Below are 55,143 nucleotides of genomic sequence, written 5' to 3'. Positions count from 1 at the left end.
AGCCGCGCACGTCGCCGTACGCCTTCCAGGGGCTGGGCGAGCAGGGCCTGCGCATCCTGGCCGACGTGCGCGAGGAGACCGGGCTGCCGATCGTGACCGAGGTCGTGAACGCCCAGGACGTCGGGCTGGTGGCCTCGTACGCCGACATGCTGCAGGTCGGCACCCGCAACATGCAGAACTTCGAGCTGCTGCAGGCGGTCGGCGCGGCGGGCAGGCCGGTGATGCTCAAGCGCGGCATGAGCGCCACGATCGAAGAATGGCTCATGGCCGCCGAGTACATCGCCCAGCGCGGCAACCTGGACATCGTCCTGTGCGAGCGGGGCATCAGGACGTTCGAGACGGCGACCCGCAACACGCTCGACGTCTCGGCCGTGCACGTGGCGCAGCGCCTGTCGCACCTGCCGGTGATCATCGACCCGTCCCACTCGGGCGGGCGGCGCGACCTGGTGCTGCCGCTGACCCGCGCGGCCATCGCGGTGGGCGCGGACGGCGTGATCATCGACGTGCACCCGCAGCCCGAGCAGGCGCTCTGCGACGGCCCGCAGGCCCTGGTCGACTCCGACCTGGGCGAGCTGGCCCAGGTCATGAACGACTTCCCGGCGCTGCTCGGCAAGTCCGCCGCGGTCGCGGTCGCCGTCTGACCTGCTGATCCGATGCCGTATCCCTGCCACGAGCGATCCCGCGCGTACGTACGGCCGGCCGCCGCCACGAGCCGAGCGGCCGGCCGTACTCAGAAGTAACTTGAGTACGGGACCCCATGCGGCGAGCCGTCGCGCGGCGCGACGATGGCCGCATGACGAAGCCCATCCAACCCACGCAGACCACCGCGTACTACGTCCAGGCGATCCTGTCGTTCGCCGTCTCGCTGTCCTCCGTGGTGATCGCCCTGGTCTACCTGCCCGTCGAGGGGTGGGTCAGGGCGTTCCTCGGGCTCGGCCTGCTGTACGTCGTCACCTCGACGATCACGCTGTGCAAGGTCGTACGGGACCGGCAGGAGCAGTCGGAGGTCAGCAAGCGCGTCGACCAGGCGCGGCTGGACAAGCTGCTGACCGAGCACGACCCGTTCAAGGTCGGCACCTGACCCCCGTCCCCGCCGCCGGGGGGCTAGTCGAGCGTGTACTCCTGGATCGAGTCGGCGAGCTGCACGCACAGCTCCTCGGCGTCGAGCCGCTTCTCTATCTGCTTCAGGTCCTCGATCTTGGCCCGGGTCTCGGCCCGCTTGGGCGCCAGCAGCGTGCAGCAGTCCTCGTCGGGCAGCTCGGAGATCTCCAGCGTGCCGATGCGCCGCGCCTCGGCCATGATCTCGGTCTTGTCCCAGCCCACCAGCGGCCGCAGGATCGGCAGCTCCACCGCGTTGTCCTGGGCGGTGATGTTGGCCAGCGTCTGGGAGGAGACCTGGCCGAGCGCGTCGCCGGTGACCAGCGCGGCGGCGTGGATGCGGTGGGCGACCTCCTCGGCCGTCTTGAGCATGAGCCGCCGCTGCGCGATGACGGCCAGGCGGTCCTGGCCGGAGGTGCGGATCGACTGCTGCGCCTTGCCGAACGGCACCACCCACAGCCGTGACCTGCCCTGGAACCGGTCGAGCTTCTTGACCAGCGCGTACGCCTTGTAGATCGACTCGGAGGTGGTGAACGGGATGCCGGAGAAGTGCAGGAAGTCGACGTGCAGGCCGCGCCGCATCATCCGGTAGGCCGCCACCGGCGAGTCGATGCCGCCCGACATGAGCACCAGGGCCCGGCCGCTGCTGCCGACCGGCAGGCCGCCCTGGCCGGGGATGCCGCCGGTGAAGACGAACACCTCGTCCCTGTCGACCTCGATGGACACCGTCAGCTCGGGGTTCTTCAGGTCGACCGGCAGGCCGTACTCGTCGTTGATCGCGCCCCCCACGAGGCGGTCGAGCTCGTTGGAGCGCAGCGGGAAGCGCTTGTCGCGGCGGCGGGAGCGGACGGCGAAGCGGGCGCCCCGCTTGGCCTCCTCGCTCTCGCCGACCAGCTCGAGACCGGCCTTCAGCACGGCGTCGGGGTCCTTGGCGACCCGCCAGGCCCGGTGGATCCAGACCAGCCCGGGAACGTCGGCGACCCGCTGGGCCACGGCCTCCGCCTGCTCGGCGGTGGCGCCCTGGGGCAGGAAGATCGCGATCACGCCATGCCGCTTGCGCACGTCGAGCTTGAGGTCGAGCGACCGGAGCGCGTCACGGATGTTGCTGATCAGGCGGCGTTCGAACAGCTCGCGGTTCTTGCCTTTCAGGACGATCTCGCCCAGCTTGAGCAGAACACACGGCTCGCCCAGGGCGGACATCGTCATGGTGGAACCTCCGGGAAGACGGGGAAGGGCACGCGTCGAAGGCAACGCCGCGCGCCATCGAGTTTAGTCCGCGTCCAGCCCGTGCTCGATCGCATATCGCACCAGCTCCACCCGGCTGTGCAGCTGGAGCTTGCGCAGGGCGTTCTGGACGTGGTTCTGCACCGTGCGGTGGGAGAGCACGAGCCGCCCGGCGATCTGCCGGTAGGACAGGCCCTTGGCCACCAGCCTGAGCACCTCGGTCTCGCGTTCGGTCAGGCGCGGCCCCTCGGCGGGCGCCGGCTGCGCGGCCAGCCGCCGGTATTCGCCGAGCACGAGCCCGGCCAGGCCCGGGGTGAACACGGCGTCGCCGTCGGCGGTGCGGCGTACCGCGTCGAGGAACTCCTCCCGGCTTGCCGATTTCACCAAATATCCGGACGCGCCTGCCTTGACCGCCTCCAGCACGTCGTCCTGTTCGGCGCTGGCCGACAACACCAGCACCCTGGGCGGCGGCTCCACCGCGGCCAGCCTGGCGGCCACCTCCGCACCCGACATATCCGGTAACCGCAGATCGAGCACCACGACGTCGGGCCGGGCCGCCCCGGCCGCCCGCACCGCCTGCCGCCCCTCCCCCACGGTGGCCACGACCTCGTAGCCGGCCTCGGCGAGATCCCTGGCGACGCCGTCGCGCCACATCGGATGGTCGTCCACCACCATCACCCGCACCATGCCGCAACTCTAACCGTGTGCTCCGGTCCCGCCCCGCGACGGCGACGCCCCCGAGGCAGGCACGGTGATCTCGACCTCCGTGCCCTCCCCCGTGCGACTGGCGAAGGCGACCGTGCCGCCGAGGTCGGCGATCCGGCCGCGGATGGACTGGGCGACCCCCAGGCGGCCGGCCGCTGCGGCCTCGGCCAGGCGGCCCTCGGCGATGCCCGGGCCCTCGTCCCGCACCGTCACCGTGATCGCCCCGTCCGACGACTCGGCGAAGATCCAGGCTCGGGCGCCGGTCCCGCAGTGGTCCCGTACGTTGTCCAGCGCCGCGCGGACGGCGGCGGCCGTCTCGGCGGCCACCGGCGCGGGCAGGATCATCGGCGTGGCGGGCGTCGAGACCGTCACCCGCGGCGAGGCGTGCGGCAGCAGGAGGGCGCGCAGGTCGGCGGACCCCACGGGAACGGGGGCGGAGGCCGGGGCGACGAGCTGGCGCAGCACGGCCTCCTGTTCGCCGGCCAGCCGCCCCAGCTCCGCCGCCTCACCGCCGATCTGCCGGCCGCGCCGCTGGACCAGGGCCAGAACCTGGAGCACGGAGTCGTGGATGTCGCGGGCGAGCCGGTCGCGCTCGCGCTGGGCGGCCTCCATCTCGATGGCCCGCTGCATGCGCTCCTCGGCCTGCCTGGCCAGCCGCGCCACGTGGCCGACCACGACGCCCGCCAGGAAGAGCAGGACCGCGCCGTTGACCAGGATGGGCGCCTGGCCGGTGCGGACGCGCAGCCACAGGTCGCCGGCCGCGACGACGGCCGCCGCCACCGCGCCCAGCCGCCTGCCCCCGTGCACGGCCCAGGCCAGCACGGGACCGGCGATCCACGTCGCGGGCACGGGCATGGTGCCCTCCGCGCCTTGACCTGCGCCCTCGACATACGGAGAGGCGAGCAGGCAGGCCAGGGTGACCAGCAGGTCGATCGCCAGCAGCGGCCAGCGGCGCGCCGACTCGGCCGAGTAGGCGAGCGTCGCCCCCGCCGTCCACAGCGCCATCACCCCGATCACCAGCCAGCCGAGCACGGGCTGCTCGTAGCCGCGGTGCTGGGCCATCAGCACGGCCGCGTACACCAGCGACGCCACCCGGAAGACCGCGATCGCGCGCCAGAAAGGGCCTTCGATAGCCATGAGCCCTTCTCATGTTCCGACAGAGAGGTTGACAGATAGTGCAGATATCTATGCGAATGGGACATGCCGGTATGGCACAATCCGGGAACCCCTAATTACCAAGGAACCGATAGATGACCTCCGCTGTGAATCATTTCACCTACGGCCTGCTGACCCCCCTGCTCGCCTACGTGATGTCCTGCATCGGCTCGATGCTCGGACTACGGCTCACCGCTCAGGCGCACGCCTCCCGCGGCGGTTCCCGGGTGCGCTGGCTGCTGGGCGCGTCCATCTCGATCGGCGGCACCGGCATTTGGGTCATGCACTTCATCGCCATGATGGGCTTCGAAGTGGAAGGCACCCAGATCAAGTACGACGTGTGGCTCACCGTCGCCTCCGCGCTGGTGGCCATCGTGGTGGTGGGCACCGGCCTGCTGCTGGTCTCGTACGGTGGCGGCCGAGTCCTGGCGCTCCTCGGCGGCGGCCTGCTCACCGGCCTGGGCGTGGCCTCCATGCACTACCTGGGCATGTACGCGATGAACATGTCCGCCCACGTCTCCTATGACCGCATCACCGTGGCCGTCTCCGTGGCCATCGCCGTCGTGGCCGCGACGGTGGCGCTGTGGTTCACGCTGCGGGTCAAGAAGCCCATCTGGATCACTCTCGCCGCCCTGGTCATGGGCGTGGCCGTCTCGGGCATGCACTACACCGGCATGTACGCGATGCACGTCACGGTCGACGCCGAGCCTGGCCTGGTCGCGGGCGCCGACGCGCTCGACTTCCTCGTGCCCCTCATGACCGTGATCAGCCTGATCACGCTGACCATGCTCCTCATGGTGATCCTCTCGCCCTCGGAGGAGGAGCTGCACGAGGACGCCGAGCTGGTCGCCAAGCTGGAGTTGCGCCGGCGTACCACCCAGGAGCAGCAGCTCACCTACCCCGCGCCGGTGGTGCAGATGCCGCAGCAGCGCCGGCAGGCCATGCAGGGCCGCAGAAGATAGTTGCGCACGCGGCGACTCCCTGTTCATACTCCCTTATCGGTGCGTAAGGGTTGGGGTGGGGGTCATGTCGCCGGTCGATCATTTTTCCTTTGGGCTCTTAACGCCCGTGCTCGCGTACGTCATGTCCAGCGTGGGCTCCATGCTGGGCCTGCTGCTGACCTCGAGAGCCCGCCTCGCAGGCGGGCGCGAGGGTAAGTTATGGCTGGTGGGGGCCGCTTTCGCGATCGGCGGCACCGGCATCTGGACGATGCACTTCATCGCCATGCTCGGCTTCTCCGTGACCGGCTCGGTGATCCGCTACGACGCGCCGCTCACCGCCCTGTCCGCGCTCATCGCGGTCGTCGTCGTGGGGATGGGCCTGTTCCTGGTCTCCTACGGCGGCGAGCGGCTGACCTACCTGCTCGGCGGCGGCGTCCTGACCGGCTGCGGCGTGGCCAGCATGCACTACCTCGGCATGTACGCGATGAACATGTCGGCCCACGCCTCCTACAACCCGGTGGTCGTCTTCCTGTCCGTCCTGATCGCGGTGGCCGCGGCGACGGTGGCGCTGTGGTTCACGGTGCGGGTCAGCGGCGCCCTCAAGATCGGCGGTGCGGCGCTGGTCATGGGCGTGGCGGTCACGGGCATGCACTACACGGGGATGTACTCGTTGTCGGTGGCCGTGCACTCCGACTTGGTGCCCGTGCCCGGCGTCAAGGCCGTCGACCTGCTGCTGCCGCTGATCGTCGGCATCAGTGTGATCACCGTAGGGCTGCTGCTCGCCGTCATCCTCTCCCCCTCGGAGAAGGAGCTGCGCAGCGAGGCGGAATATCGGGCGCGGCTGCGCGGGAACGACGAGGGCGCGCCGGAAGTGGATCTCTTCGGCACGCCCCGCGGTTGAGCTATCTCCTGGGTACGGCTTGCGACGCGTGGTGGGCCGCCGACTCGCCGCGGCGCAAGCCGTACCTTCGGGCGGGGTTCTGAGTGGTGACCCCGCTGGTCCAGAAGGTACGGCCGCGCGCTTGCAAGCGGCTTTCACTCAGCCGAAGAAGACCTCCGCCTCGGAGTAGCGCGAGACGGGCACGGTCTTCAGCTCGGCCGTGGCCTCGTCGAGCCCGACGCGGACGATCTCGGTGCCGCGCAGGGCGACCATCTTGCCGTAGTCACCCTCGTGGGCGGCGTCGATGGCCTGCAGCCCGAACCTGGTGGCCAGCACCCGGTCGTAGGCCGTCGGGGTGCCGCCGCGCTGGATGTGGCCGAGCACCGTGGTGCGGGCCTCCTTGCCGGTGCGCTTCTCGATCTCCTTGGCCAGCATCTCGCCGATGCCGCCCAGCCGTACGTGCCCGAACGCGTCGAGCTCGCCCGTCTGCAGCTCCATCTGGCCCTCGATCGGGTGGGCGCCCTCGGCGACCACGATGATCGGCGAGTAGCGGGTGCGGAAGCGGGACTCCACGTATTCGCAGACCCGGTCGATGTCGAACGGCCGCTCCGGGATGAGGATGACGTTCGCGCCGCCCGCCATGCCGGCGTGCAGCGCGATCCAGCCCGCGTGGCGGCCCATGACCTCGCAGATGAGCGCCCGGTGGTGGGACTCGGCGGTGGTGTGGAGGCGGTCGATGGCCTCGGTCGCGATGTTGACGGCGGTGTCGAAGCCGAAGGTGTAGTCGGTGCCCGACAGGTCGTTGTCGATGGTCTTGGGCACGCCCACCACGTTGACGTGGCGGTCGTACAGCTGCTTGGCGACGCCCAAGGTGTCTTCGCCGCCGATGGCGATCAAGGCGTCGACGCCGGTGGCGGCGAGGTTCTCCTTGATCCGGTCGACCCCGCCCTCGATCTTGATGGGGTTGGTGCGGGAAGAGCCCAGTATCGTTCCGCCGCGCGGCAGGATGCCCCGCACGGCCTGGATGTCGAGCGGCATGGTGTCGCCTTCAAGTGGGCCGCGCCAGCCGTCACGGAATCCGACGAACTCGTGACCGTAGACGCTCACCCCCTTACGCACCACTGCCCTGATCACGGCGTTGAGGCCGGGGCAGTCGCCGCCCCCGGTCAGCACTCCAATACGCATGGCGGGTTCCTCCCGATGGGGGTCACCTTGATGTCAGACTCGCATTGTGCCCGTCGTCGCGGGCAGTGGTCTAGACCAAACGCCAGGCTGCCCAGATTGCGGGGATATTTCGTGAGTGTGTTGGCCATTGACGCCGGGACGACAGGCGTGACTGCGCTCGTAGTCACTGAAACCGGACAAATCGAATCCAAAGGCTACGAGGAGTTCGCACAGCACTTTCCTTCCCCCGGATGGGTGGAGCACAATCCCGAAGACATCTGGCAGGCCACGCTCTCCGCGTGCGGCGCCGCGCTGAGCGGGGCCTCCGGCTCCCCGTCCTGCGTCGGGATCACCAACCAGCGTGAGACCGCCGTGCTCTGGGACCGGCGCACGCTGGCCGCGCCGACCCGGGCCATCGTGTGGCAGGACCGGCGCACGGCCGGGATCTGCGACCGGCTGCGCGAGGCGGGCCACGAGCCGCGCGTGTCGGAGCTGACCGGGCTGCGGCTCGACCCGTACTTCACCGCGACGAAGCTGACCTGGCTCGCCGAGCACGACGAGACCACCTGGGCCGGCGTCCGGTCCGGGAACATCGCCATAGGGACGGTCGACTCCTACCTCATCGCCAGGCTCACGGCGGGCGCACGGCACGTGACCGACCCGTCCAACGCCTCACGCACGCTCCTGTACGGCCTCGCCTCCGGCGACTGGGAGCCGGAGCTGTGCGAGCTGTTCGGGGTGCCCCTGGAGGCACTGCCCGAGATCGTGCCCAACTACGGACCGCTGGGGCTCACGGGGCCGTCCGCCTTCCTCGGGCTGGAGCTGCCGATCAGCGGGGTGGCCGGCGACCAGCAGGCGGCGCTGTTCGGGCAGACGTGCTTCGACGTGGGGGACGTCAAGTGCACCTACGGCACGGGGTCGTTCGTGCTGGCCAACCTCGGCGGGGAGATCGTCCGTTCCGACACGGGGCTGCTGACCACGGTGGCCTGGCAGACGCCGGCGGGTGAGCGCACGTTCGCGCTGGAGGGGTCGATCTTCGTGACCGGGGCCGCCGTGCAGTGGCTGCGCGACGGGCTGGGGCTGATCGGCACGGCACCGGAGTCCGAGGCCGTGGCGCGCACGGTGCCCGACAGCGGCGGCGTGGTGTTCGTGCCGGCCCTCACGGGGCTGGGGGCGCCCCACTGGGACCCCGCCGCACGCGGGCTGATCACCGGCATCACGCGGGGCACGACGCGGGCGCACCTCGTCAGGGCCACGCTGGAGGCGATCGCGTTCGAGGTGCGGGACGTGGTGGAGGTGATGACCGGGGGCGCCGTGCCGGTGCTCAAGGCCGACGGCGGGGCCAGCTCGAACGACCTGCTCATGCAGCTCCAGGCCGACCAGCTCGGGGCGGCGGTGGAGCGCCCGGCCATCCAGGAGACCACGGCCCTCGGCGCCGCCTTCCTGGCGGGGCTGGGAGCGGGCGTGTGGGCCTCGCGGACCGAGCTGCGCCATACGTGGCAGCTCGAACGCCGCTTCGAGCCCGGCCCGCGGGACGACGCCGCCTACGAGCGCTGGCGGGCCGCCGTCGAGCTGGCCTCCCGGCGATAGCACCCTCAGGGTGTGGGGGGGCAGCGGCAGGGGCAGTCCGGGCAGCCCGTCGATGCTGGTGGCGATGTGGTCCTTGCGCGCGAAATAGTCGCCGAGCGACTCGTCGTCCTCCCGCGCGAATCGCTTCGCGTGCAGGTCGCGGTCCATGTCGTACGACATGAGGGGAACCGCGAAGCCGCAGGTGTCCCGGATCAGCTCGGCGTGCACGACGACGATCGCCCGCAGCCCGTGCGGGGCGGGGTCGATCGCGGGAAAGCAGGTGATCAGCTCGGCCCACCTGGGGTCGTCGCGGAAGACGGGCTCGCCGCGCCCGTGGATCCGCACGATGTTGGGCGGACCTTGGAAGGCGCACCACATCAAGGTGATCCGGCCGTTCTCGCGCAGGTGGGCGATGGTCTCCGCGTTGCTGCCGGCGAAGTCGAGGTAGGCCACCGTCACCTCGTCCAGGACCGCCAGCGACCCCGTCAGCCCCTTGGGAGACAGGTTGACCGTGCCGTCACCGGCGAGCGGCGCGGTGGCCGTGAAGAACACCGGCTGCGCCTCGATGAACGCGCGCAAACGATCGGTGATGCGTTCGTACGTCTTGCCCATGGTTCGTCACCGTCCTCGTGCGTGGAAGACCCGGGCGGTCCGCGCGTACCCGATGGAGGTGGAGACGCGGTCGGCGGTCGCGGTGCCCAGCTCCCGTTCAGTGATCCACAGGCCCAGGTCCAGCCCGGCGCTCAGCGCTCCGGCGGTGATGCGGTCGCCGGCGTCGACGACCCGCTCCTCGACGGCGTCGACGCCGTAGGACCGCAGCTCCTCGTACGCGTCGTGGTTGGTGGTCGCCTGCCGGTCGGCCAGCAGACCGGCGGCGGCGAGCAGCAGCCCACCGGTGCACACCGAGGCCATCCAGCGGGTCGAGGGCGCCACCGCCGCGAGCCGGGCAGGGAGCACCCCGAGCTGCGCCTCGGCCCAGGCGCCCGCCGGGGCCCGGTTCAGCCAGCCGCCGCCCGGGACGATCACCCCGTCGGGCCGCCCGAGGACGGTGGGCACCTCGATCCTGACGCCGCGCATGCTGGTCACGGGACCGGGCCGCTCGGCGGCGACCAGCTCGACGGCGAGCCCGGCCATGGACAACACCTCGAACGGCCCGAACACGTCCAGTTCGTCGAAGCCGTCGAAGACCACGATCTCGATTCGCACGCAGCCATGATCTCACCGCGCACGCGGCGAGGACGACGACCCCGGCCTGGCTCGGCGCCGGCCCGCCGCCGGTCAACCGTGCCGGGTGGGCCGATAGGTCAGCACCTGCGTGTTGCCGTCGAAGGTCCGCGCCTCGAGCAGCTCGAGGTCGAAGTCGTCCGCACCGTCGAAGATCCGGTCCACGCCGGTCTTCCCGGAGATCACCGGGAAGACCGTCACCTCGATGGTGTCGATCAGGCCGGCGTTCAGCAGCGCCCGGTTGAGCGTCAGGCTGCCGTGGGAGCGCAGCGGCACATCGGATTCGGCCTTGAGGCGCGTGACCACCTCGACAGGATCGCCGGACTCGATGGTCGTGCCCGGCCACTCGAGCGGCTCGGTCAGCCGGCTGGAGAGCACCGTGACCGGGGAGTCGAACATGCGCGTGATCCACCCGTCGAACAGGCTGCGGTCGAAGCCTGCGGCGAGGAACGGCGCGTTCGAGGCGTAGGTCGTGGCCCCGAGCACCATGCGCAGCGGGTCGCGGTAGGCGGCGGCGCGATAGGCGAGGAACTCGGGGCCCTGCTTGCCCCAGTAGCCGCCCCAGTCGCCGCTGTGGTTGGCGAAGCCGTCGAGCGTGGAGAAGATGTCGAAGGTGTAGGTGGCGGTCATGGTGTCTCCTTGCGGGAAGTCGGTCGCGCCCGCCTTGCGGCGGCCTCACCCCTGCTACGAACACCACCGCCCCGATCCGACACTCCTCCCGGATCTCTTTTCAAAACTTTCCGGGCTGTGTGGTCTGAACCCGTCCGTCGGCCTCGAGTAGTGATCTTGCGAGGTAGCCGGCGAGGTCGCGGAAGCCCGGCGCGCAGTCCCGGCAGCGCGGCCACTCGCCCGGGTTCTCGCGCGGGGTTCGCGGCCGGTCAGCGCGTCGTAACACACGAGCCACTACCATGCAGCTGTGCTCAACCCCCCGCCCTTCGCCCTGCTCAACGGCCTGCTCGGCTGCCGCACCGACGATCCGCGGCTGATCGAGTTACATCGGATCCACGGCCTGCGCCCGCCGCCTACCTTCCCTGACAGGGACGGCTGGCACGGCATGGGCGTAATCGAGCAGGGGTGGTCGTTCGGTTACCAGGCCACCGTGCGGGTCCCCGGCTGTTATCCCTCTCCCCGGGTACGGGGCCGCGGCCCGGTGATCGGCTACGTCACCAAGATCTATATCCAGGAGCCCTACCCGGAGATGGTGCTGGACGGCCTCACGATCACACTGCCTGAGCCCGAGGCGCGCGCACGTGCGCTGGACAGCACGGTCGCGGAGTACGGGAACGTGGTCCACGTGCTACACCGTGACGAACGGAGCACATTCGAGGTGCGGTACCACGACGACGGCCGCTTCATCTGGTACCTGCTGACTCTCAACGAACGCGACGCCGACGACCCGGAACTACTCAGCGGGACGACGCCGGACGCCCGCCCGATCCCGTCCTGGCCGGTCCTGAACGCCGACGAACCATTCCCGGCGGCCCTGCAGGCACTGCGCGCCCACCAGGACGCCTCCGGGCTCGACGAACTCGACTTCGAGATGCTCGACCGCTTCGATCCGGACGCGGTCGGCTCCTGGACCGGCAATGCCGACGCCGACCAGGAGTTCCGCGTGTTCGGGATGGACGGCAGCGGCGGGCTGGTCGCCTTCTGGCTGGTCCACGAGGGACTTCCGATCGAGCGGCAACCGGTCGTCCTGTTCGAGAGCGAAGGCTCCATCGGTCCGGTGGCCAAGGACCTGTGCGACTTGCTCTACCTGCTGGCCGCCGGCGTCGGCCCCTTCGAGGCCGTCATGTACGGCCCGCCCGACGAGGATGCTGACCCTCACCTCGAGATCATCCGCATCGCTGAGACCGAACTCGAACGACGCGAAGGCAGAACCCCCGAAGCGATCCTCGAAGACGCCGAGAACGAATACGCCGACATCAGAGACCGCGTCGATTCCCTGACCCGATGAACACGCCCAGGAGCGCACGGGCGCAGAGCCTTCTGCAGTGACTTGCGGGCCTGGAGGTCGTCATCGCCTGGCTGGACGCCCGGCCCCCGGCCCGGCCCCAGGCCAGTTTCCGACCCAGGCGTGTACGCACCGCCGGCGGCAGGCGCGGAGTTCGCGCCCCAGACGCCCACCCGGCAGTCGTGGCGCTGGAGGGTGGCGACCGATCCCGCACGGCCCGTTCAGGCCGGTGCAACAGCAGCGCGCCTCCGGCGCGCCCAATCGTCAACCTAAGGTTGACGGAGGCATAGCGTCAACCTATGGTTGACGCATGGAGAGAATCGTGCGTCTCGACGACCTCATCAACGCGATCAAGAGCCGCCACCCCGACGGCGACCCGCTGGAAGAGCTGGCCGATGCCGTGTCGCTGGGTGAGCACATCGGCGAGGTGGCCGACCATCTGATCGGGCACTTCGTGGACCAGGCCAGGCGGTCCGGGGCGTCCTGGACCGACATCGGGCGCAGCATGGGGGTCAGCAAGCAGGCCGTGCAGAAGCGGTTCGTGCCCAAGGACGGCGGCTCCCCGTCCGGGGACCTGCGGGCCTACGCCCGCTACACCGATCGGGCCCGGCGCGTCGTCGTGCGGGCGCAGAAGGAGGCCCAGGAGGCGGGGCACGGTCACATCGAGGTGGGACACCTGGTGCTGGGGCTGCTGAGCGAGCCGGATGGGCTGGCGGTCAAGGCCATGGTGACGCTCGGGGCTTCGCCGGAGGCGGTCGGGGAGGCCGCCAGGGCGGCTCTCGGGCCGGGCGGCGAGCCCCCGGCCGAGGCCGTGGCGTTCGCGGCGCAGAGCAAGAAGGCGCTGGAGCTGACGTTGCGCGAGGCGCTGCGGCTGGGCCACCCGTTCGTCGGGACCGAGCATTTGCTGCTGGGCGTCCTGTCGCTGGAGGACGAGCCGGTGGCCCGGGCGCTGGGCGAGCTGGGCGTGACCAAGGAGCCCGCCGAGCGCGAGATCGTCCGGACGCTCGACGAGATCCTGCGGGAGACCATGGCCTGACCGGGGCGTGTCAATGAGCACCGGCAGGGCCCTGGGCGAAGCGGGTCAGGAGGTTGGTGGTCGCGCGGCGGGTGAAGGCGGCGGCGCGGTCGGAGACGCCGTGGCCGCACCGCGCTCCCCGCATCGCGCACACCCAGCGCATCGTCCCCGACGCGAACACCCCGGCCCCGCTGGGCGCCACGTAGTAGGTGCTGTTGGAGTGGGTCGCCCGCCCGCCGCCGCAGGAGTACGGCGACTCCGCCAGCACCTGGACGTTCCCCGGCGACCCGCGCGACACCTTGTCGGACTCCACGCCGACCATCCCCGGAAAACGCCTCCCCCTGGTCCCGGCGAAGATCCAGTGGCGCGGCCGCGTCACCCGGTAGGCGCCCTCCGCCGGGAAGCAGTCGTACATCTGCCCCACCAGCGTGCTCTCCGGCCTGGAGTCCCGCCACAGCCGGCACAGCCGCTCCTTGTCGCAGGCGAGCGTCCTGTCGTGCATCGCGATCCGCCAGTAGACGGCGTTGGCGCCGAGGAAGGCCAGGTTCGTGCCGGCGTCCCTGGCCGTGGTGACGACCGCGCGCATGCCGGGCGACCAGTACTCGTCGTGTCCCAGCGACACCACCGCCCGGGCGCCGTCGAGCACGCCGGGCTTGAGGTCCAGGTTCGTCAGGTACGCCAGCGGCACGTGGCTCTGCTCGGCCACGGCCAGCGCCTCCTTCTCGAAGTCAAGGAAGAGCCGGGCGCCGACGTCGTCGTACGGGCGGTCGAAGGTCACGGCGCGGGAGCGGTCGGCGTACCCGCGCGGGCCCGCGTAGAGGCTGCGGCCGCCCCACCGGTTGTAGGCCTGCCAGGTGGTGACCGCGTTCACCAGCACCACCCGGCCGGCGGTGGAGGCCGAGCGCACGGTGATCGGGACGTAGCGCTGGGCGCCGGTGGAGGCGTCGAGCCTGATCAGGTACGCGCCCTCGGGCCAGCCCGCGGTGTCCACGGTGAGCGAGGGCCGCCAGTGGGCCGCGCTCACCGTGCCGTCCACGAGCCGCATCGGCGCCTGCCGCACGCCCTGGACCGCGGGTGACTCCCACACCCTGACCGGGTTCGCGCCCATGCGGAAGGCGCGCGCCGAGAAGCGCGGAGCGGTCGTCGAGACCCGCAGCCCGAAGCGCTCGCCCGGCAGGACGCTCACCCGGTCGGCGTAGCCCTCGATCTCGTGCTCCGCGCCCAGCCGGGTGATGTGCCAGGACTCCTGCACCTCCGCGACGGACGGAGGCGTCCCGCCCGGGTCCGGGCGCTGGACCCGGTCCGGGGCGGGAGCAGGGGGCGAGCCGCCGCACCCGGCGACGACGACCAGCGACGACAGCATGACGAGGATCTTTCGCACCCGTCCATGGTCATGACCGAACGCCCCGATGAGCCGTGACTTGGCGAACTCCTTACATGATCAGCACACAGGCCGGGCTTTCGACCTCGTACGCCTCCCCCGCGGGTTCGGGCACGCCGTCCTTCAGCCGGAAGACGGTGACGGCGTCCGAGTGCTGGTCGGCCACGTACATGGTGGTCCCGTCGATGGCGAAGTGCCTGGGCCAGTCGCCGCCCGCCGGCACCTCCGCCACGTGCGACAGGTCGGCGGCGCGCAGCACCGTGACCGTGTTGGGCCCGCGGTTGGCGACGTACACGAGGTCGTCGCCGAGCTGGAGGTGGGACGGGGCGTTCTTGCCCCCCTCCTCGTCCTCGGCGCGCGAGGCGGGGACGACCGTGTGGCGCCCGTCCTCGATGAGGGTGACGGTGCCGGCGAGCTCGCCCGCCACGTAGAGGCGCGATCCGGAGAAGGCGAAGTGGCGCGGGCCGGTGCCGGGCTCCAGCTTGATCGGCTCCAGCGCGGTGCCGTCGTAGCGGTAGCGGCGGATCTCGTCGGTGCCGAGGTCGGAGACGTGCAAAATCCCGTCGTGGAAGACGACCTCGTGGGCGTGGGGGCCCTCCTGGCGCTCGGCGTCCGGGCCGGAGCCCTGGTGGCGCAGCACGATCGGCTCGCCCTCGAACGCGCCGCGATCGTCGAGGCGGTAGACGACGGCGACGCCGTCGCCGTAGTTGGCCGCCGCGAGCACGCTGCCGGTCGGGTCGACGGCGACGTGGCAGGGCAGCGAGCCTTCGCTCGGCCGCTCGTCCAGCATGTCGAGGGTCTCGCCGACCTGGTACGCGGTGAGCCAGCCGCGTTCGAGCTCGCCCACCGTGTACAGCACCGGCAGAGTGGGGTGGGCGGCCAGGAACGACGGCGAGGCCACTCTGGTGAGCCCGCCGCCGACCGTGACGATGCCGGGGCCGTATCCGCCTATGTAGACGCGCTTCACAACCGGGATCCTCTCATGGTTGACTGTAGCAATGAGTTCGTTGACGCAGGCAAGGGTCTCTGAGGTCAGGGCCTTCAACCGGTTCTATACGAAAGTGATCGGCGTGCTGCAGGCGGGCATGCTCGACTCGCCGTACTCGCTGACCGAGGTGAGGGTGCTGTTCGAGCTGGCGCACGCCGCGCCGATGGAGACCGGGGCGCTGCGCTCCCTGCTCGACCTGGACGCGGGCTACCTCAGCAGGATCCTCGCGCGCTTCGAGACCGACGGGCTGATCTCGCGCGAGCGGTCCTCGTCGGACGCCCGCAAGCAGCTCGTACGGCTCACCTCCGCGGGCACGGAGACGTTCGCGAACCTCGACAGGCGCTCGGCCGAGGAGATCGAGCGGCTGCTGTCCGGGCTGCCGGACGAGAGCCAGGGGCGTCTGGTGGCCGGCATGGCCACGATCAGGAGGCTGCTGGGCGACGGGGGCGCCGCGCAGCCGTACGTGATCAGGCCTCCGCGCACCGGCGACCTGGGCTGGGTCGTCTACCGGCACGGCGACCTCTACAGCCGCGAGTACGGCTGGGGCACGGAGTTCGAGCAGCTCGTCGCCAGGATCGTCGGCGAGCTGGACTTCTCCCGGGACGCCGGGTGGATCGCCGAGGTGGGCGGTGAGCGGGCCGGCTGTGTGTTCTGCGTGCGGCAGGACGAGACGACGGCCAAGCTGCGGATGCTGCTGGTGGAGCCGTCCGCCAGAGGGCTGGGGCTCGGGCGGCGGCTCGTGGAGGAGTGCCTGCGGCACGCGCGGGCCGAGGGCTACAAGCGGATCACGCTGTGGACCCGCGACTGCCTGGTGAGCGCGCGGCGGATCTACCAGGAGGCCGGGTTCGAGCTGGACTCGGAGGAGACGGGCATGGAGAACGGGGTCGAGGTCACCGAGCAGATGTGGTCACGCGACCTCTGGGCCACCAGTTGAGCGGGCCCGCCAGGCGCATCAGGCTCGGCACCAGCACCGCCCTGATCACGGTCGCGTCGACCAGCACGGCCACCGCCATGCCGACGCCCAGCATCTGCACGAACATCACCTGCGCCGTGGCGTAGGCGGCGAACGTGAGCGCCAGGATCCCGCCGGCGGCCGTGATCAGCGGCGCGCCCCGCTGCAGGCCGGTGGCCACGGCCTGCTCGGTGTCGCCCGTCCTGTCGTACTCCTCCTTGACGCGGGAGAGCAGGAACACCTCGTAGTCCATCGACAGGCCGTACGCGACGCAGAGCATCAGGATCGGGATGCTGGGGTCGAGGGTGCCGGTCGGCGTGAAGCCGAGGAGGCCGGCGAGGTGGCCGTCCTGGAAGACCCAGACGACGGCGCCGAACATGACCCCCATGCTGAGGAGGTTCAGCAGGGACGCCTTGAGCGGGATGATCAGGCTCCTGGTCATCCCGAAGAGGACCAGGAACGTGACGCCGAGCATGAGGGCCAGCACCAGGGGGAGCCGGTCGACGACGGAGGCGCGGTAGTCGGCCAGCTCGGCCGGGTAGCCGCCGATGAGGACCTCGAAGGGCGGCTCGACGGTGCGTACGGACTCCACCAGCCGCACCGGATCGTCGGCCAGCGCCTCGGCGGACGGGACCACGGACAGCCAGGCGTCCTGGATCGAACCCCGGCGGAACCTCTCGGGGACACCGTCGCCGACCCTGCTGCCGGCCGCGAACGAGCCGGCGGCGGAGTCGACCTGGGCGACCCCGGGGAGCCGGGACAACGCCACCGCATACTGCGAAATATCGCCTGACGTCGGATTTTTGGCGATTATCTGGATGGCGTCGGTCTCCTCCGCCGGGAAGGACTGCCGGATGACCTCCTGCGTCTGCCGGGACGAGGCTTCCAGGGGCAGGATGCGGTCGTCGGCCACGCCGAACCGCAGCCCCAGGAACGGCGAGGCGAGCAGCAGCAGCACCGCCGTGGCCAGCCCGCCGAACACCAGCGGCCGCCGCATCACCCGGACGGCCAGCGCGTGCCAGAACCCCGCGTCCCGCTCCGGCGCGAACCGCTTGGGGAGCACCGTGGTCCCGATCGAGGCCAGCACGGCGGGCAGCACGATCACCGCCGCGAACAGCCCGCCGGCGACGACGGCGACGCCCGCGTACGCGAAGGATCTCAGGAAGTCGAACGGCAACGCGAACAGCACGGCCAGGGACGAGGCCACGGTGAGCCCGCTGAACAGCACCGTCCGCCCCGCGTGCTCCACGGCCCCGGCCACCGCGCTCGCCCGGTCCGCACCGCGCCGCGTCTCCTCCCGGAAGCGCTGGATGACGAACAGGCAGTAGTCGATGCCGAGCCCGAGCCCCATCGCGAGGGTCAGGTTCAGGGCGAACGTGGAGATCCCGGTGAAGGCCAGGGGCACGCGCAGCAGCGCCAGCCCGATCACCATCGCGAACACCCCGGCCAGGATCGGCACCAGGGCCGCCATGGCGCGCCGCTGGTAGAGCCAGAGCAGCGCGAACGCCAGCGGGAAGATGACCAGCTCGGCCCGCAGGAAGTCCTGCCTGGACAGCGGCACCGTCTCCCTGAACACCTCCTCCCCTCCCCCGGCCCGCACCTGGAGCAGGCCGGTGCCCTCGGTGATCTCGGGCACGAGCCTGGGCAGCACCCGCCCGCGCACGTGGTCGGCGTCCCCGGGGACGCGCACCACGACCAGCGCGTGCCTGCCGTCCCGGCTGCGCATGGTGGCGGGCTTGCCGCGGGTCCAGTACGAGGCGGACTCGGCGACCCCCTCCTGCCCGCCGATCCGCGCGGTCAGCGCCCTGCCCTCGGCCTCGACCGCGGGATCGTCCACGGTGCCGGCCTTCGCGGTCACCAGGAAGATCATGTCGGGGCTGCCCGTCCCGAACCGCCGCACGAGCTCGGCCTGCGCCCGGTCCGACTCCGATCCCGGCGCCTCGAACCTGGCCAGCGACAGCCGCGGCACCGCCCCGGCCGCCAGCGCCGCGGCGGCGGCGAGCACGACCAGGGTCAGGACGAGCACGGCCCGGCGGCGCCGGACGAGAAGGAAGCCCAGCCTGCGCAGCGGCGGCCCGGCCGCCTCCGTGTGGACCGGCCGTGGCCGCGTGTTCAGCGCCATGTGGGGTGCCCCCGAATCAAAACTCGGTAAACTACTCGTGTTTGCTCTCCGGATCAGAAATACAAGTAAATGCTCGCATTTGTCAACGAGGAGACCCATGCCTGAACGCACGGTTCGCCGGCAGGCGCGTGGCCTGAAGCGCATGGCGGAGATCCTCGACGCCGCCGAGTCGGTGATCGCCGAGGTCGGATACCCGGACATGACGACGAACCACGTCGCCACGCGGGCGGGGATGTCGCCCGGGTCGCTCTACCAGTTCTTCCGCAACAAGGAGGAGATCCTCGACGGGCTGGTGTCCCGCTACACCGACGACCGGCAGGAGTTCTGGGCCGCGCGGCTGGCCGCCGTCACCCCGGAGGTGCCGCTGGAGACGCTGGTGGAGCAGGTCGTGGACGAGAGCGTCAGGTTCAAGGGCGCGTCACCGGCGTACTGGTCGCTCCTGTACGGGTCGGCGACGGGCGACCAGCTGGCCTCGGCCTCGCGGCGGCTGCACGCCGACATCGCCCGGCAGGTCGCGGCCATGCTCCGCCGCCGCTCCCCCGGCCTGGCGCAGGAGCGCGCCGAGCTCATGGGGACGATGGCGGTGGCCATGGTGAAGGCGGTGATGCCGCTGATCACCACGGCGACGCCGGAGCGCGGGACGGAGCTGGTCGAGGAGCTGAAGCTCGCCCTGGTCCGCTACCTGCGCTGACCGCGTCCCCCGCGGCCAGCTCCGGAAAGGGCCGCATGCGGCCCTCGCGGGCAGCTCCGGAAGGGGCCCGTCACCTCGAAGATGCGGCCCTCGCGGTCAGCTCCGGAAGGGGCCCGTCACCTCGAAGGTGTGGCCCTCGGTGCGGCCGCGCCGGGCCGAGAAGTAGAGCCGCTCGCCCTCCGGCGAGAACGCCAGCCCGGTCAACTCCGCCCCGGCGTGCCCCTCCAGCCTGAGGAACGGCGTGACCGCGCGGTCGGGGGTGATGACGTCGATCTCCGTCGTCTCCCTGGCCACGTACAGGTCGCCGGAGGGGGCGGCGGTGATCGCGCGCACGCCCTCGCACAGCCGCTCGATCGCGGAGGTCTGCGCGTCGTAGGCCCACAGGCCCGTGTCGCCCTTGGTCGTGAAGTAGCACACCCCGCCCGCGTAGTGGCAGCCGTCGCCGCCGTCGAAGTGGCGGGCGTCCTCGACCTGGTGGCGGGCCTCCGTGCGCAGCGCCGCCGGCGAGGGCACCACCTGCCAGTGGCCCGAGGAGCACAGCACCTCCAGCGCGCCCTCCGTCAGGTCACCCCAGTCGCCCGGCCTGAACCGGTAGAAGCAGCCGTCGGGCTCGTCCTCGGTCATGTAGACGACGTGCCGCTCGGGGTCGCAGGCGGCGGCCTCGTGCTTGAAGCGGCCCATGGCCAGCCGGGGGCGGGCGGCGCGGGCGCCGTACGGGTCGCACTCGAAGACGCGGCCGCGGTGGCCCAGCTCGCACGACAGCCAGGTGTGCCACGGCGTGGCGCCGCCCGCGCAGTTGAGGTCGGTGCCCGACAGGATGCGGTAGGCGTCGCCGATGGTGCCGTCGGCGCGGAAGCGCAGCGCCGACGCGCCGCCGAGCAGGGGCAGCTCGGAGTTGGACACGTAGATCCAGCCGGCGCCGTCGGGGAAGCAGGCGCCGCCGTCGGGGGCCGCGTGCCAGGTCAGCCCGGCGACCTTGTGGCCCGAGCGGGCCACCACCCTGCCGGTGAAGCCTGAGGGCAGCGCGAGGCCGTCGGCGCCCGGCAGGCCGAGCGATCCGTACGGGCTGATGCCGCCCCGCAAGAGCGGGCCCGTGCGGAGGAGAGTCTTGTGGGACATCGTGGGGCCTCCCTCTAGGTGCCACGCTAGTCGACCGCACCGACATGAATGGCAGGGACTCGCGACATCAAACTCTGCGCAAACCCCGGACTCCCTTCGCGCGATCATCCGGCCAACTCCACGTCGGCCCGGGGGCGTGGCATGCCAAAGCCCGGGCTCCCGTACGGGCTCCCGGGCTTTCTGGCAGGTCAGGCCTGGGCCTGGAACATCCAGTGCTGTTTGTCGATGTCCTGTGCCACCGCGATGAGCAGGTCCTGGGTGACCGGGTCGGGCTCGTCGGTGGCCCGGACGCGCTCGTGCATCCGCTTGCTGATGCCGTCCAGCAGGCCGGTGATCGTCGCCACGACCTTGCCGTCCTCGATCCAGCCGGACTCCGGCTGCTGCAGCTTCGTGGACCTGGCGACCGTGGTGGAACGCCCGTCCGGGTTGATCCCGACGGCGACGGCGCGTTCGGCGATGGTGTCCATGTGGGACCTGGCGAGCTCGGTGAGCTCGTCGAGCTGAAGGTGGATCGGGCGGAAGTGAGGGCCGATGAGGTTCCAGTGCGCTTGCTTGGCGACCAGCGAGAGGTCGATGAGATCGACCAAAGCACCCTGCAGGGCCTCTGCGACGGTGTCCTTGGCGTCGCCCGAGAGTGGGCCGGTGATCATGGCCATGTCCTGTTCCTCCCCGTCGATCGGACTTTTCCCTATGGAGAACGACATGGCGGCGGCCATTCTTCCGTCACCGTTGACAGTGTAACAATGACAGTGTCACTGTGGAGGTATGAGCGACATCTGGACCATCGGCGAGCTGGCCGAGCGCGCGGCGCTGGCGCTGCGGGCCGGCTCGGACGGCGCCCCGGCCGCCAACGGCCGGGTCCGCGATGTGCCGGGCGAGCGGCTGATCAGGTGGTACACGACGATCGGGCTGGTGGACCCGCCGCTGACCAGGCGCGGCCGCATCGCCCAGTACGGCCGGCGGCACCTGCTGCAACTCGTGGCCGTGAAGCGGCTGCAGGCCGCCGGACACTCGATCGCCCAGATCCAGACGGCTCTGGCGGGTGCCACGGACCGCATGCTGGAGACCGCCGCGGGCCTGGGCGGCACAGCAGGCCCGAATACGACGGCCCGGATTGAGGACGCGCCGCTCGGTGGCAGGCTGCCGAAAGGCGGGTTCACGCATGACGGCGATGCGAGTTTCGACGCCACTCCCTTGTACGACGGTGCCAGGCCCCGGCCCGCCGCCCCGCACAAGGGCGAGAGACCGGCCGCCGGTGCCGAGTGGACCAGCGGTGTGGCCGAGCGGGGCGAGACCTGGGCCGATGGCGGCACGGCACGGCACGGCGACGGCGACGGCGCGACACGACCCGTCACGGCCCCCCAAGAAGGCACGGCAGGAATGACCCCCTCGACGCGCCCGGGTGCGGCGGCGCGGGCCCCTGCGGGCAGCGCGCCTCCCGAGGAAGGCGGCGCGCGGGCCGATGACACGAAGTCCAGGCGCGGCCGCTTCTGGGCCGAGCGGCCGGGGAAGGGGGGCACGCAAACCCATGAGGCACCTCTTGCGGCCGGTCAGCGGCATGAAGCAACCGGGCAGCCGCCCGAGGCAATCACCGCGGCCGGGCAGCAGCAGGAGACGGCCGATGGTGGTCAGCAGCCCTGGGTGGCCGGTGCGCCGGATGGCGGGTCGGCACGTACCGATGTCTCGTTCGTGGTCACAGGGATCAGGTTGGGAGAGGGGGTGCGGCTCGTGCTGGACACGGGCCGGGTCCCGTCGGAGAAGGACGTCCAGGCGGTGCTGGCAGCGGCGGAGCCGCTTCTCGCGGTGCTCGAAGAAAGGGAGCTGATGCCAACTACCACCGGCTGAACCGGTGGCTTGCTCTCCTGGTCCCGTCTGGCTGAAGGGAGGTCGGTAGCGTGCGGACGGTTGACTGCGCCCCAGCCGCCAACGGCTCGTATGGAGACGTTGATGGCCGCGATGTGGTCGGCGTGCCCAGCGAGGCCGCACCGTTGACAAAGGAACCGGCCGCCGCGTGCAGGCCGGTTCTGGCGGGAGATGTGATCGCGCTCAGGGCAGGTTTGGCTGGTGTAGGCCGGGTCCACCAGTACGAGTGCGACTCCCGCACGTTGTGTCTTGTACCGAACGAATCCGATCATCTGGGCGAATGCCCAGGAGTGCAGGGTGCGCCGCTGGGACCGATGAGCCCTTGCCCGCCCACGGATGCCCTGGAGATCTTCCAGAGCCACACCGCGACCGGTGTGTTCGGCCTCGCGCACCACGTGTTTGGAGATCTGATGGTTGACGTCGGCTATCGTCCTCGCCTCCCGTCCGGCCAGGCGGCGCAGCACCCGCCGAGCCGAAGAAGTGGCCTTCGTTTGCAGCCGCCTGCGCTGGCGGTGACGACGCGCGCGCAGCGCGCGGACGTGGCCGTTGCCCTTGACTGTGCCCGGCAGGACCGAGCCCGGCAGCACCGCCCCATCGCTGGTGACCGCCAGGCTGGCCACGCCTTGATCCACCCCGAGAAAGCCTGCCACCGGTTCTGCGATGACGGATACGGGCACAGCGACCGCGACCTTCAGCAGCCACACCCCGTTGCGGCATATCAAGTCACATTCGCCCGGAGGCAACTGCTCGACCGCCTCCAGATCGATGTCCCGGCCAAGGTAGCCGAGCTGGAGCCGACCGTGCGGGGTCCAGATCGAGATGGTGCCAGCGTCTCGGTTGGAGGTGAGCATCCGGGCGTCGAACGGGACCGCGCCGTTCGAGCGGAAGATGTGCGCCCGCTTCCTGGAGGCGCTCCGGTTGGCATGGGCGCCGACGACCCGGGCAATCGCCCGCACCGCCGCCTGTGCCCCCAGACTGGGGAACTGCTCGCGCAACTCGCGGTAAACCGACCGATGCAGCTGCACCTGGCCCACCAGGCCACGCCGCCACGCCGCTGTGGAGGCATAGGCAGCGGCCTGGTTGCACAGTGCCACGGTGGCGGCCAGGATCTCCGCATCCAGGTCGCTGACCAGCAGCTTGAGCTGCACCACCGATGCCGACCCGGCCTGCTTGACCACCGACCTGGGCAGCCCCATCCCACTACCTCCCTTGAATCGCAACCACCACGGACAGCACATGGCGTCACCGACAAAACTCATAGAGCAACAGGAACGAGAAGACTGAAGGGGGGAGGCGCCTCCATCTCGGCATGAACGCCGAGGTCTTTGCGCCACAGGGCATATGAAGATCACTTCGCTGGAGCCCGCACGGTGCCTGCCGGTGCCGGACGCCGGGTTCGGCGCGCTGCGGACCGAGCGCGGCAACCTGCCGCTCGAAAGCGTGGACGTGAACGCCGGCATCTCCGGCCTCATCGCCGGGGTCGAGGTGACCCAGGGGTTCAGGAATCCGTTCGACGTCACCCTGGAGGCCACGTACGTCTTCCCGCTGCCCGACCGGGCGGCCGTCACCGGGTTCCGGATGGAGGCCGACGACCGGGTGATCGAGGGCGTGCTGAAGGAGCGCGCCCAGGCCAGGGCCGACTACGACCAGGCGCTGCGCGAGGGCAGGCGGGCCGCGATCGCCGAGGAGGACCGGCCCGACGTGTTCACGATCCGGGTGGGCAACATCCTGCCCGGCGAGCGCGTCTCGGTCCGGCTGACCATGAGCCAGCCCCTGCCGTACGAGGACGGGGCGGCCACGTTCCGATTCCCGCTGGTCGTGGCCCCGCGCTACATTCCGGGCAGCCCCATCGACGGCCCGCCCGCGGGCGACGGGGTCGCGCCCGACACGGACGCGGTGCCGGACGCGTCCAGGATCAGCCCGCCCGTCCTGCTGCCCGGCTTCCCCGACCCGGTGCGCCTGTCGCTGAGCGCGACCGTGGACGCGGCCGGGCTGGAGCTGCGCGAGCTGGCCTCCAGCCTGCACGTGGTGGAGGAGGAGGGCCACACGGTACGGCTGCGCCCCGGCGAGCGGCTCGACCGCGACTTCATCCTGCGGCTGTCGTTCGACGCGTCCACGTCCTTGCAGCTCGACAGCCGGGGGACGTTCGCGCTCACCGTCGTGCCGCCGCCGCTCCAGTCCACGCGCGCGCCGCGCGACCTGGTGCTGGTGCTCGACCGTTCCGGCAGCATGGGCGGCTGGAAGATGGTCGCCGCGAGGAGGGCCGCGGCCCGCATCGTCGACACGCTGACGGCCCAGGACAGGTTCGCGGTGCTGACGTTCGACTCGGTGGTGGAGGAGGCGTTCGAGGGCCTGGTGGAGGCGTCCGACCGCAACCGCTACCGGGCCGTCGAGCACCTAGCGCGGGTGGACGCCCGCGGCGGCACCGAGCTGCTGGAGCCGCTGCGGCGCGCCATCGCCCTGCTGGGCGGCCGGGACGAGCGGGAACGCGTCATCGTCCTGGTCACCGACGGCCAGGTGGGCAACGAGGACCAGATCCTGGAGCAGGCGGGCGGCGCCCTGTCGGCGATGCGCGTGCACACGGTCGGCATCGACCGCGCCGTGAACGCCGGCTTCCTCGGACGCCTGGCCGGGCTCGGCGCGGGCCGGTGCGAGCTGGTCGAGTCGGAGGACCGGCTGGACGCGGCCATGGAGCAGATCCACCGCCGGATCGGCGCTCCCCTGGTGACCGACCTGTCCGTCAAGGGGCTCGAGCTCGAGCCGGACACCGTCACCCATCTCGGGTCGATCTTCCCGGGCGTGCCGCTGCGCGTGTACGGGCGCCACCGCGAGGGCTCCTCACTCACCGTGCGCGGCCTGGCGGCCGGAGGGCCGTGGGAGGAGCAGGTCACGGGCGTGACGGTGGACAATCCGGCCATCCAGGCCGTGTGGGCCCGCGCGCACCTGCGGGAGCTGGAGGACCGCTACGCCATGGGCGAGCACGACCTGGAGCCGCGGATCGTGCGGACGTCGCTGGAGTACGGCGTGCTGTGCCGCTTCACCGCGTACGTGGCGGTCGACACCAGGCAGGTCGCCGACGGAGGGCCCGAGCACCGGGTCATCCAGCCGGTCGAGCCGCCGAGCGGGTGGGAGCTGCCGCAGAGCTCGCCGATGATGGGCTTCATGGCGCAGGCGGCGGTGATGGCCGCCCCGCCGGCCGCCCCGCGGATGCGGATGCCGGACCCCGGTCTCGGTCCCGCCGACGCGGCACCGGATTTCCTGGCCGGTGGGCCGGCGGCGGGCGGAGGGGGCTTCGGTGGGCCGCCGACGCCCGCGCCCTTCGCGCCGCGCAGGCCGGGCAGCGCTGGCAGGGCGCCGAAGTTCGCGCCGCGTCCCGCCCACCCGCTGGACTCCGTCAGGCCGCAGCTGGTGGCCGAGCTCGACCGGCTGAAGGCGCTGCCCATGGCCGATCTGCTCTATCTGGCGGACCTGGGCTCGCGGCTGGCGGCGCTGGCGGCCTACCTCGGGGGCAACGCGGAGCTGGAGACGCTGGCCCGCGAGCTGGAGGCCGCCGAGCGGCCGGGCGCCGAAGCCCAAGCCCTGCACGACCGGGCGGTGGAGGTCCTCACGACGCTCGTGGGCGGATCCGGCCAAGGCGGGTCCGGCGGCCCTCGCCGTGGGCCCTTCTGGAAGCGCTCGTAGGCCATGGCGTTCTCCGGGGGCCCGGCCGGGCCCCTGGAGAACGGGGCTACAGGATCGGCGTCCACTGCTTCATGAGGACGATCTCGTAGCCGTTCACCGCCGTGTACGGATCCTCCCGGAGGATGTCGCGCAGCTCGGCCTCGTCCGCCACCTCGTACACGTGCAGCGCCCCCGAATCGTCCGCCCAGGGCCCGGCGCTCACCAGCCGCCCCTGGTCCTTGAGCCGCCGCAGGTGTTCCCGGTGCGCGGGCCGTGCCGCGAGGCGGCCGGGGTCGCCGTCGAAGGCCAGTTGGAGTACGTATCTCGCCATGCCCGCACGCTAGAGGTCCCACGTGCCGGCGCTCAGCATCGCCGGGCACCGGGCTGGTGTATATCGGGATACATGACGTACACGCTGGCTGACCTGCCGATGTTCGGCGGGCTCGACGAAGGGCGGCTGGGCGGGCTCGCGGCGCTGTCGCGGCGGCGGCGCTACCCGGCCGGGCAGGTGCTGTGCACCGAGGGCGATCCGGCGGAGCACCTGATCGTGCTGCTCGACGGGCGGGTCAGGGCCGGGCGGGTGAGCGCCGAGGGCAAGGAGGTGGTGCTCGCCGTGGAGGAGGCGCCCGTCGCGTTCGACAAGACGGCGCTCCTCGTGGACGGCCCGCACCGGGCGACCCGTACGGCCATGACGGCGGTGGAGGTGGCGTACCTGCCGCGCTCGGCGGTGCTGGAGCTCGTCGCCGCCGAACCGTCCGTCGCGGCGCGGCTGCTGCGCACGCTGGCCGCCACCGTACGGGACCTCGACGAGCGGCTGACCGACGCCGCGGTGCGCGACGTGCCCTCGCGCGTGGCCACCTGGCTGGTACGGCGCTGCGCCGGCGGCCGCGTCCCCCTGCACGCCGGCCAGGCGGGCCTGGGGGCCGAGATCGGCGCGACCAGGGTGAGCGTCAACCGGGCCCTGCGCGGGTTCGAGCGGCGGGGGATGATCGAGATCCGGGCCGGCGAGGTGGTCGTGCTCGACCCGCGCGCCCTCTCCCGCCTGGCGGCCCTCCCGGCCCCGGACACGGCGTCGTGATCATGTACGGCGGGTGGCGGGCAAGGGCCGGGAAATTCACGGGAAGGCGTCTGTCCGACCCGGTCGCGCTGTTCTATCGTCACTGAGCATGGCGACCTCTCGCGCCCCGCTCCGCTTCGCCGAAGCAGTGTCCGCCACCGTCTCGGAGAGCGCCGGATCCGGCTTCTTCTTCGACTACGACGGCACCATCGCCCCGATCATGCGCGACCCCGGCGCGGTGTCCCCCGTGGCCGGTGCGGTGGAGCGGCTGCAGGTGCTGGCCAGGCTCGTGAGCAAGGTCGCGATCGTGTCCGCCCGCCCCGCCGCCTACCTGCGCGACCGCTTCTCGGGCGCTCCCCAGCTGCGCCTGTTCGGCCTGTACGGCATGCAGACCGTCGAGGACGGCCGCGTGCGCACGGACGCCGAGGCCGAGCCGTGGGCCCCGGTCATGCGGCGCGTGGCCGAGGAGGCCGCCCGAGACCTGCCGCGCGAGATCCTGATCGAGGACAAGGCCCTGATCGTGGCGCTGCACTACCGCTCGGCCCCGGCGCTGCGCGGCGCGGTCGAACGGTGGTCGTCCCGCAAGGCGGCCGAGCTGGGGCTGCGGGAGCAGGACGGGCGCATGGTCGTCGAGCTCAGGCCGCCCGTCGAGCGCGACAAGGGCACGGTCGTCGCCCGCGAGATCGAGACGCTGACCCGTGCCTGGTACTTCGGCGACGACCTCTCCGACGGCCGGGCCTTCGACGCGCTGCGCGGCAGGGAGGAGCGGGACCCGGCCTTCATGGGCGTCCGGGTCGCGGTGGCGAACGCCGAGACGGGCGACGAGCTGGCCCGCGTGGCGGACTTCACGGTGGACTCGCCCGAGGACACGCCGGCCCTGCTCGACCACGTGATCAGCGCCTTCCCCGGCCGGCCTCCGGTGGTGGGCGCGGGCTCACGCCCCCGGTAGGCGGCCCCGGGCCCGCTCACGTGCTCGTACCCTGGTGGAGTGACTGCACTTGTCCTGGACGGCGGCCTGTCCACCCAGCTCGAACGGCTCGGCGCCGACCTCGGCGACGAGCTCTGGTCGGCGCGGCTGCTGCTGGAGCGGCCCGAGCTGATCCGGCGCGCCCACGCCGACTACTTCGCGGCGGGCGCCGACGTGGCCACGACCGCCAGCTATCAGGCCACGATCGCGGGATTCGTCCGGCGCGGCCTCGACGTGGCTGCGGCCGAGCGGCTGATCAGGCTGTCGGTCGAGCTGGCCGCGCAGGCCCGCGACGAGGCCGGAGGCGGGCTGGTGGCGGCCTCGGTCGGCCCGTACGGCGCCTTCCTGGCCAACGGCGCCGAATACACCGGCGACTACGACCTCGACGAGGACGGCCTGTTCGACTGGCACCTGCCGCGCTGGGAGATCCTCGCCTCGGCCGGGGCCGACCTGCTGGCCTGCGAGACGATCCCGTCCTACCCCGAGGCGCGGGCGCTGGCCAGGCTGCTGGCCCGCACGCCCGAGGCGAAGGCGTGGGTGAGCTTCTCGTGCCGCGACGGCGAGCGGCTCAACGACGGCACGCCGATCACGGAGGCGGCCGCGCTGTTCAGCGGAAACCCGCAGGTGGTGGCCGTCGGGGCCAACTGCACCGCGCCGCGTCACATCCCCGGGCTGATCTCGTGCCTGGCGGGCGGGCTGCCCGTGGTGGTCTACCCCAACTCGGGCGAGACGTGGGACGCCGGGCACCGCCGGTGGCTGGGGCTGGCCGACCCGGTGGAGTTCGGGCAGGCGGCCAAGGAGTGGCGGCTGGCGGGCGCGTCGCTGATCGGCGGATGCTGCCGTACGACGCCCGAGCACATCGCGCAGATCCGCGCCCATCTCTCCTGAAACGCGGCGGGACCCCGCGCAGGCGCGGGGTCCCGGACAGGCAGCCGTCAGGCGAGCGCCGACTCGGGGCTGCGGCGGCGGGCCAGGACGTTGTCCAGGGCCAGCGCGCCCCCGCCGGTGAAGCCGATGGCCAGGCTGGCCGCGGCCAGTGCCAGGACGAACTCGTAGCCGCCCTCGCCGGCGCTGAACCCGCTCGCGCCGTGCACGAACACGATGGCGCCCACCATGTCGAGGGCCAGCAGCGTGCCGACGATCGGCAGCGCGGCGCCCAGGATCAGCGCGAGCCCGCCGGCCACCTCCAGCACGGCGACGGCGGGCGCGGCCACGGAGGCCAGCGGGATGCCCGCAGACTCGAAGAACTTGGTCGTGCCCGCGATCCCCATGGTCGCGAACTTCTGGTAGCCGTGCACGAGGAAGATCACGCCGATGGCGATCCTCGCGAGCAGCAGGACGACGGGGCGCGCCTGGCCGATCATGCGATCTCTCCTTAGAGTCGTTCAGATTTGAACAACAACCCTAGCATCGTTTGTTCAAATCTGAACGACAGTAGACTGAACCGGTGACGGACCCCCGATGGCTCGACGCGACGGAGATGGCGGCGTGGCGCGCCTTCCTCTCCACCGCCCACCTGCTCGAACGGCGGATCGAGGAGCAGCTCAAGGCCGCGGCCGGGCTGACTCATCCGCAGTACGAAATTCTGACGCGACTGTCGGACGCCCCGGGCCGTCAGATGCGCATGACCGAGCTGGCCAAGGGCGTCGTGGTGTCGAAGAGCGCGCTGACGTACCAGATCACCCAGCTGGAGAAGGCGGGCCTGGTGGAACGCGCCACCTGTCCGGGCGACGAGCGCGGGGTGCTGGCGGTGCTCACCGACGCGGGCGTGCGCTGCCTGGAACGCGTGGCGCCGGGTCACCTGGAGGTCGTGCGCGCGTACCTGATCGACCGGATCAGCCGCGCCGAGCTGCGCACGATGACCACGGCCATGCAGAAGACCGAGGCGGTCTTACGCGCCTCCGGGTGAGCTCACCCCTTGGCGGCGGCGGCGCGCGCGGCGCGCTCCATCTCGACCTTGGCGCTCGCGGCGTACTTGTCGACGTATTCCTGCCCGGACAGCTCCATCAGGGCGTACATGATCTCGTCGGTCACGGCGCGCAGCACCAGCCGGTCGTCCTCCATCCCGTAGTAGCGGGAGAAGTCGAGCGGCTTGCCGAACTTGACGCCCGGCCGGATCCCGAGCTTGGGCAGCGGCCGCCCCGGCGGCATCATCTCGTAGGTGTTGATCACGGCCCACGGGATCACCGGCGCCCGCGACTCCAGGGCGAGCCTGGCCACGCCGGTCTTGCCCTTGTAGAGGCGGCCGTCGGGCGAGCGGGTGCCCTCGGGATAGATGCCGAGGATGTGGCCCTCGCGCAGGATGCGCAGGCCGGTGCGCAGCGCCGCCTCGCTCGCCTTGCCGCCGGAGCGGTCGATCGGCACGGTGCCGACGCCGCTGAAGAACAGCCGGGTGAAGAAGCCCTTGATGCCGCGCCCGGTGAAGTAGTCGGCCTTGCCGAGCGAGATGACCTTGCGGCGGATCTGCAGCGGGCCGAAGAAGTGGTCGGCGAACGACAGGTGGTTGCCGGCCAGGATCGCGGGCCCCTGTTTGGGCACGTTTTCCGCGCCCTCCGTCCACGGCCGGAAGACGGCGAGGAGGAACGGACCCAAGATGGCCTTGACCACCCAGTAGAACACCCCGGCACCTCTTCTCCAGCACGTTACGTGTGAGCAGAGTCATCTTCCCACCTTGAACACGATGCTCCTACACCAGCTCTCGCACAAACACCCCGGAACGTGCGACGATCGGGCCGTTCCCGGAGGAATCTGCCCGGAATGAAACTGCATGGAGGAGCTGTTATGCCGCTCATGCCAGGCGCGGAGCCCTATCACCATCGAGCAGGCCAGATCGGCGTGCTGCTCTGCCATGGGTTCACCGGCACGCCGCAGTCGCTGCGCCCGTGGGGGGAGTTCCTGGCCGCGCACGGGGTGAGCGTCTCGCTGCCCCGCCAGCCGGGGCACGGCACCACATGGCAGGAGATGAACAGGACGCGCTGGGAGGACTGGTACGCCGAGGTGGAGAAGGCGTTCGCGGACCTCCAGGGGCGCTGCCCGGACGTGTTCGTGGCGGGGCTGTCGCTGGGCGGCTGCCTGGCGCTGCGACTCGCCGAGGTGCACGGCCCGGCGATCGCCGGCGTGATCGCGGTCAACCCGTCGATCGCCAACGACGTGCCGCTGCTCAAGCTCGCTCCGCTGCTCAAGTGGTTCGTGCCGTCGGTGCCCGGCGTCGCCAACGACGTCAAGAAACCCGGCGTGACCGAGCTGGCCTACGCCCGCACCCCGGTGAAGGCGGCCGCGTCGCTGCCCACACTGTGGTCGCTGGTGCAGGCCGACCTGGCTAAAGTGACGCAACCACTGCTGGTCTTCCACAGCACGGAGGACCACGTGGTCAAGCCGACGAGTGTGGCGATCATCCGTGAGAAGGTCCCACAGGCCACGATCGAGGAGCTAAGCGATAGCTACCATGTTGCGACGCTTGACAACGATGCCGACAGGATCTTTGCCGGGAGCCTCGACTTCATCCGGACACATGCCTCGGTACCCTTGCAGAGGGACTGATCGCACCCAGGGGGAAGTCGCGATCGCTGTGGAGAGGCCCATCTAGGTGACGCCCCAGAGTGACGAGGACGAGGTCTGGCGGCAGATCGTCGCGTCCTTCAACGACACCGCCGAGCGCGACTCGGCCGACCAGCCATGGCCGGACAGCGAGAACGTCCCCGCCGAGCCCACCCGCCGAGTGGTGAAACCCTCGGAGGAGCCCGAGCCCGACGAGGACCCGTACAAGGATTCGGCAGACGAGGAGGAGGAGGAGGAGGGGCACTTCGAGCCGCCCCCGCCGCCTCCGCTGCCCAAGCTCGACCTGCCCACCAAGCTGGCGTGGGTGGCCCTGTTCGGCGGCCCCGCCTATCTCCTGGTGGCCGCGATGGCCAGCTGGCACATGGAGGGCTGGGCGCTGTTCACGGCCGTGGCGGCGTTCATCGGCGGGTTCGTGGCGCTGGTGGTGCGCATGGGCGACGGCCCGCCCAACGACTCCGGCTGGGACGACGGCGCCGTGCTGTAGGGCCGCCGCTAGGACTTCGCGGTGGTGGTCTTGGGCGCGAACGACTCGACCACGTCGGTGTAGCGGTCGCGGGTGTCGACCGCGTGCCCGACCGCCCACACCGTGCCCTTGCCGGCCAGGTAGGCCACCGCCTGGAGGCGCACGCTGCTGCGGCCCTGCTTGGCGCCGCCGCGGATGGTCGCGCACTCGCCCTTCTCGCAGCGCAGCATGAACGGCTCGGCGGCCCGTGCCGGGTCGTAGCCGGTGATCCAGTAGCGACCCTTGCCGTCGCCGGTCACGCCGTAGAGCCGGGCGTCGGAGACGGGCACCGGCTGCTCGCTCCAGCGCTTGCCGTTCCAGGTGAGCACGAGCGGCGAGACCTCGCCGGGCCCGCGGTAGACGCCGCCGACGGCCACCGCCCGCTTGGTGCTGTCGACCTGCACGTCACGCAGGTAGCCGCCGGGGATGGCGGGCACCGGCATGGACTTCCACGAGCCGCCCGAGTAGTGCACGATCAGCGGCGCGGAGCCGGTGTCGCCGACGGCGAACCCGCCGGCCACCGCGTAGAGCGCGCCCTTCTCCTTGGTCTGCTGCACGGTCCAGGAGTTGCCCTGGCCGGTGAGGATGAGGCCCTGCTTGTCGCGGCTGCCGACCGCGACGACCCGCCCCGGCTTGGCGTCCACGCCGCCCAGCCAGTCTCCCGCCCGCAGGCCCTGCGGCCTGACCCGGTCGAACCCGCTGACGTCGCCGTGGGTGAGGTACGGCAGCCCGTCGTGCCCGTCGCCGACCGCCCACACGTCGGACGGCCCGGCGACGGCCAGCCCGCGCAGATTGCCCGCGGCGGTGGCGTCGCGGATGGAGACCTCGGACCAGCCGCTGCCGTTCCAGTGGCGGATGGTGCCGCGGTTCTTCCAGACGTCCCAGATCTCCTGCTGGCCGACCGCCCACACGTCGTTGGAGGAGACGGCCAGCACGTCGGACAATGAACCGTCGGCCGCCAGGCGCACACTTGTCGACTGCTGCCACGCCTCCATGGTGGCGGGGCGGCGGGGTTCGGCATGCGCGGCGGGCGTGACCTGCGTCAAGGCCACGGACGTCGCCAAGATCAAGGAGAGCGCACGCCGCCGATAGCGACGGGTCATGAGCAAATGCTACGGGCTGGGGGGCCGGTCTTGCCCGTTAGTGCCCAACTCGCAACTCTGCGACAACAGGCAGATGGTCGCTGGCCCCGGCCAGATCGGCGATCGGGGCGTCCACTCCCCCGCACGACACGACACGCGCCTCGCGCGCCGCGAACACGCCGTCGATGCGCACGGAGGGCCGGGCGGCGGTGAACGTCAGGCCGTCGCCCTTGGGCGCCACGGCGTGGCAGTCGGCCAGCCGTCCGGCGAGGTAGCGCCAGGCGGGCTGGTGCGCCTGCTCGTTGATGTCGCCGCCGAGCACGATCGCGGCGCCGAAGCGGGCGGCCGCGCGCTCCATCAGCGCCACGGCCTCGGCGGCGTGGTGCACCCTGGCCGGGCCGTTGAGGTCGAGATGGAGCGAGCCGACGGCCAGGCGGGCTCCATCGATCTCCACCACGGCCAGGGCGAGCGCGCGCCGTTCCAGCCCGAGGAAGGCCCGCAGACGGCGGCTCTCGGCGTGCAGCACGGCGGCGCGCGGGCCGATCAGCACGGCCACGCCGCCGATCCGGCCGGGGGTGGCCACGCGCAGGCCCGCCGCGGCGGCCAGGGCCCCGCGCCTGGCCCGCCAGCGGACGAACCGGGGCGCCTCCTGCACGCACAGCACGTCGGCGCGCATGGCGGCGATGACCCGGGTCAACGCGGGCACGCTGTCGCGCAGCCCGCGTACGTTGTACGTGCCGACCCTGATCGTCAGCGCTGCCTGGCCAGGTCGGCCGCGCCCACCACCCCCGCGGAGGCGCCCAGCTCGGCCAGGCGGATCTCGGCCAGCGGCCGGTGCCCTCGGCCGGTGAGCTTCTCGGCGAAGACCTGGCGGGCCCGGTCGATGAACAGGTCGGCGGCCCGCGAGACGCCGCCGCCCACGATGAAGCAGCCGGGGTCGAGGACGGAGGCCAGGTCGGCCATGCCCTGGCCCAGCCAGTCGGCCAGACTGGCGAACGCGGCCAGCGAGGCCTCGTCACCCAGCCGGGCCGCCTCGGTGATCTCCTCACCCTCGATCTTGCCGCCGGCCAGGCCGAGCAGGATCTTCGCCTGCTCCGGGTGGGCCTCGGCGATCTCCCTGGCGTCCTTGACGAGGGCCTGGCCGCTGGCGTACTGCTCCCAGCAGCCGATGTTGCCGCAGCCGCACTGGCGCCCGCCGGGCAGCACCTGCATGTGACCGAACTCGGCGCCCATGCCCCACCGGCCACGGTAGAGGGAGCCGTCGACCACCAGGCCGCCGCCGATGCCGGTGCCGAGCGTGATGCAGACCACGAAGGACTGGCCCCGCCCGGCGCCGAACCGGCTCTCGCCCCAAGCCATGGCGTTGGCGTCGTTCTCGATCACTACCGGCAGGCCGACGAGGCCGCTGATCTTCTTCTGCAACGGCTCCTCGCGCCAGGCGAGGTTGGGGGCGAAGCGCACCATCGAGCGGGTCTCGTCGACGAACCCCGCCGCGCCGACCCCGACGGCCTCGATCTGCCTGCCCGCGCTCAACTCGCGAACGACATCGGCCACCGTCTCGGCCACCAGGTCGGGGCGGTCGGCGGCGGTGGGCCTGAGCGTGTGTTCGACGATCACGCCCTTGTCGTCGACCACACCGGCGGCCACCTTGGTCCCGCCGATATCGACACCGATCGTGAGCATTGGCCCCTTTTCTCCCTATCCGAGATCTATGTGTTCCACGTCGCCGCCGCCCTCCGGCCGGGTGGCACGGCGATCCCCGCTGCCCTCGCGCGGCCCGCGGGGGGCGGGCCTGCTCAGGGCGTCGAGCGCGCCACGGACCGCGGCGAACAGCTCTCCGCCCGCGGCCATCAGGTGCCCCGTCACGTCGGCGCCCGACTCGCGCTGCGCCGCGATGGCCCTGCACCACGGGCAGGCACGGCAGATGTACTCGTCGTGGGGCTCGGACACCGCCTCTTCCCACACGTCGCGCTCCCTGCGGGCGCCCGCGCCGGTGAAGGAGTTGAACACGCTCCTGCCGACCTGGCGGGTGGCCCGCCCCTGGATCGAGTCGAACAGCTTGCGTGCCTCGTCGGCGACGGTCCCGATCGGGTCTCTGTCGTTGCCGGTGTTGCTCTCGGTCATCTTGCCCTCCCTGCGAATGGGTCGCTCATCCTCCTCAACTCATCAGGTCGCGGATTCGCTCCCCGGGCTGAAACCTACCCGCAGCACGCCGTCGCGGAGCGCGGCCCCGGTGATCTTCCTGCGGGCCAGGGCCGCGGGCAGCGCCAGGATCCTGCGGTAGGGCCCGGCCGTGACGATCAGCTCGTCGCCCTTGCGGGCCAGATCGACGTCGCCGCGGACGGCGCCGGGCAGGGCGAGGACCAGCTCGTCGGCGTTCATCCGCAGCGGCGGCTCGACGTCGTGGGCGGCGAACGGGTCGGACCCGGCGTACATCGCCTCGCCCACCTCGGCCAGCGCGTCCTTGCCGACGGGCTCGGCGGGCAGGTAGGGGATGACGTGGATGGGCAGCGGCGCGAACGACTGCTCCGCCTCGGCGAGCAGTCTGGACTGCGCCGCCGCCCACTGGGCGCGCCACTCGTCGGCGCCGCCGGAGGGGAAGACGCGGTTGGCGATGACGGCGTCGACGCGGTAGCCGTACAGGTTGAGCGAGGTGAGGGTGCGCCTGGCCTCGGCGAGCACCACGGACTCGGGCGTGAGGACGAGCCGCACGGAGGCGTGCTCGCCGGTGAGCAGCTCGCGCACCTCCATGAGGCCGCGGTGCAGGCGCTCGCCCGCGCTCATGACCTCCTCGCCGGGCGCGCTGACGTGGGCGACGCTGCGCACGAACGGCGAGACGAGCCTGACGAGCCTGCGCCCGACCGGCATGAGCTTGCTGACGTGCCAGTCGAGCGCCTCGGGCAGGGCCAGCAGCCGCAGCGTCTCGGCGGTGGGCGCGCAGTCGACGACGATCACGTCCCAGCGGCCCTCGCGGGCGTGCTCGCGCAGCTCGAGCAGGGCGATGACCTCCTCGGCGCCGGGCAGGACGGTGATCTCCTCGGAGGTGATCTCGTCGAGGCCCAGCTCGCTCAGCACACCCCTGGCGTACTGCTGCAGCTCGCCCCAGTGGCGCTCCAGCGACTTCTGCGTGTCCACCTGGTGGAGGTGCAGGCCCGGCGCGATCTCGCCGGGCTCGACGTCGAGCGCGTCGGCCAGCGAGTGGGCGGTGTCGGTCGAGACGATCAGCGTCTTGAGCCCGCGCCTGGCGGCGAGCGTGGCCGTCGCGGCGGCGGCCGTGGTCTTGCCGACGCCGCCCTTACCGGTGAAGAGCAGGACCCTCGGGCTCAACTCAGCTGCCTTCGACGCGCTTCTTGAGGCCCTTGAGCGCGGTGTCCACGATCACCTTCTCGGCCTTGCGCTTGATCATGCCGATCATGGGCACGCTCAGATCGACCGTGAGCTCGTACGTCACGTCCGTGCCCCTGCCCGTGTCGGCGAGCCGGTAACTCCCCCGGAGGTCGGAGACCATCTTGCCCGGCTCGACCACCTGCCAGCTCACGTGGTCGTCCTGCCAGGTGTAGCCGAGGGTGTAGGTGTCACTGATCATCCCGGCGTCGAGGACGAAGCGCACCGTCTCCGGCCTGCCCTGTCCGTCGGTGGTGAGGACCTCGGCGCTCTTGACCTGCCCGGCCCAGTCGGGATATGAGGGGAAGTCGGCGATGACCGCCATGACCTCGGGCCGGCCGGCGCTGACGGTGGTGCTCGAAGTGGTGCGATCAGCCATGCGACCACCGTAATGCAGAATCCGCTCGTTGCGGTGGATCGCCCGGCACGGCCCACCGCAGGCCGGGTCACCATTCGAGGACGAAAGGCACGCCCCTTCCCCGGAAGTGGCCCACGTTCACGCATTCGGTGCGCCCGATGCGGGTGCGCGCGTAGAGCGGGTTGTGCACGTGGCCGAAGAGCGCGTAGCGCGGCTGCGTCCGCTCGATGGCCGCCAGGGTGGCCTCGCTGCCGCGCTCGAACCGCCTGGCCACCACGTCGTAGAGGAGCTCGGGCACGGCCGGCGGGATGTGGCAGCACAGCACGTCCACCTCCCCGACCGCCTCGACCTTGGCCGCGTACTCCTCGTCGCTGATCTCGTACGGCGTGCGATAGGGGGTCTGGAGCCCCCCGCCCACGAACCCGAACCGCAGGCCGCCGATCTCCGCCACCTGCCCGTCCAGCACCCGCAGGCCGGGCCTGAGGTAGTCGGCCCACAGGCGCGGCAGGTCGACGTTGCCGTAGGTGAGGTAGGCCGGGGTAGGCATGGCGGCGAAGAGGGTCTCGTACTGGGAGCGGACGTGGCGTTCGATGTGCTCGCGCGGGTCGCCGTCGAGCGTCGCCCACAGGCCCGCGGACATGGCCCTGGCCTCGTCGAAGCGCTTGGCCGTGCGCAGCGCGATGAACTCGGCGGCCTGCTCGGCGCCGAACAGGTCGGCGAAGATGCCCTGCGCGTGATCGTCGTAGTCGACGAAAAGGATCAGGTCGCCCAGGCAGATCAGCGCGTCCGCCCCGTCGCCCGCCCTGGCCAGCGCGTCGGCCCTGCCATGGACATCGCTGACGACATGGACCCTCATGGGCAAATCCTACTGAGGGCGGCTGCTAGCGTGAGCTGTGACACTACCCGTCCGTAACTTGACGCGGTAACGTCCAGGCGCGGTCCCCGAAGAGGAGTCTGATCCGTTGCGCGAGTACAGCGTTCCCGTCCTGGTCGATGTGCCTGCCTCCGCCGGCCTGTCCGACACCGTGTTCAAGCGGGCCGAGCAGGAGCCGGGCGCCGTGATCATGCGCCGCAGGACGGACGGCGGCTGGCCCGTGGTCACCGCCTCCGAGTTCCGCGACCAGGTGGTCGAGGTGGCCAAGGGGCTGATCGCGGCGGGGATCTCGCACGGCGACCGGGTCGCGCTGATGTCGCGCACCCGCTACGAGTGGACGCTGGTCGACTACGCCATCTGGACCGTCGGCGCGGTCACCGTGCCGGTCTACGAGACGTCCTCGGTCGAGCAGGTCAGGTGGATCCTGACCGACAGCGAGGCCAAGGCGGTCTTCGTCGAGCTGGACGAGCACGAGCGGACCGTCAGGGAGGCCGCGCCCGACCTGAAGCCGGTCTGGCGGGTCGACGGCGCCCTGGAGACGGGCGACGTCTCCGACGCCGACGTGGACGAGCGGCGCGAGCGGGTGGGCATCGCCGACCTGGCCACGGTCGTCTACACCTCGGGCACCACCGGACGGCCCAAGGGCTGCCGCGTCACCCACGACAACCTGCTCTTCACCGCCCGCAACGTGCTGCGCGGGCCGCTGGAGCCGCTGTTCGCCACCAAGGACCCGGCGGCCCTGCTGTTCCTGCCGCTGGCGCACATCCTCGCCCGGATCATCCAGGTGGTGCTGATCGAGGCGGGCGCGGTCATCGCGCACACCCCCAACATGAAGAACGTCGCCCCCGACCTGCAGGACTTCAAGCCCACGTTCCTGCTGGGCGTGCCCCGCGTGTTCGAGAAGGTCTACAACGGCGCCGAGCAGAAGGCCATCTCGGGCGGCAAGGGCAAGATCTTCGCCCGCGCCGTGGACGTGGCGATGGCCTCGAGCCGCGCCTCCGCCGCCGGCGCGCCGCTCGGGCTCCGGCTGAAGCACCTGCTGTTCGACCGGCTGGTCTACGCCAAGCTCCGCGCGGCCACGGGCGGCCGCCTGTCGGCCGCGGTCTCCGGCGGCGGCGCGCTGGGCGAGCGGCTCGGCCACTTCTTCAGGGGCGTCGGCATCGAGGTCTTCGAGGGGTACGGCCTGACGGAGACCACGGGACCGTGCACGGTCAACATGCCGTTCGGCAACAAGATCGGCACCGTCGGCAAGCCGCTGCCCGGCGTGAGCCTGCGCATCGCCGACGACGGGGAGATCCTGGCCAAGGGCAGGAACGTCTCCCCGGGCTACTGGAAGAACGACGAGGCCACCGCCGAGGTGATCGACGCCGACGGCTGGTTCCACACCGGCGACATCGGCGAGCTGGACGCCGACGGCTACCTGCGGATCACGGGGCGCAAGAAGGAGATCCTGGTGACGGCGGCGGGCAAGAACGTCGCCCCCGGGCCGCTGGAGGACGCGCTGCGCGCCCACCCGCTGATCTCCCAGGCCATGATCGTCGGTGACGGCCGGCCCTTCGTCGCCGCCCTGATCACCCTCGACCCCGAGGCACTGCCCGACGGGGCCTCCGCGGGCGCGCTGCGCACGGACCCGGCGGTGCTGGCGCAGGTCCAGGAGGCGGTGGACCGGGCCAACCTGCTGGTGTCCAAGGCCGAGCAGATCAAGAAGTTCACGATCCTGGACCTGGACATCACCGAGGAGAGCGGGCACCTGACGCCCACGCTCAAGGTCAAGCGCAACCTCGTCATGCGCGACTTCGCCAAGGAGATCGACGGGCTCTACGACGGGAAGCACTGAGGGCTCACGCGCCGTCCAACAGACCGGCCGTGCCGTGCGCCTCGGCGATGAGGAGCTCGCCCACGTGCCCGGCCAGCGCCTCCCTGGCCGGCTGCGGCAGCCCGGCGTCGCTGACGAGCACGTCCGCCTCGCGCAGCTCGGCGATGGTGCTGATGCCGACCGTGCCCCACTTGGTGTGGTCGGCGGGCACGACGAGCCGGCCCGCCGCCTCCACGAGGGCGCGGTCGGTCTCCGCCTCCATCAGGTTCGGGGTGGTGAAGCCTGCCCTGACGGTCATGCCGTGCACGCCGAGGAACAGCAGGTCCACGTTGAGCCGGCGGATCGCGGCCACCGCCACCGGGCCCACCAGGGCGTCCGACGGGGTGCGCACGCCGCCGGTGAGCACGACCGTCTGGTCGCCCCTGCCGGCGTGGCGGAAGACCTCGGCGACGCGCACCGAGTTCGTCACGACGGTCAGGGCCGGGACGGCGGCCAGGCGGTGCGCCAGCGTCCAGGTGGTGGTGCCTGCCGAGAGCGCGACGGTGGTGCCAGGCCGCACGAGGGCGGCGGCGCGGCGGGCGATGGCCCGCTTCTCCCCCTCCTGGAGCACCGATTTGACCGCGAAGCCCGGCTCGTCCGTGGAGCCGACGCTGGTGGCGCCGCCGTGCACCTTGGCCAGCAGGCCGCGCCCGGCCAGCATCTCCAGATCGCGGCGGATGGTGATGTCGGAGACGCCGAACGCGCGCACCAGCTCGACCACGCGGACGCCGCCGTTCTGCCTGACGAGCTCCAGAATCGCCTGCTGACGCTGCTGAGCGAGCATCGCATCACCAGATCCCGACAGGTTCCGACACCGGTTCGATCGCATCATGACACGGCGTGGACGCAGGGCAAGGTCATAGAAATGTGCGTTGACAGTCGGAAATGTTGGGTTTTCCCTGAATGAAGGTGAGTGAAGTCGGGGGGATTTGAAGGGTCCGGCTAGGAGGAACCCATCATGGACCAACGTCTGCCGATCTCCCGTCGCCATCTCCTGCTCGGGGCCGCCGCGTTCGGCGTGCCCGCCACCCTCGTCGGCTGCGGCTCCAGCGGCGCCCCGGCCCCCGCCGGCGGAAAGACCGCGGGCAACCTGGGGACGGTCACGATCGGCTCCAACGCCTCCGACGAGATCCCGAAGAAGTCTCTGGAGACCCAGATCAAGGCCTTCACTCAGGCCACGGTCAAGGTCAACACGGTGGACCACAACACGTTCCAGGAGAACATCAACCGCTACCTGCGCGGCACGCCCGACGACGTGTTCACCTGGTTCGCGGGCTACCGCATGCAGTTCTTCGCCGAGCAGGGGCTGGCGACCGACGTCTCGGACGTGTGGCGGGAGATCGGCGGCGACTACACGCAGGCGTTCAAGGACCAGTCGACCGGGACCGACGGCAAGCAGTACTTCGTGCCGGCCACGTACTACCCCTGGGCGGTCTTCTACCGCAAGAGCGTCTGGCAGGAGAAGGGCTACCAGCCGCCGGCCACGCTGGACGAGTTCACCGCGCTGGCCAGGAAGATGAAGGCCGACGGGTTGATCCCGATCGCGTTCGCCGACAAGGACGGCTGGCCGGCGATGGGCACGTTCGACATCCTCAACATGCGGATCAACGGCTACGACTTCCACGTCTCGCTCATGGCCGGCAAGGAGTCGTGGACCGACCCGAAGGTCAAGCAGGTCTTCGACACCTGGCGGGGCCTGATGGAGTACCACCAGCCGGCCGCGCTCGGCCGCACCTGGCAGGAGGCCGGGCAGTCGCTGGCGCAGAAGAAGACCGGGATGTACCTCCTGGGGATGTTCGTCGCCCAGCAGTTCCCCGAGGCCGACCGCGAGGACATCGACTTCTTCACCTTCCCCGAGATCAACCCGGCGTACGGGACCGACTCCATCGACGCGCCCATCGACGGCTACATGATCTCCGCCAAGGCCAAGAACGTGGACGGCGCCAAGGCGCTGCTCAAGCACCTCGCCCAGGCCTCCTCGCAGAACATCGCCACGAAGCTGGACCCGGGCACGCTGGCCGCCAGCTCCAAGGCCGACACCTCCGGCTACAGCGCCCTGCAGAAGCGCGGCGCCGAGCTGGTGTCGAAGGCCACCCACATCGCCCAGTTCCTCGACCGCGACACGCGGCCGGACTTCGCCTCCACCGTGATGATCCCGTCGCTGCAGTCGTTCGTGAGCAAGCCCGGCGAGATCGACTCCTTGCTGACGAGCATCGAGAAGCAGAAGGCCAACATCTTCCGCTGATGGCAGTCAAAACCCGTCGCTACTCCGCCCGCGACGTGACCGTCCTGGTCATCGGGCTGGGGATGGCCATCATCGTCAACGTGGGCCTCATCTGGGGGCCCACGCTGGCCTCCGTCGGGCTGTCCGCCACCGACTGGAACGGCATCGGGCCGATCGAGTGGGTGGGCGGGCAGAACTACCACGACCTGGCGGCCGAATATCCGCCGTTCTGGTCGGCCGTCCGCAACAACCTGCTGTGGCTGGGCTTCCTCGGGCTGGTCGCGACGCCGTTCGGGCTGTTCTGCGCGGTGCTGCTGGACCGGCGGCTGCGGCTGTCGCGCGTCTACCAGAGCGCGCTCTACATGCCGGTCGTGCTGTCGCTGGCCGTCGTCGGCTTCATCGCGCAGCTCGTCTACTCCTCCGACTACGGCGTGCTGAACGCGGTGACCGGGCTGACCGTGGACTGGCTGGGCGACAGCTCGATCAACATCTGGGTCGTCATGATCGCGGCCGGGTGGCGGCACGTCGGCTACGTCATGGTCATCTACCTGGCCGGGCTGAAGGCGGTCGATCCGGCGCTGAAGGAGGCGGCGGCCATCGACGGGGCCGACGAGCGGCAGGCGTTCTTCCGCGTGGTGTTCCCGACACTGCGGCCGGTCAACGTGATCGTGCTGGTCATCACGGTGATCGAGGCGCTGCGGGCCTTCGACATCGTCTACGCCATCAACAAGGGCAGGAACGGGCTGGAGCTGCTGTCCGTGCTGGTCACCGAGAACATCGTGGGCGAGGCCAGCAGGATCGGGTTCGGCTCGGCGATCGCGGTGATCCTGCTGGTGATCTCGCTGGGGTTCATCGTCACCTACCTGTCGCAGATGTTCAGGGAGGAACGATGACGCTCACGGCCCCGGCCGCCGCTCCCCCGGCCCAGGAGCAGCGGGTTGTGTCCCGGCGTCCGCTGCGGCCGCTGCGGATCGTGCTCCACGCCTTCCTGGCGCTCGTGGCCCTCGGGTGGCTGCTGCCGCTGGCCCTGGCCGTCTACGCGTCGCTGCGCCCGTACGAGGAGACCGCCCGTCTCGGCTACTTCTCGCTGCCCGAGCACGTGACGCTCGGCTACTACGGGCAGGCGTGGTCCCAGGCCGAGCTGCCCCGCTACTACCTCAACACGTTGATCATCGTCGTGCCCGGCGTGCTGATCACGCTGTTCATGGCGTCGTTCACGGCCTTCGCCATCGCGCGGCTGCGCATCCCCGGGCGCAGGGCGCTGCTGATCGTGTTCACCGCCGGGAACCTGCTGCCGCCGCAGGTCCTCATCACGCCGCTCTACACCCTCTACACCCTCGTGCCGCTGCCCGCGTGGCTGTCGGACTCGCAGTCGCTCTACGACTCCTACCTGGGGCTGATCCTCGTCCACGTGGCGTTCCAGTTCGGCTTCTGCGTGTTCGTCATGGCGAACTTCATGCGCACGATCCCCGAGGAGATCACCGAGGCGGCGCTGGTGGACGGGGCCTCGGTGTGGAAGCGGTACTGGCGGCTGACGCTCCCGCTGTGCCGTCCGGTGCTGGCGGCGCTGTCCACGCTGCAGTTCACCTGGATGTACAACGACTTCCTGTGGGCGCTGGTGCTGATGTCGTCGGGCGACAAGCTGCCGGTCACCTCCGCGCTGAACAACCTGCGCGGCCAGTTCTTCACCGACTACAACCTGCTGGCCGCCGGGTCGGTGCTGGTGGCGCTGCCCACGCTGATCGTCTTCCAGCTCCTGCACAAGCAGTTCGTGGCCGGCCTGACGCTGGGGGCCACGAAGGGTTAGCGGGGGCTAGAGGAGCGTGTGGAAGCGGGCGGCCACGTGCTCCCACGCCCAGTCGCGGGCGATCCAGTCGCGGCCGCCCGCGCCCATCTTGCGGGCCTTGTCGGGGTCGGTCAGCAGCTCGACGATCGCCTGGGCCACCTTGCCCGGGTCCTCGCCGTCCACGACCAGCCCCGTCTCGCCGGGCCGCACGGCGTCGGGCGCGCCGCCGGACGCGCCGGCCACCACCGGCAGCCCGGTGGCGGACGCCTCCAGGAACACGATCCCGAGCCCCTCCACGTCCACCCCCTTCCACCGGGTACGGCACGGCATCGCGAACACGTCGGCGGCGGCGTAATAGCCGGGCAGGCTCGCGGCCGGCACCGTGCCGGTGAACCTGATCGACTCCCGCCCCGCCGCCATGCGCTCCAGCCGCCCGCGGTGAGGGCCGCCACCGACCAGCAGCAGCACCGCCTCCGGCACCGAGCGCAGCACCTGGGGCCAGGCCCTGATGAGCTGGTCCTGGCCCTTCCTCGGCACCAGCCGCGACACGCACACGACCACCGGCCTGCCGTCCAGGCCCAGCTCGGCCTTGGGCGCGTCGGGCCGGAACTGGCCGACGTCCACGCCGGGCGCGAGCCGTACGAGCTTGCCCGGCGGGACGGCGGCGACCAGGCGGCCTCGCGTGTACTCGCCCAGGTACGTCACCACGTCGGCGTACCCGCCGATCCTGCGCAGCACGGCGCGGAAGCCCGGCGCGCTCGCCCACGACGCCTCGTGACCGTGGGTGAGCATCACCACGCGCCGCGCGCCCGCCCGGCGCAGACGGGGGGCGAGCAGCCCCAGCGGCGCCGCCGCCCCGAACACCACGGTCTGCGCGCCGTGCTCGGCCACCAGCCGCGCCGCCCGGCGGGCGACGGCCGGGGTCGGGAGCATGAGCCGCGTCGGATGCCGCACGACCGGGAACGGCTGGCGCTCGTCGAACTCCTCGCAGCCCGGCCAGGCGGGCGCGTAGACGACCACGCCCGGCGTGCGCAGCGCGAGGCCGTGCACGAACGACTGGATGCCGCCCGGCCTGGGCGGGAAGTCGTTCGTGACGACGAGCACCGCGGGCCCCGAACCCGGCGTCGCGCGTCCTGCCGCACGTGTCACTGCACGGGGACGCCGTTCAGCTTGGCCCATGCGCGGGCCATCGCGATGCGCTCGGGACTGGAAGGATGGGAGGCATAGAGCACATATTCCACCGCATCCGGCGACAAGTCGGAAATATTGGTGACTGCCAGGCGTTTCTGCATCGCGATGAACGTGGCCGGGTCGCGCGTGAGGTCCAGCGCGTGCAGGTCGGCCCTGGCCTCGATGTGGCGGCTGATCAGGTTCTCGGCGGGGCTCATGAGCAGCGAGCCGAAGGTCATCAGGCCTATGACGGCGCCGATCGCGCGGGGATCGGCCAGGCCCGTGACGCCGGTGCGGCGGCGTACCGGGCCGAACACCCAGAACAGCAGGATCGCGCCCAGCGCGGCGCCGAGGGCGCCGATGAACGTGCCGTAGAGCACGTCATCGGTCTTGGCGTGGCCCAGCTCGTGCGCCACGACCAGCTCGACCTCGGACTTCGGGGCCTTGAGCAGCGTGTCGTAGACGACGATGCGGCGCGTGGCGCCGAACCCCGACACGTAGGCGTTCAGCGCGGTCGTCCTGCGGGAGGCGTCGGCGACCAGCACGTCCTCGACCGGCACGCCGTCCCGCTTGGCCATGTTCAGGAGCTCGGTGCGGAGCGGGCCCTGCTGCATGGTCGTGAAGTCGTTGAACAGCGGCTCGAACACCACCGGGTAGACGAACGACGCCAGCACCGTCAGCGCGGACGCGCCCACGGCGGCCGGGATCCACCAGCGCCTGAACCTGCGGGCCAGCGCCACGAGCACCAGCAGCATGAGGCAGAGCATGAACGCGTCCACCCCTATGTTCTTCAGCCGGTCGCTCGCCCAGGACCCCCAGGTCTGGATGGACAGGCCGTAGCCGCGCAGCAGCGTCTCGCCCCACATGGCGAGCGGCAGCTTGATCAGCTGGGTGACGAGGGTGATGACCACAACGCCCAGCACCACGCGGAGCCACCACGGGCCTTTGAGCCAGGCCACCAGCTTCACGCCGAGCGGGGTGGCGGCGAGCAGCCCGGCGATGATCAGCGTGAGGGCCAGCGAGAGGTAGCCGGGCAGGGTGCTGGCCGCGTCGAACGCCTTGGATCTGGCGATCTGCGCGGCGGTGAAGTCGCGGGCCGGGTCGGGCGGTCCGGAGGCCAGGAGGTGCCAGGGGGTGCTGAAGGCGGCCACGGCCACGATCACCAGGCCGAGCAGCACGGCCGCCACCGCCGCCTGCCGCCTCAGCCGGCGCTCGCCGTCGGACTCCCGCGGCCTTCCCCCGTTCACGGAAACATTCTCACTCTGCCCCCGCCTTCCGCCGCCGCTCTCCCGTCTCACGGCCGCGCCGCCCCCGGACACCAGCCCGGCACCCTCCCCTTTCACGGACGCGCCGCCCCCTGACACCAGGCCGACGCCCTCCCCCTTCAGGGGCGCGCCACCACCGGACGCCGAGCCGGCGCTCTCCCCCTTCGGGGACGCGCTCTCACCGTGGCCGCGTGTCTCTCCGTGCCGAGCCGCGGTGCCGCCGCCGGCCGGCCCGCCCACCGAAGCGGCCTCCTGGACCGGTACGGGCTCCTGCGCCCAGGGAGGCGCCCAGGGCGAGTCCCCCGCCGCTTGCTTGCCGAGGCCAGGTTCACCCGCCTCCGCCGGGACCGCCGTATTGGCTTCCTTCTTCATCGGGGCGGAGCTCTCCTCCGGCTTCCTCGCCCCGGTACCCGGCGGATCGGCCCCCGGGCCCGCCACCGTGCCCCCGGCCTCCTCACCGTCCTTCGACGCCCCTTGCGACGCGTCGTCCACGTCCCGCCGTTCGCTCATCTGCCTCCCCCTCACGCGAGCTGGTCCCGCACGTAGTCGCGCCACCGTGCCGTCAGCGTGGCCGCGGAGAGGCCGAGCTCGGCGAGTGCCCGGTCTACGCCGCCCGCCCGGGCGTCACGGTAGAGCCTCACCAGCGTCCTCTCACCGAACCGGTCAGCGAGGAAGCGACACGCCAGCCAAGCCTCCTGGTACGCCCGCGCGAGCCGGACGGGGTCCCGCCCATCAGCCGCGAAAGCCGCAGGTCCGGGCAATTCCTTCGGCAGCCTCCCGGCCCGCACCTCGGCGGCGAGCTCGGCGGCCGCGGTCCTCACGGGGAGCCCGGAGTCGCGATAGCCGACGTAGTCGGCGAACCCCTCATAGAGCCATGGGGGAAGGCGGTCGGTGCCGGCCACGACGTGGGTGAGCTCGTGGGCGAGCACGACGTCCTTGCCGGTGGAGTTCAGCTTGGCGAAGAACTCGGGGACGATGATCACGCGACCGCGATCGGCCACGGCCGCCAGCCCGTCGACCCGCCCCACCCCGGCCAGCCTGGCCGCCTCGGCCGCGGACGAGGGAACGACTATGAGCGGTCGTACTGACTTTCCCAGCACCGCCGACACCCGCTGCCCCGCCCGATCAGCCCTGCGCGCGATGTCACCGAGCTCACTGGCGTCACCGGGCTCACTGGGCTCAGTGCGTCGGCCGACGACCACAGAACGCGCCCCGCGGACCACGACCTCACCGTCATCCCACAGGCCGCGGACCTCGGCGGGAAGGACGGGAGAGTCGGGGATGGCGGCGCTGGCGGGGGCCAGGGCGAGGAGCAGGACGGACACGATCGCAGCCCGCCGACTCACCTGCCCTGACACGATGCCCGATCGTAGTCGCCCGCCGGCCCATGACCGGCCACTTCGCGCCCCGAACTCGACCCCCTCCGGCGCGACCGGAGGGCGCCAGGCGACACGACCGGCGACGGATCGCGCATCCTTGAGCGCCGTCCACCCGCACCATCCGCCGCGGATCGCGAGCGAGGGGTCCACACGCCGCCTGCCATCGGTCGGAGAGCCCACCACGTCACCCCTGAGCCGTCCGCGAGCCGTCAGCCATCACCCTGCGGACCGTGGGGCCGTGGGGGCCGTGGGGCCGTGGGGCCGTGGGGTCGCGGGGCGGCGGGACCGTAGCCGTGGGTCGCGGGGCCGTGAGTCGCGGGGCCGTGAGTTGTGTCCCCGTGTGGCGGGGTGGGTGTGTTGAGGGGGCGGCGTTGCGGTGGGGGGCCGTGTGCGGGTCAGCGGGCGTCTTCCTGGAGGCCCTCAGCCACGTACGGCGGGTGGTGCCGCCCGTGCTCCGCCGTAAAAGATAGAAAGAACAGCCACCAGACAATGGGAGAGCCCCGCCCGGAAGATCCGGGCGGGGCTTCTTCACATGCCGGGACGGACAGCGCCGACGAACGACGCCCGACGCCATCCACTCAGCTTGTCGATGCGTACCCGTTCGCCTGTCCGAGGCGAGTGGACCATCTTGCCCTTGCCGACGTACATGCCCACGTGGCCGAGCCCCCTGAAGAACATCAGGTCGCCGGGCTGGAGGTTCCGCCACGAGACCTTGTTCCTGATGCGGGCGAACTGGCTGGCCGCCACGCGCGGGAGCTTTACCCCGGCCTTCTTCCAGGCGTACTGGACGAGGCCGGAGCAGTCGAACGAACCAGGGCCGGTGGCTCCGTACCGGTACGGGTCACCGATCTGGTTCTTGGCCACGGCGACGGCCTTGCTGGCCTTCACCTTCTGACGGGCGACCTTGGCCGCCCTCAGCGTCGCGGCCGAGGTCGTCTTCGAGGTGCCGGCGGTTGCGGCCGCCTTGGCCGTCGAAGCGGACTCGGTCGTGGCCGCCTGAGCCGTTGGGGCATGGAGGATCGCACCTCCGGCCGTCACGGTCATCGTGAGCGCTACGCCACTCAGGGCAATGCGGGACAGACGGGGGTTATGCAGGGAGGTAGACAGGATTTCTCCTTGTGTCTTCCACGAATGCCTACCGGGTTAGCTGACGGATTCGGGCCTGGAAGTCGCCCTACGGCGCGCTCTGCGCGCCGATTCACCCCCTGATCCCTGGGAACTGGGATCTCTGGGTCCCCGGCTCCGTGCCTCCTGGCTGCACGGACTCGGCAGGCCGACCGCCCGATCGATGTGTCGATATGGGGACGTTTGGGCGGTTGACCAGCGGATCTTTATCTGTCTCACACCGGGAGGGACCGGTGCGGGTTCGCGGAGGACATGGCTTGTTCACCGCGACGTCGCCAGAAGCTACGCCGAAGGGTCAAGGATCGGCAAAGCGGGACACCGCTTGTAAAGATCAGATAGTGGAGTCAGTAAGGATGAAAATCCCTGCTGGAACCCCAGGCTCCGTTACCGAAATGTGACACTGCTCACACTTCCTTTCGCGCCCGTTTGTCAGGCCCCAAATGTCGCGTTTGTCACACTTGTTGCGGCTTCTGCGGGGCGCGTCGTACGCGTGGATCGTTCCCATAGCGTCCCGTTCGGCCGCCGGGAACAACGATCGGGCGTCGTAGGCTACGGGCGGATGGCGCCCACGAGGCGGCCGCCGTACGACGAGAGCTTGACGACCTTGACCACGTCGCCCGTCTGCGGCGCGTGAACGATTTTCCCGTCGCCGGCGTAGATACTGACGTGACCCAAGCTCGAGCTGAAGATGAGGTCCCCCGGCTGGAGGGCGTTCAGTGAGACCTTGCGGCTCGCGCCCCAGGCCCACTGCTGCCAGGTCGTACGCGGCAGTGACACGCCCGCCGCGCGCCACGCCGCCTGGGTCAGGCCCGAGCAGTCCCAGCCGCCGGGACCCGTCCCGCCGAACACGTACGGCTTGCCCACCTGGGCGAACGCGAAGCGCAGGACGGCGGCGGCGTTGCCCGAGGCCGGGCCGGTGTACTGGATGCCGACGCTGTTCGGGTTGCCCGGGTTGTAGGCGCCCAGCTTCTTCAGGAGCTTCTTCTGCTCGGCGATCAGCTTCATGATCTCCGAGCGCTCCTTCTCGACCCCGTCCCGTTCCCGGTCGGCCGCCTCCAGCGACTCTTCCGCCTTGTCGCGGTCGGCCTTCAGCCCGCGGTTCTCCCGGTCGAACGCGGCCAGCTTCTCCGCCCGCTCCCTCGCCATCTGCTCCGCCAGCGCCAGGCCCATCAGGAAGTCGTCGGGGCGGTCCGCGCTCATCATGCCGGGCAAGGTGGTCACGTCGGTGCCGAGCTTGTAGCTGTCGACGGCCATGCCGATCACCTGGGCGCGCAGGTCCTCGACCGTGGCCAGCTTGGTCTTGTAGCGGTCGTTCAGCTTGGTGTAGGCGCTCTTGGCGGCCTTGTACCGCTCGGTGGCCGTGTTGAAGCGGTCGACAACCTTGTCGGCCTTGTCGTTGAGCTTCTCGAGCTTGGCCTTGGCCTGTCCGAGGGTGGGCCTGGGATCAGCGACGGCGGCTCCCACAGGGGACAGGACCAGACCGAACGCGAGACCCGCGGCCACCGGCACCCTGCCAAACCTCACTGTGTCGCCTCCCAGGGATTTCGTCTGGGGCGAAATAGTACAGAAGTGGCGGCTGGGGTCACACCTTATCCGCTCAATTCGTAATACGACGCCGATCCCCTGCCGGACCACGGCAAACCCGCCCGTAAGGGGTCCACGTAATCTAGGCCCGGCCCAGCCTGCGCAGCAGCAAACCAGACGGAACGGGTCTGGCTCCCATCCGCCTGACGGACTCGGCCACCTCGCGGTCCGACGACACCACGGCCATGGCCCGGCCGGGCGGCTCGGCGCGGACGAGCTGGCGGATCAGATCGTCGGCGATCTCCCCCGGCTGGCTGAACAGCACCCGCACCCCGCGCGGCGCGACGACCTGCACCGGGGAGTTGAGCTCGGCACCGTCGAACACGACGGTCACCTCGACCCTCGTCTGCGCCACCAGCCCGCCGAGCCCGGTCATGAGCCGGGTGCGCTGGTCGGCCAGGGTGAGCGTGCCGTAGCCGGTCTTGGTCACGTTGTAGCCGTCGATGATCAGGTGGACCTGCGGCAGGGCCAGGAGCTGATCGAGCAGCTGCGGGTCGTCGTCGGCGAGCGCCCGCGCGGGCACCCCCCGGACGCCGGGCCGCTCGCCGGTGACCGCGGCGACCGAGTCGGCGGGCCGGCTGATCATCGTGGGCAGGGCGAGCTCCCTGCGCAGCCCGGCCGAGGCGTCCTGCAGCGCGTCGAGCAGCACCCTGATGCGGGCGTCCTCGATGCTCCTGCCCTCGCGGGCGGCCCGGCGCGAGGCCTCCAGCTGCTTCTCCACGTCGGCCAGCCGCTCGCGCAGCCGCCGCAGCTCGGACTCGCCCGCGGTGCCCGCGGCCGAGGCGGCCGACCTGGCGTCCTCCGCCGCGTGCTCCATCTCCTCGGCCCGCTGCACCGCGGCCTTGGCCCGCTCGCGGGCGTCGTGGAGCTTGCGTCTCAGGTCGGAGTTTTCCGCTCGGGCCGCCCTGATCTGCTCGCGCAGCCGGTCGGCCTCCTCCTTGGCGGCGGTCTTCTGCGCCGCGAGCTGCTCGCGGAGCCGGGCGACGGCCTCCTCGCGCTCCGACCCCTCGGCCGCCACCGCCGACTGCACCAGGTCCGTACGGGCGACCTCGATCATCTCCGCCCAGCCGGGCGGACGGGTGAGGTAGGCGGCCGCGGCCACGAGCACGGGGTCGGCGGCCGGCGGGACGTTGCCCTCGGCCAGGGACGCCACCAGCTCCGGCCAGCCGGCCTCCACCGATTCGGCCACCAGCTCGCGGAACTTCTTGTCGTTCTCGAGCTGCGCCGCGATGGGCGCGCTGCCGAGTTTGGCGCGTTTGCGGGGATCGAACTTGGCTATCCCGCGAAGGGGCGGCGGTATGGAGGCAGCGGGCATCGTCCCGAGCACCTGGGACGCCAGATCGACGACATTGAGCCGCACCTGCTCGGGAAGCGGGCGAGACAGGCCTTCACCCGCTGAACTCATCCCACTTGTCCCTTCGTGACATGCCCTTTCAGACAAGGGTACGGCTGCCGCGTACCTGACCGTAACGGCCACCTGTCTATAGACAAGCGCTTGGTTGGGGATATACGACTGAGCCGGGACGGGCGTTCACCCGGGAGGCCGACCATGGCAGAAGAGATCCGCACCTCCACCCGCGACCTGGTGGAACTGCGCGGCAGTCTGGCCCGCTGGCTGCGCGGAAGGGTCGGCGGGAGCGCCTCGGTGTCCGAAGTGTCCAGACCCGCCGAGAACGGCATGTCCAGCGAGACCCTGTTCTTCACCGCCACCTGGGACGAGGGGCGAACGCGCTGCGTAGCCAGGCTCGCACCTGCGGTAGAAGCCGTTCCCGTGTTCCCCTCGTACGACCTGCGGGCACAGTTCGAGATCATGCGCCTGGCCAGGGAAAAAGCTGGGATCCCAGCGCCCAGGGCCCTCTGGTTCGAGCCGGACCCGCAGCATCTGGGCACGCCGTTCCTCGTCATGGAGCGCGAGGACGGCGACGTGCCGCCGGACGTGATGCCGTACACGTTCGGGAGCTGGCTGCTCGACGCGGCGCCCGCGGACCAGCGCAGGCTGCAGGACGCCGGCGTGGCGGTCCTGGCGGCCCTGCACCGGGCGGAGTTCACCCCCGAGGAGCTGGCCCCGCTGGGGGCCCCCGGGTTGCGCGCGCACGTGGAGGCGCAGCGCGGCTACTACGAGTGGGCGCACGGCGAGCGGCCGATCCCGGTGCTGGAGCGGGCCTTCGGGTGGCTCGAGTCGCACTGGCCCGAGGAACCCGGGCCCGACGTGCTGTGCTGGGGCGACGCCAGGATCGGGAACATGATGTTCAGGGACTTCACCCCGGTCGCGGTGCTCGACTGGGAGATGGCCGCGGTGGGGCCGCCCGAGCTGGACCTGTCCTGGATGATCTTCCTGCACCGCTTCTTCCAGGACATCACGGTCGCCGCGGGCTTCCCGGGCATGCCCGACTTCATGCGCTACGAAGACGTTTGCAGGAAATATCGGGAAATCACGGGGTACGAGCCTCGCGACATGGACTTCTACGAGATGTATGCGGCGCTCCGGCACGGCATCGTCATGGCGAGGGTGTGGCAGCGCCGGATCCACTTCGGCGAGCAGCCCCGGCCCAACGACCCCGACGACCTGGTGCTGCACCGGGCCACGATCGAGGAGCTGCTGGCCCGTTGACTACGTGCCGGCGTCGTAGACCAGCAGCGCGACCTGGACCCGGTTGTTGAGGTCGAGCTTGGACAGGATGCGCGAGACGTGCGCCTTGACCGTGGGCACGCTCATGTAGAGCTCCCGCGCGATCTCGGCGTTCGACCTGCCCTGCCCCACCGCCAGCGCCACCTCCCGCTCCCGCTCGCTGAGCCGGCCGAGCAGCTTGCGCGCCCGCCCGGTACGGTCGCCCGCCGCGCCGTCGGACACGTGCGTGATGAGCTGCCGCGTCACCGCGGGCGACAGGATCGGCTCGCCCGCGGCCACCTTCCTGACGGCCTGCACGAGGTCGCCCGGCGCGATGTCCTTCAGCAGGAACCCCGCCGCCCCCGCCCGCAGCGCCCGCAGCACCTGCGCGTCGGCGTGGAACGTGGTCAGCACCACCACCTCGGGCGGCGCGGACGTGCGGCGCAGCGCCTCGGTGGCGGTGAGCCCGTCGACGCCGGGCATGCGGATGTCCATCAGCACCACGTCGGGCCGGTGCTCGGCCACCAGCGGCGGCACCTCGGACCCGTCGCCGGCCTCGGCCACGATCACGATGTCGCCGGCGCCGCCCAGGATCATCGACAGCCCCGCCCGCACCATCGCGTCGTCGTCGACGACCAGCAGCCTGATCATGCGTCCTCCCGAGTCGTCTCCACCGGCCAGGGCAGCCACGCGCGCACCACGAACTCGCCGTCCTGCGTCGCGCCGTGCTGCAGCCGCCCGCCCGCCAGCTCGGCGCGTTCGGTCAGCCCGATGAGCCCGGCCCCTGCGCCCGGGATGTACGGGACGTGGCCTACCCCCACAGGGTTGCGCACCTCCGCCGACAGCCCCTCGCCGCGGGTGCCCGAGACGGCGACCGCCACGGGCGCCCCGCCCGCGTGCTTGCGCGCGTTGGTGAGCGCCTCCTGGACGATGCGGTAGACGTTGCGGCCCAGCCCTTCCGGCGCGTCGCCGCCGGCCCGCAGGTCGAGCCGGACGTCCATGCCCGCGTGGCGGCACTCCTCGACCAGCGTGGGCAGGTCGGCGAGCGTGGGCTGCGGCCGGTCGGGCACCGGGTCGTCGTCGCCGCCCGGCCTCGCGTGGCGCAGCACGCCGATGACCTCGCGCAGGTCCTGCAACGCCAGGTGGGCGTTGGTCCTGATCGCCCCGGCCGCCCTGGCGATCTCCTCGGCGGGCGCGTCCGGCCGGAACTCCAGCGCGCCGGCGTGCAGGCTGAGCATGGAGACGCGGTGCGCGAGCACGTCGTGCATCTCCCGCGCGATGCGCTCGCGTTCGAGCCGCTTGGCCTCCTCCGCGGCGCTGTCGGCCCGCTGCCTGAGCGACCAGACGAGCTGGCGCCGCGCTCTGACCACGACGCCCCACGCGAACACGGTCAGCAGCAACGCCAGGGCGAACGCCGCCGTCTCCTCCCCCTCCGCGCGGGTCTCGGACCGCAGCAGGACGTAGGGCACGAGCGTGACGAGGGAGAACAGCATGACCGGGCCGGAGACCTTGAACGGCCGGTGCACCGCCACGGTGAACAGCCCGACGACCGAGGCCCCGCCGGAGAGCTCCAGATAGGACGAGAGCAGGGTGGTCGCCAGCGCGAACCCCACCGGCCAGCGCCGCCGCAGCCACACCGCCACGCACGACAGCGCGCCCACCACCTGCTCCAGCAGCTGCAGCGGCTCCGGCTCGTCCTTGAGCTCCGGCAGGGTCATGAGCGTGATGCCGGACGCGAGCAGGAACATGCCGATGTCGACGATCCAGTCGCGGGTCGAGCGGCGCACCCGGCCGCCCTCGCTGCCGTCGCCGAGCAGCACCGACGGCAGCGCCCACCGGTATTCGTGCGTCACGTTCATCGAGATTAGGCCCTGCCAAGGGTACGGCGACAGCGACCAAAGTAGCTGCCGGGCGAGACCTACGGCCGACGCGGCTCCCATGACCCGTGGACGACGCTTGGGACCATGAAAATGGTGCTGACGCTGCTCGGCTGGCTGCTGCTCCTGCAGGGCGTGGGCGGACTGCTGAACACCCTGCTCGGCTGGTGGCCGTGGGCGCACGACCTGCTCGTGGTCAACCTGGTGCCGGCCCTGCGGGGCTACGAGGTGTTCTCGGCCATCGTGGTCGGCGTGCTCGGGTTCGTGCTGCTGGCCGTGGTCGACTCGGGCAAGAAGGCGGAGAGCGGCAGATGAGCGGGGGCACGCCGGCCGGGCTGCGGCCGCCGCGCAACCAGGCCGACCCGCGGGCGGTCGCCTGGCGGACGGTGCAGGGCCTGATCTTCCTGGTGCCGGTGGCCGCCGCCGCGGTGGCGGCGTACTGGATGCTCACCTCGCGGCCGATCTGGCTGGGGGCGTGCGTGGTGCTCTTCGCGGCGGGCTGCGTGGCGCTGGCCGTCCTGGCGCCGCGGGCCACCTACCGGGTGGAGCGCTGGGAGGTCACCGACCAGGCGGTCTACACGCGCAAGGGGTGGCTGACCCACACCTGGCGGGTGGCGCCGATGTCGCGGATCCAGCGGGTCGACACCGCGCGGGGGCCGGTGCAGCGACTGTTCGGGCTGGCGGACGTCACGGTGACCACGGCCTCCTCCGCGGGGGCCATCAAGATCGAGGCGCTGGACCACGAGGTGGCGGCCGAGCTGGCCGAGCGCCTCACCGCCCTCA

The 55,143-nt window shown here is 71.3% G+C and carries 55 protein-coding genes, 2 pseudogenes and 1 riboswitch (2 of these 58 running past the window's edge); of the genes and pseudogenes, 25 read left to right on the top strand and 32 right to left on the bottom strand.

Annotation, left to right across the window (positions count from 1 at the left end; genetic code table 11):
* Positions 1–641, top strand: the 3' portion of a protein-coding gene (gene aroF / locus ACFKCF_RS15630; protein ID WP_394494135.1) for a 3-deoxy-7-phosphoheptulonate synthase. Its footprint begins 391 nt before the window's first position; only the last 641 of its 1,032 coding nucleotides appear in the window; its start codon lies off the left edge, out of view; its stop codon occupies positions 639–641.
* Between the two features lie 152 nt (positions 642–793).
* Positions 794–1,081 (top strand): YiaA/YiaB family inner membrane protein, encoded by a 288-nt coding sequence (locus tag ACFKCF_RS15625; RefSeq protein ID WP_394494133.1) that lies wholly within the window; start codon positions 794–796, stop codon positions 1,079–1,081.
* A gap of 23 nt (positions 1,082–1,104) precedes the next feature.
* On the opposite strand, the gene thiI is transcribed toward ACFKCF_RS15625, so the two are convergent.
* The 3 genes from thiI to macS all read right to left on the bottom strand — a co-directional run bounded on the left by thiI (position 1,105) and on the right by macS (position 4,164).
* Positions 1,105–2,304, bottom strand: coding sequence for a tRNA uracil 4-sulfurtransferase ThiI (thiI, locus tag ACFKCF_RS15620; RefSeq protein WP_394494132.1), 1,200 nt, complete (start codon positions 2,302–2,304; stop codon positions 1,105–1,107).
* Between the two features lie 63 nt (positions 2,305–2,367).
* Complete coding sequence (locus ACFKCF_RS15615) at positions 2,368–3,009, bottom strand: response regulator (protein ID WP_394494130.1); 642 nt, start codon at positions 3,007–3,009, stop codon at positions 2,368–2,370.
* Positions 3,010–3,018: 9 nt separating this feature from the next.
* Positions 3,019–4,164, bottom strand: coding sequence for a MacS family sensor histidine kinase (macS, locus tag ACFKCF_RS15610; RefSeq protein ID WP_394494128.1), 1,146 nt, complete (start codon positions 4,162–4,164; stop codon positions 3,019–3,021).
* A 113-nt stretch (positions 4,165–4,277) separates the two neighbouring features.
* On the opposite strand from macS, the gene ACFKCF_RS15605 reads away from it, so the two are divergent.
* The gene (locus ACFKCF_RS15605; RefSeq protein WP_394494127.1) at positions 4,278–5,144 is read left to right on the top strand and encodes an MHYT domain-containing protein; all 867 of its coding nucleotides are present in this window, start codon (positions 4,278–4,280) and stop codon (positions 5,142–5,144) included.
* A 106-nt stretch (positions 5,145–5,250) separates the two neighbouring features.
* Positions 5,251–6,024, top strand: coding sequence for an MHYT domain-containing protein (locus ACFKCF_RS15600; RefSeq protein WP_394494124.1), 774 nt, complete (start codon positions 5,251–5,253; stop codon positions 6,022–6,024).
* A gap of 138 nt (positions 6,025–6,162) precedes the next feature.
* On the opposite strand, the gene ACFKCF_RS15595 is transcribed toward ACFKCF_RS15600, so the two are convergent.
* Positions 6,163–7,188, bottom strand: a complete 1,026-nt coding sequence (locus tag ACFKCF_RS15595; protein ID WP_185072926.1) for a 6-phosphofructokinase — start codon at positions 7,186–7,188, stop codon at positions 6,163–6,165.
* Between the two features lie 111 nt (positions 7,189–7,299).
* Here ACFKCF_RS15595 and ACFKCF_RS15590 point away from each other — a divergent pair, with 111 nt between their 5' ends.
* Together ACFKCF_RS15590 and ACFKCF_RS15585 are read left to right on the top strand one after the other, a co-directional pair.
* A complete protein-coding gene (locus ACFKCF_RS15590; protein ID WP_394494122.1) occupies positions 7,300–8,757 on the top strand; it encodes an FGGY family carbohydrate kinase in 1,458 nt (485 codons plus the stop codon).
* Between the two features lie 145 nt (positions 8,758–8,902).
* On the top strand, positions 8,903–9,184 hold the full coding sequence (locus ACFKCF_RS15585; RefSeq protein WP_394494121.1) for a hypothetical protein: 282 nt from the start codon (positions 8,903–8,905) through the stop codon (positions 9,182–9,184).
* On the opposite strand, the pseudogene ACFKCF_RS15580 reads toward ACFKCF_RS15585, so the two are convergent.
* The 3 genes and pseudogenes from ACFKCF_RS15580 to ACFKCF_RS15570 form a co-directional block, all read right to left on the bottom strand.
* Positions 9,103–9,348 (bottom strand): annotated as a pseudogene (locus ACFKCF_RS15580) (pyridoxamine 5'-phosphate oxidase family protein); the annotation flags it as partial. The gene ACFKCF_RS15585 and the pseudogene ACFKCF_RS15580 overlap by 82 nt on opposite strands.
* A 6-nt stretch (positions 9,349–9,354) precedes the next feature.
* Positions 9,355–9,942 carry a DJ-1/PfpI family protein gene (locus tag ACFKCF_RS15575; RefSeq protein ID WP_394494119.1) on the bottom strand — a complete coding sequence of 196 codons (588 nt, stop codon included), beginning with the start codon at positions 9,940–9,942 and terminating at the stop codon, positions 9,355–9,357.
* Positions 9,943–10,014: 72 nt separating this feature from the next.
* Entirely contained in the window at positions 10,015–10,590 is a 576-nt protein-coding gene (locus ACFKCF_RS15570) for a dihydrofolate reductase family protein (RefSeq protein ID WP_394494117.1), read from the bottom strand.
* 286 nt (positions 10,591–10,876) lie between these two features.
* Between ACFKCF_RS15570 and ACFKCF_RS15565 the strand changes: the two genes are divergently transcribed.
* Both ACFKCF_RS15565 and ACFKCF_RS15560 read left to right on the top strand, forming a co-directional pair.
* Positions 10,877–11,917: a hypothetical protein gene (locus tag ACFKCF_RS15565; protein WP_394494116.1), complete on the top strand. Its 1,041-nt coding sequence runs from the start codon at positions 10,877–10,879 to the stop codon at positions 11,915–11,917.
* A gap of 307 nt (positions 11,918–12,224) precedes the next feature.
* Positions 12,225–12,950 carry a Clp protease N-terminal domain-containing protein gene (locus ACFKCF_RS15560; protein ID WP_394494114.1) on the top strand — a complete coding sequence of 242 codons (726 nt, stop codon included), beginning with the start codon at positions 12,225–12,227 and terminating at the stop codon, positions 12,948–12,950.
* Positions 12,951–12,960: 10 nt separating this feature from the next.
* Here ACFKCF_RS15560 and ACFKCF_RS15555 read toward each other — a convergent pair whose 3' ends face one another.
* Positions 12,961–14,310: a N,N-dimethylformamidase beta subunit family domain-containing protein gene (locus ACFKCF_RS15555; protein WP_394494113.1), complete on the bottom strand. Its 1,350-nt coding sequence runs from the start codon at positions 14,308–14,310 to the stop codon at positions 12,961–12,963.
* A 52-nt stretch (positions 14,311–14,362) separates the two neighbouring features.
* A complete protein-coding gene (locus ACFKCF_RS15550) occupies positions 14,363–15,277 on the bottom strand; it encodes a lactonase family protein (RefSeq protein ID WP_394494111.1) in 915 nt (304 codons plus the stop codon).
* Positions 15,278–15,308: 31 nt separating this feature from the next.
* Here ACFKCF_RS15550 and ACFKCF_RS15545 point away from each other — a divergent pair, with 31 nt between their 5' ends.
* On the top strand, positions 15,309–16,232 hold the full coding sequence (locus tag ACFKCF_RS15545) for a GNAT family N-acetyltransferase (RefSeq protein WP_394494109.1): 924 nt from the start codon (positions 15,309–15,311) through the stop codon (positions 16,230–16,232).
* On the opposite strand, the gene ACFKCF_RS15540 is transcribed toward ACFKCF_RS15545, so the two are convergent.
* Complete coding sequence (locus ACFKCF_RS15540; RefSeq protein WP_394494108.1) at positions 16,189–18,372, bottom strand: MMPL family transporter; 2,184 nt, start codon at positions 18,370–18,372, stop codon at positions 16,189–16,191. The two genes, ACFKCF_RS15545 and ACFKCF_RS15540, sit on opposite strands and share 44 nt — an antisense overlap.
* 97 nt (positions 18,373–18,469) lie before the next feature.
* Between ACFKCF_RS15540 and ACFKCF_RS15535 the strand changes: the two genes are divergently transcribed.
* Positions 18,470–19,063 carry a TetR/AcrR family transcriptional regulator gene (locus tag ACFKCF_RS15535; RefSeq protein ID WP_394494107.1) on the top strand — a complete coding sequence of 198 codons (594 nt, stop codon included), beginning with the start codon at positions 18,470–18,472 and terminating at the stop codon, positions 19,061–19,063.
* Positions 19,064–19,159: 96 nt separating this feature from the next.
* Here ACFKCF_RS15535 and ACFKCF_RS15530 read toward each other — a convergent pair whose 3' ends face one another.
* Together ACFKCF_RS15530 and ACFKCF_RS15525 are read right to left on the bottom strand one after the other, a co-directional pair.
* On the bottom strand, positions 19,160–20,182 hold the full coding sequence (locus ACFKCF_RS15530) for an alkaline phosphatase PhoX (protein WP_394494105.1): 1,023 nt from the start codon (positions 20,180–20,182) through the stop codon (positions 19,160–19,162).
* Between the two features lie 188 nt (positions 20,183–20,370).
* Entirely contained in the window at positions 20,371–20,838 is a 468-nt protein-coding gene (locus ACFKCF_RS15525) for a Dps family protein (protein WP_394494104.1), read from the bottom strand.
* A 109-nt stretch (positions 20,839–20,947) separates the two neighbouring features.
* Between ACFKCF_RS15525 and ACFKCF_RS15520 the strand changes: the two are divergent.
* A pseudogene (locus tag ACFKCF_RS15520) lies at positions 20,948–21,211 on the top strand (MerR family transcriptional regulator); the annotation flags it as partial.
* A 599-nt stretch (positions 21,212–21,810) separates the two neighbouring features.
* Here the strand turns inward: ACFKCF_RS15520 and ACFKCF_RS15515 are convergent.
* Positions 21,811–23,241 (bottom strand): RNA-guided endonuclease InsQ/TnpB family protein, encoded by a 1,431-nt coding sequence (locus ACFKCF_RS15515; protein WP_394494103.1) that lies wholly within the window; start codon positions 23,239–23,241, stop codon positions 21,811–21,813.
* Positions 23,242–23,386: 145 nt separating this feature from the next.
* Here ACFKCF_RS15515 and ACFKCF_RS15510 point away from each other — a divergent pair, with 145 nt between their 5' ends.
* Positions 23,387–25,726, top strand: a complete 2,340-nt coding sequence (locus ACFKCF_RS15510) for a VIT domain-containing protein (RefSeq protein ID WP_394494102.1) — start codon at positions 23,387–23,389, stop codon at positions 25,724–25,726.
* Between the two features lie 46 nt (positions 25,727–25,772).
* On the opposite strand, the gene ACFKCF_RS15505 is transcribed toward ACFKCF_RS15510, so the two are convergent.
* On the bottom strand, positions 25,773–26,036 hold the full coding sequence (locus ACFKCF_RS15505) for a YciI family protein (protein WP_394494101.1): 264 nt from the start codon (positions 26,034–26,036) through the stop codon (positions 25,773–25,775).
* A gap of 72 nt (positions 26,037–26,108) precedes the next feature.
* Between ACFKCF_RS15505 and ACFKCF_RS15500 the strand changes: the two genes are divergently transcribed.
* The 3 genes from ACFKCF_RS15500 to mmuM all read left to right on the top strand — a co-directional run bounded on the left by ACFKCF_RS15500 (position 26,109) and on the right by mmuM (position 28,617).
* Positions 26,109–26,783 carry a Crp/Fnr family transcriptional regulator gene (locus ACFKCF_RS15500; RefSeq protein WP_394494100.1) on the top strand — a complete coding sequence of 225 codons (675 nt, stop codon included), beginning with the start codon at positions 26,109–26,111 and terminating at the stop codon, positions 26,781–26,783.
* 88 nt (positions 26,784–26,871) lie between these two features.
* Positions 26,872–27,711 carry a trehalose-phosphatase gene (gene otsB / locus ACFKCF_RS15495; protein WP_394494099.1) on the top strand — a complete coding sequence of 280 codons (840 nt, stop codon included), beginning with the start codon at positions 26,872–26,874 and terminating at the stop codon, positions 27,709–27,711.
* Between the two features lie 39 nt (positions 27,712–27,750).
* Complete coding sequence (gene mmuM / locus ACFKCF_RS15490; RefSeq protein WP_394494098.1) at positions 27,751–28,617, top strand: homocysteine S-methyltransferase; 867 nt, start codon at positions 27,751–27,753, stop codon at positions 28,615–28,617.
* Between the two features lie 47 nt (positions 28,618–28,664).
* Here mmuM and ACFKCF_RS15485 read toward each other — a convergent pair whose 3' ends face one another.
* Complete coding sequence (locus ACFKCF_RS15485) at positions 28,665–29,093, bottom strand: DoxX family protein (RefSeq protein ID WP_394494097.1); 429 nt, start codon at positions 29,091–29,093, stop codon at positions 28,665–28,667.
* 83 nt (positions 29,094–29,176) lie between these two features.
* On the opposite strand from ACFKCF_RS15485, the gene ACFKCF_RS15480 reads away from it, so the two are divergent.
* Entirely contained in the window at positions 29,177–29,638 is a 462-nt protein-coding gene (locus tag ACFKCF_RS15480) for a MarR family winged helix-turn-helix transcriptional regulator (RefSeq protein ID WP_394494096.1), read from the top strand.
* A 2-nt stretch (positions 29,639–29,640) separates the two neighbouring features.
* Here the strand turns inward: ACFKCF_RS15480 and ACFKCF_RS15475 are convergent, their stop codons facing one another.
* On the bottom strand, positions 29,641–30,348 hold the full coding sequence (locus tag ACFKCF_RS15475; protein WP_394494094.1) for a lysophospholipid acyltransferase family protein: 708 nt from the start codon (positions 30,346–30,348) through the stop codon (positions 29,641–29,643).
* 162 nt (positions 30,349–30,510) lie between these two features.
* Between ACFKCF_RS15475 and ACFKCF_RS15470 the strand changes: the two genes are divergently transcribed.
* Both ACFKCF_RS15470 and ACFKCF_RS15465 read left to right on the top strand, forming a co-directional pair.
* The gene (locus ACFKCF_RS15470; protein ID WP_394494093.1) at positions 30,511–31,269 is read left to right on the top strand and encodes an alpha/beta hydrolase; all 759 of its coding nucleotides are present in this window, start codon (positions 30,511–30,513) and stop codon (positions 31,267–31,269) included.
* Between the two features lie 46 nt (positions 31,270–31,315).
* Entirely contained in the window at positions 31,316–31,771 is a 456-nt protein-coding gene (locus ACFKCF_RS15465; RefSeq protein WP_394494091.1) for a hypothetical protein, read from the top strand.
* A gap of 8 nt (positions 31,772–31,779) precedes the next feature.
* Here the strand turns inward: ACFKCF_RS15465 and ACFKCF_RS15460 are convergent, their stop codons facing one another.
* The 7 genes from ACFKCF_RS15460 to ACFKCF_RS15430 all read right to left on the bottom strand — a co-directional run bounded on the left by ACFKCF_RS15460 (position 31,780) and on the right by ACFKCF_RS15430 (position 37,469).
* Entirely contained in the window at positions 31,780–32,892 is a 1,113-nt protein-coding gene (locus ACFKCF_RS15460; protein WP_394494090.1) for a hypothetical protein, read from the bottom strand.
* A gap of 37 nt (positions 32,893–32,929) precedes the next feature.
* Positions 32,930–33,577: an endonuclease/exonuclease/phosphatase family protein gene (locus ACFKCF_RS15455; protein WP_394494089.1), complete on the bottom strand. Its 648-nt coding sequence runs from the start codon at positions 33,575–33,577 to the stop codon at positions 32,930–32,932.
* Positions 33,578–33,621: 44 nt separating this feature from the next.
* Positions 33,622–34,554 carry an ROK family glucokinase gene (locus tag ACFKCF_RS15450; RefSeq protein WP_394494088.1) on the bottom strand — a complete coding sequence of 311 codons (933 nt, stop codon included), beginning with the start codon at positions 34,552–34,554 and terminating at the stop codon, positions 33,622–33,624.
* A gap of 15 nt (positions 34,555–34,569) precedes the next feature.
* Positions 34,570–34,995: a DUF5304 family protein gene (locus ACFKCF_RS15445; RefSeq protein WP_394494086.1), complete on the bottom strand. Its 426-nt coding sequence runs from the start codon at positions 34,993–34,995 to the stop codon at positions 34,570–34,572.
* Between the two features lie 42 nt (positions 34,996–35,037).
* Complete coding sequence (locus ACFKCF_RS15440) at positions 35,038–36,198, bottom strand: ArsA family ATPase (protein WP_394494084.1); 1,161 nt, start codon at positions 36,196–36,198, stop codon at positions 35,038–35,040.
* 1 nt (position 36,199) lies between these two features.
* Positions 36,200–36,634: an SRPBCC family protein gene (locus ACFKCF_RS15435; protein ID WP_394494083.1), complete on the bottom strand. Its 435-nt coding sequence runs from the start codon at positions 36,632–36,634 to the stop codon at positions 36,200–36,202.
* 67 nt (positions 36,635–36,701) lie between these two features.
* Positions 36,702–37,469 (bottom strand): metallophosphoesterase, encoded by a 768-nt coding sequence (locus ACFKCF_RS15430; protein ID WP_394494082.1) that lies wholly within the window; start codon positions 37,467–37,469, stop codon positions 36,702–36,704.
* Between the two features lie 106 nt (positions 37,470–37,575).
* Between ACFKCF_RS15430 and ACFKCF_RS15425 the strand changes: the two genes are divergently transcribed.
* Complete coding sequence (locus tag ACFKCF_RS15425; protein WP_394494080.1) at positions 37,576–39,324, top strand: AMP-dependent synthetase/ligase; 1,749 nt, start codon at positions 37,576–37,578, stop codon at positions 39,322–39,324.
* A gap of 4 nt (positions 39,325–39,328) precedes the next feature.
* Here ACFKCF_RS15425 and ACFKCF_RS15420 read toward each other — a convergent pair whose 3' ends face one another.
* Positions 39,329–40,126, bottom strand: coding sequence for a DeoR/GlpR family DNA-binding transcription regulator (locus tag ACFKCF_RS15420; RefSeq protein ID WP_394494078.1), 798 nt, complete (start codon positions 40,124–40,126; stop codon positions 39,329–39,331).
* Positions 40,127–40,300: 174 nt separating this feature from the next.
* Here ACFKCF_RS15420 and ACFKCF_RS15415 point away from each other — a divergent pair, with 174 nt between their 5' ends.
* Genes ACFKCF_RS15415 through ACFKCF_RS15405 form a run of 3 tightly spaced genes read left to right on the top strand, consistent with a single transcriptional unit; the run spans position 40,301 to position 43,373 of the window.
* The gene (locus tag ACFKCF_RS15415; protein ID WP_394494077.1) at positions 40,301–41,587 is read left to right on the top strand and encodes an ABC transporter substrate-binding protein; all 1,287 of its coding nucleotides are present in this window, start codon (positions 40,301–40,303) and stop codon (positions 41,585–41,587) included.
* A complete protein-coding gene (locus ACFKCF_RS15410) occupies positions 41,587–42,459 on the top strand; it encodes a carbohydrate ABC transporter permease (RefSeq protein WP_394494076.1) in 873 nt (290 codons plus the stop codon). Before ACFKCF_RS15415 ends, ACFKCF_RS15410 begins: the two co-directional genes overlap by 1 nt.
* Entirely contained in the window at positions 42,456–43,373 is a 918-nt protein-coding gene (locus tag ACFKCF_RS15405) for a carbohydrate ABC transporter permease (protein WP_394494074.1), read from the top strand. Before ACFKCF_RS15410 ends, ACFKCF_RS15405 begins: the two co-directional genes overlap by 4 nt.
* 6 nt (positions 43,374–43,379) lie before the next feature.
* On the opposite strand, the gene ACFKCF_RS15400 is transcribed toward ACFKCF_RS15405, so the two are convergent.
* The 6 genes from ACFKCF_RS15400 to ACFKCF_RS15375 all read right to left on the bottom strand — a co-directional run bounded on the left by ACFKCF_RS15400 (position 43,380) and on the right by ACFKCF_RS15375 (position 51,280).
* Complete coding sequence (locus ACFKCF_RS15400) at positions 43,380–44,456, bottom strand: glycosyltransferase family 4 protein (protein ID WP_394494072.1); 1,077 nt, start codon at positions 44,454–44,456, stop codon at positions 43,380–43,382.
* Between the two features lie 41 nt (positions 44,457–44,497).
* Entirely contained in the window at positions 44,498–45,769 is a 1,272-nt protein-coding gene (locus ACFKCF_RS15395) for a M48 family metallopeptidase (RefSeq protein ID WP_394494070.1), read from the bottom strand.
* A 539-nt stretch (positions 45,770–46,308) separates the two neighbouring features.
* Entirely contained in the window at positions 46,309–47,145 is an 837-nt protein-coding gene (locus ACFKCF_RS15390; RefSeq protein ID WP_394494068.1) for a hypothetical protein, read from the bottom strand.
* 549 nt (positions 47,146–47,694) lie between these two features.
* The gene (locus ACFKCF_RS15385) at positions 47,695–48,210 is read right to left on the bottom strand and encodes a C40 family peptidase (RefSeq protein ID WP_394494066.1); all 516 of its coding nucleotides are present in this window, start codon (positions 48,208–48,210) and stop codon (positions 47,695–47,697) included.
* A gap of 73 nt (positions 48,211–48,283) precedes the next feature.
* Positions 48,284–48,447, bottom strand: a riboswitch (cyclic di-AMP (ydaO/yuaA leader).
* Between the two features lie 393 nt (positions 48,448–48,840).
* Complete coding sequence (locus tag ACFKCF_RS15380) at positions 48,841–49,815, bottom strand: NlpC/P60 family protein (RefSeq protein ID WP_394494064.1); 975 nt, start codon at positions 49,813–49,815, stop codon at positions 48,841–48,843.
* Positions 49,816–49,957: 142 nt separating this feature from the next.
* Entirely contained in the window at positions 49,958–51,280 is a 1,323-nt protein-coding gene (locus ACFKCF_RS15375; protein ID WP_394494063.1) for an NYN domain-containing protein, read from the bottom strand.
* Between the two features lie 144 nt (positions 51,281–51,424).
* Between ACFKCF_RS15375 and ACFKCF_RS15370 the strand changes: the two genes are divergently transcribed.
* Entirely contained in the window at positions 51,425–52,486 is a 1,062-nt protein-coding gene (locus ACFKCF_RS15370; protein WP_394494061.1) for a phosphotransferase family protein, read from the top strand.
* Here the strand turns inward: ACFKCF_RS15370 and ACFKCF_RS15365 are convergent, their stop codons facing one another.
* Positions 52,487–53,134 (bottom strand): response regulator, encoded by a 648-nt coding sequence (locus tag ACFKCF_RS15365; protein ID WP_394494059.1) that lies wholly within the window; start codon positions 53,132–53,134, stop codon positions 52,487–52,489.
* Entirely contained in the window at positions 53,131–54,342 is a 1,212-nt protein-coding gene (locus tag ACFKCF_RS15360) for a sensor histidine kinase (RefSeq protein ID WP_394494058.1), read from the bottom strand. Before ACFKCF_RS15360 ends, ACFKCF_RS15365 begins: the two co-directional genes overlap by 4 nt.
* A gap of 105 nt (positions 54,343–54,447) precedes the next feature.
* Here ACFKCF_RS15360 and ACFKCF_RS15355 point away from each other — a divergent pair, with 105 nt between their 5' ends.
* Positions 54,448–54,675, top strand: coding sequence for a hypothetical protein (locus tag ACFKCF_RS15355; RefSeq protein WP_394494057.1), 228 nt, complete (start codon positions 54,448–54,450; stop codon positions 54,673–54,675).
* Positions 54,672–55,143, top strand: the 5' portion of a protein-coding gene (locus ACFKCF_RS15350; protein WP_394494055.1) for a PH domain-containing protein. The gene runs 29 nt beyond the window's last position; only the first 472 of its 501 coding nucleotides appear in the window; the start codon lies at positions 54,672–54,674; its stop codon lies beyond the right edge, outside the window. The genes ACFKCF_RS15355 and ACFKCF_RS15350 overlap by 4 nt, the downstream gene beginning before the upstream one ends.

Source organism: Nonomuraea sp. JJY05 (genome assembly GCF_043496855.1).
GTDB lineage: Bacteria > Actinomycetota > Actinomycetes > Streptosporangiales > Streptosporangiaceae > Nonomuraea.
This window is presented reverse-complemented; position numbering and strand designations above follow the sequence as displayed.

Excerpts from the sequence above, each read along its gene's own strand:
- ACFKCF_RS15625 (WP_394494133.1), top strand. The coding sequence starts at position 794 with ATGACGAAGCCCATCCAACCCACGCAGACCACCGCGTACTACGTCCAG.
- thiI (WP_394494132.1), bottom strand. The coding sequence starts at position 2,304 with ATGACGATGTCCGCCCTGGGCGAGCCGTGTGTTCTGCTCAAGCTGGGC.
- ACFKCF_RS15615 (WP_394494130.1), bottom strand. The coding sequence starts at position 3,009 with ATGGTGCGGGTGATGGTGGTGGACGACCATCCGATGTGGCGCGACGGC.
- macS (WP_394494128.1), bottom strand. The coding sequence starts at position 4,164 with ATGGCTATCGAAGGCCCTTTCTGGCGCGCGATCGCGGTCTTCCGGGTG.
- ACFKCF_RS15605 (WP_394494127.1), top strand. The coding sequence starts at position 4,278 with ATGACCTCCGCTGTGAATCATTTCACCTACGGCCTGCTGACCCCCCTG.
- ACFKCF_RS15595 (WP_185072926.1), bottom strand. The coding sequence starts at position 7,188 with ATGCGTATTGGAGTGCTGACCGGGGGCGGCGACTGCCCCGGCCTCAAC.
- ACFKCF_RS15585 (WP_394494121.1), top strand. The coding sequence starts at position 8,903 with ATGTCGTACGACATGAGGGGAACCGCGAAGCCGCAGGTGTCCCGGATC.
- ACFKCF_RS15570 (WP_394494117.1), bottom strand. The coding sequence starts at position 10,590 with ATGACCGCCACCTACACCTTCGACATCTTCTCCACGCTCGACGGCTTC.
- ACFKCF_RS15560 (WP_394494114.1), top strand. The coding sequence starts at position 12,225 with ATGGAGAGAATCGTGCGTCTCGACGACCTCATCAACGCGATCAAGAGC.
- ACFKCF_RS15545 (WP_394494109.1), top strand. The coding sequence starts at position 15,309 with ATGAGTTCGTTGACGCAGGCAAGGGTCTCTGAGGTCAGGGCCTTCAAC.
- ACFKCF_RS15540 (WP_394494108.1), bottom strand. The coding sequence starts at position 18,372 with ATGGCGCTGAACACGCGGCCACGGCCGGTCCACACGGAGGCGGCCGGG.
- ACFKCF_RS15535 (WP_394494107.1), top strand. The coding sequence starts at position 18,470 with ATGCCTGAACGCACGGTTCGCCGGCAGGCGCGTGGCCTGAAGCGCATG.
- ACFKCF_RS15530 (WP_394494105.1), bottom strand. The coding sequence starts at position 20,182 with ATGTCCCACAAGACTCTCCTCCGCACGGGCCCGCTCTTGCGGGGCGGC.
- ACFKCF_RS15525 (WP_394494104.1), bottom strand. The coding sequence starts at position 20,838 with ATGGCCATGATCACCGGCCCACTCTCGGGCGACGCCAAGGACACCGTC.
- ACFKCF_RS15515 (WP_394494103.1), bottom strand. The coding sequence starts at position 23,241 with ATGGGGCTGCCCAGGTCGGTGGTCAAGCAGGCCGGGTCGGCATCGGTG.
- ACFKCF_RS15510 (WP_394494102.1), top strand. The coding sequence starts at position 23,387 with ATGAAGATCACTTCGCTGGAGCCCGCACGGTGCCTGCCGGTGCCGGAC.
- ACFKCF_RS15505 (WP_394494101.1), bottom strand. The coding sequence starts at position 26,036 with ATGGCGAGATACGTACTCCAACTGGCCTTCGACGGCGACCCCGGCCGC.
- ACFKCF_RS15500 (WP_394494100.1), top strand. The coding sequence starts at position 26,109 with ATGACGTACACGCTGGCTGACCTGCCGATGTTCGGCGGGCTCGACGAA.
- otsB (WP_394494099.1), top strand. The coding sequence starts at position 26,872 with ATGGCGACCTCTCGCGCCCCGCTCCGCTTCGCCGAAGCAGTGTCCGCC.
- ACFKCF_RS15485 (WP_394494097.1), bottom strand. The coding sequence starts at position 29,093 with ATGATCGGCCAGGCGCGCCCCGTCGTCCTGCTGCTCGCGAGGATCGCC.
- ACFKCF_RS15470 (WP_394494093.1), top strand. The coding sequence starts at position 30,511 with ATGCCGCTCATGCCAGGCGCGGAGCCCTATCACCATCGAGCAGGCCAG.
- ACFKCF_RS15460 (WP_394494090.1), bottom strand. The coding sequence starts at position 32,892 with ATGACCCGTCGCTATCGGCGGCGTGCGCTCTCCTTGATCTTGGCGACG.
- ACFKCF_RS15450 (WP_394494088.1), bottom strand. The coding sequence starts at position 34,554 with ATGCTCACGATCGGTGTCGATATCGGCGGGACCAAGGTGGCCGCCGGT.
- ACFKCF_RS15445 (WP_394494086.1), bottom strand. The coding sequence starts at position 34,995 with ATGACCGAGAGCAACACCGGCAACGACAGAGACCCGATCGGGACCGTC.
- ACFKCF_RS15435 (WP_394494083.1), bottom strand. The coding sequence starts at position 36,634 with ATGGCTGATCGCACCACTTCGAGCACCACCGTCAGCGCCGGCCGGCCC.
- ACFKCF_RS15430 (WP_394494082.1), bottom strand. The coding sequence starts at position 37,469 with ATGAGGGTCCATGTCGTCAGCGATGTCCATGGCAGGGCCGACGCGCTG.
- ACFKCF_RS15420 (WP_394494078.1), bottom strand. The coding sequence starts at position 40,126 with ATGCTCGCTCAGCAGCGTCAGCAGGCGATTCTGGAGCTCGTCAGGCAG.
- ACFKCF_RS15415 (WP_394494077.1), top strand. The coding sequence starts at position 40,301 with ATGGACCAACGTCTGCCGATCTCCCGTCGCCATCTCCTGCTCGGGGCC.
- ACFKCF_RS15410 (WP_394494076.1), top strand. The coding sequence starts at position 41,587 with ATGGCAGTCAAAACCCGTCGCTACTCCGCCCGCGACGTGACCGTCCTG.
- ACFKCF_RS15405 (WP_394494074.1), top strand. The coding sequence starts at position 42,456 with ATGACGCTCACGGCCCCGGCCGCCGCTCCCCCGGCCCAGGAGCAGCGG.
- ACFKCF_RS15385 (WP_394494066.1), bottom strand. The coding sequence starts at position 48,210 with ATGACCGTGACGGCCGGAGGTGCGATCCTCCATGCCCCAACGGCTCAG.
- ACFKCF_RS15375 (WP_394494063.1), bottom strand. The coding sequence starts at position 51,280 with ATGAGTTCAGCGGGTGAAGGCCTGTCTCGCCCGCTTCCCGAGCAGGTG.
- ACFKCF_RS15370 (WP_394494061.1), top strand. The coding sequence starts at position 51,425 with ATGGCAGAAGAGATCCGCACCTCCACCCGCGACCTGGTGGAACTGCGC.
- ACFKCF_RS15365 (WP_394494059.1), bottom strand. The coding sequence starts at position 53,134 with ATGATCAGGCTGCTGGTCGTCGACGACGACGCGATGGTGCGGGCGGGG.
- ACFKCF_RS15360 (WP_394494058.1), bottom strand. The coding sequence starts at position 54,342 with ATGAACGTGACGCACGAATACCGGTGGGCGCTGCCGTCGGTGCTGCTC.
- ACFKCF_RS15355 (WP_394494057.1), top strand. The coding sequence starts at position 54,448 with ATGAAAATGGTGCTGACGCTGCTCGGCTGGCTGCTGCTCCTGCAGGGC.